This is a genomic window from Burkholderia sp. BCC1996 (assembly GCF_905339955.1).
Taxonomy (GTDB): domain Bacteria; phylum Pseudomonadota; class Gammaproteobacteria; order Burkholderiales; family Burkholderiaceae; genus Burkholderia.
The window spans coordinates 1-57,671 of sequence record NZ_CAJPHM010000024.1 but is presented as its reverse complement, the minus strand read 5'-3'; the positions used below and the strand labels follow the sequence as shown (position 1 = coordinate 57,671).

48 protein-coding genes, 1 pseudogene and 2 riboswitches (1 of these 51 running past the window's edge) are annotated in these 57,671 nt (G+C 68.3%); of the genes and pseudogenes, 20 read left to right on the top strand and 29 right to left on the bottom strand.

Translation table 11 applies throughout. From position 1 onward, the window contains the following. The 6 genes from U4Z64_RS29025 to U4Z64_RS29000 all read right to left on the bottom strand — a co-directional run. A protein-coding gene (locus U4Z64_RS29025; protein ID WP_321821771.1) for a sugar ABC transporter ATP-binding protein crosses the window boundary here: on the bottom strand, nt 1-127 show its beginning. 1,418 nt of this gene lie to the left of the window's left edge; the window shows 127 of its 1,545 coding nt (coding positions 1-127); it begins with the start codon at nt 125-127; the stop codon falls past the left edge of the window. A 111-nt stretch (nt 128-238) separates the two neighbouring features. Next, on the bottom strand, nt 239-1,618 hold the full coding sequence (locus U4Z64_RS29020) for an LLM class flavin-dependent oxidoreductase (protein ID WP_321821770.1): 1,380 nt from the start codon (nt 1,616-1,618) through the stop codon (nt 239-241). 21 nt (nt 1,619-1,639) lie between these two features. Further along, nucleotides 1,640-2,407, bottom strand: a complete 768-nt coding sequence (locus tag U4Z64_RS29015) for an ABC transporter permease subunit (protein ID WP_044848614.1) — start codon at nt 2,405-2,407, stop codon at nt 1,640-1,642. Continuing rightward, nucleotides 2,404-3,138 (bottom strand): ABC transporter permease, encoded by a 735-nt coding sequence (locus tag U4Z64_RS29010; RefSeq protein ID WP_321821769.1) that lies wholly within the window; start codon nt 3,136-3,138, stop codon nt 2,404-2,406. Before U4Z64_RS29010 ends, U4Z64_RS29015 begins: the two co-directional genes overlap by 4 nt. 4 nt (nt 3,139-3,142) lie before the next feature. Beyond that, complete coding sequence (locus U4Z64_RS29005; protein ID WP_059496937.1) at nt 3,143-3,946, bottom strand: transporter substrate-binding domain-containing protein; 804 nt, start codon at nt 3,944-3,946, stop codon at nt 3,143-3,145. 184 nt (nt 3,947-4,130) lie between these two features. Beyond that, nucleotides 4,131-4,871 carry a GntR family transcriptional regulator gene (locus tag U4Z64_RS29000; protein ID WP_124522766.1) on the bottom strand — a complete coding sequence of 247 codons (741 nt, stop codon included), beginning with the start codon at nt 4,869-4,871 and terminating at the stop codon, nt 4,131-4,133. Nucleotides 4,872-5,029: 158 nt separating this feature from the next. Here U4Z64_RS29000 and U4Z64_RS28995 point away from each other — a divergent pair, with 158 nt between their 5' ends. Together U4Z64_RS28995 and U4Z64_RS28990 are read left to right on the top strand one after the other, a co-directional pair. Next, on the top strand, nt 5,030-6,592 hold the full coding sequence (locus U4Z64_RS28995; RefSeq protein WP_321821768.1) for a DASS family sodium-coupled anion symporter: 1,563 nt from the start codon (nt 5,030-5,032) through the stop codon (nt 6,590-6,592). 38 nt (nt 6,593-6,630) lie between these two features. Continuing rightward, a complete protein-coding gene (locus U4Z64_RS28990) occupies nt 6,631-9,039 on the top strand; it encodes a hypothetical protein (protein ID WP_321821767.1) in 2,409 nt (802 codons plus the stop codon). Between the two features lie 159 nt (nt 9,040-9,198). Here the strand turns inward: U4Z64_RS28990 and U4Z64_RS28985 are convergent, their stop codons facing one another. From U4Z64_RS28985 to U4Z64_RS28890, 20 genes are all read right to left on the bottom strand, one after another. Beyond that, nucleotides 9,199-10,197, bottom strand: a complete 999-nt coding sequence (locus U4Z64_RS28985) for a transketolase family protein (RefSeq protein WP_321821766.1) — start codon at nt 10,195-10,197, stop codon at nt 9,199-9,201. Beyond that, entirely contained in the window at nt 10,194-11,039 is an 846-nt protein-coding gene (locus U4Z64_RS28980; protein ID WP_321821765.1) for a transketolase, read from the bottom strand. Before U4Z64_RS28980 ends, U4Z64_RS28985 begins: the two co-directional genes overlap by 4 nt. Nucleotides 11,040-11,089: 50 nt before the next feature. Next, a complete protein-coding gene (locus U4Z64_RS28975; protein ID WP_321821764.1) occupies nt 11,090-12,415 on the bottom strand; it encodes an MFS transporter in 1,326 nt (441 codons plus the stop codon). A 74-nt stretch (nt 12,416-12,489) separates the two neighbouring features. Beyond that, complete coding sequence (locus tag U4Z64_RS28970; protein WP_321821763.1) at nt 12,490-13,239, bottom strand: glucose 1-dehydrogenase; 750 nt, start codon at nt 13,237-13,239, stop codon at nt 12,490-12,492. Nucleotides 13,240-13,401: 162 nt separating this feature from the next. After that, on the bottom strand, nt 13,402-14,301 hold the full coding sequence (locus U4Z64_RS28965) for a LysR substrate-binding domain-containing protein (RefSeq protein WP_321821762.1): 900 nt from the start codon (nt 14,299-14,301) through the stop codon (nt 13,402-13,404). Nucleotides 14,302-14,566: 265 nt separating this feature from the next. Continuing rightward, a complete protein-coding gene (locus U4Z64_RS28960; protein ID WP_321821761.1) occupies nt 14,567-15,229 on the bottom strand; it encodes a hypothetical protein in 663 nt (220 codons plus the stop codon). Nucleotides 15,230-15,250: 21 nt separating this feature from the next. After that, nucleotides 15,251-16,300 (bottom strand): patatin-like phospholipase family protein, encoded by a 1,050-nt coding sequence (locus U4Z64_RS28955; RefSeq protein ID WP_321821760.1) that lies wholly within the window; start codon nt 16,298-16,300, stop codon nt 15,251-15,253. Nucleotides 16,301-16,393: 93 nt separating this feature from the next. Next, nucleotides 16,394-19,873 (bottom strand): adenylate/guanylate cyclase domain-containing protein, encoded by a 3,480-nt coding sequence (locus U4Z64_RS28950; RefSeq protein WP_321821759.1) that lies wholly within the window; start codon nt 19,871-19,873, stop codon nt 16,394-16,396. Between the two features lie 230 nt (nt 19,874-20,103). Then, nucleotides 20,104-20,859, bottom strand: coding sequence for a histidine utilization repressor (gene hutC / locus U4Z64_RS28945; RefSeq protein ID WP_321821758.1), 756 nt, complete (start codon nt 20,857-20,859; stop codon nt 20,104-20,106). A gap of 60 nt (nt 20,860-20,919) precedes the next feature. After that, nucleotides 20,920-22,413: an HAL/PAL/TAL family ammonia-lyase gene (locus tag U4Z64_RS28940; protein WP_044845494.1), complete on the bottom strand. Its 1,494-nt coding sequence runs from the start codon at nt 22,411-22,413 to the stop codon at nt 20,920-20,922. A gap of 7 nt (nt 22,414-22,420) precedes the next feature. After that, entirely contained in the window at nt 22,421-23,212 is a 792-nt protein-coding gene (locus U4Z64_RS28935) for an ABC transporter ATP-binding protein (RefSeq protein ID WP_044845493.1), read from the bottom strand. Nucleotides 23,213-23,239: 27 nt separating this feature from the next. Continuing rightward, on the bottom strand, nt 23,240-23,986 hold the full coding sequence (locus U4Z64_RS28930; protein ID WP_044845492.1) for an ABC transporter permease: 747 nt from the start codon (nt 23,984-23,986) through the stop codon (nt 23,240-23,242). A 12-nt stretch (nt 23,987-23,998) separates the two neighbouring features. Further along, nucleotides 23,999-24,721 (bottom strand): ABC transporter permease, encoded by a 723-nt coding sequence (locus U4Z64_RS28925; protein WP_044845491.1) that lies wholly within the window; start codon nt 24,719-24,721, stop codon nt 23,999-24,001. Nucleotides 24,722-24,815: 94 nt separating this feature from the next. Continuing rightward, entirely contained in the window at nt 24,816-25,676 is an 861-nt protein-coding gene (locus tag U4Z64_RS28920) for a transporter substrate-binding domain-containing protein (protein WP_044845555.1), read from the bottom strand. A 498-nt stretch (nt 25,677-26,174) separates the two neighbouring features. After that, a complete protein-coding gene (locus tag U4Z64_RS28915; RefSeq protein ID WP_044848696.1) occupies nt 26,175-27,086 on the bottom strand; it encodes an ABC transporter ATP-binding protein in 912 nt (303 codons plus the stop codon). 45 nt (nt 27,087-27,131) lie between these two features. Beyond that, entirely contained in the window at nt 27,132-28,106 is a 975-nt protein-coding gene (locus U4Z64_RS28910; protein WP_321821757.1) for an ABC transporter permease, read from the bottom strand. Between the two features lie 65 nt (nt 28,107-28,171). Further along, complete coding sequence (atzF, locus tag U4Z64_RS28905; RefSeq protein ID WP_321821756.1) at nt 28,172-30,202, bottom strand: allophanate hydrolase; 2,031 nt, start codon at nt 30,200-30,202, stop codon at nt 28,172-28,174. Further along, nucleotides 30,199-33,789: an urea carboxylase gene (gene uca, locus U4Z64_RS28900; RefSeq protein ID WP_321821755.1), complete on the bottom strand. Its 3,591-nt coding sequence runs from the start codon at nt 33,787-33,789 to the stop codon at nt 30,199-30,201. Before uca ends, atzF begins: the two co-directional genes overlap by 4 nt. Nucleotides 33,790-33,826: 37 nt before the next feature. Further along, nucleotides 33,827-34,483, bottom strand: coding sequence for an urea amidolyase associated protein UAAP2 (locus U4Z64_RS28895; protein WP_044848699.1), 657 nt, complete (start codon nt 34,481-34,483; stop codon nt 33,827-33,829). Nucleotides 34,484-34,494: 11 nt separating this feature from the next. Further along, the gene (locus U4Z64_RS28890; protein ID WP_321821754.1) at nt 34,495-35,250 is read right to left on the bottom strand and encodes an urea amidolyase associated protein UAAP1; all 756 of its coding nucleotides are present in this window, start codon (nt 35,248-35,250) and stop codon (nt 34,495-34,497) included. Between the two features lie 57 nt (nt 35,251-35,307). Further along, a riboswitch (guanidine-I (ykkC/yxkD leader) is annotated at nt 35,308-35,441 on the bottom strand. A 457-nt stretch (nt 35,442-35,898) separates the two neighbouring features. After that, a riboswitch (guanidine-I (ykkC/yxkD leader) is annotated at nt 35,899-36,020 on the top strand. 138 nt (nt 36,021-36,158) lie between these two features. Here U4Z64_RS28890 and U4Z64_RS28885 point away from each other — a divergent pair. The 12 genes from U4Z64_RS28885 (at nt 36,159) to U4Z64_RS28830 (ending at nt 48,877) form a co-directional block, all read left to right on the top strand. Beyond that, nucleotides 36,159-37,181, top strand: a complete 1,023-nt coding sequence (locus U4Z64_RS28885) for an ABC transporter substrate-binding protein (protein WP_124572071.1) — start codon at nt 36,159-36,161, stop codon at nt 37,179-37,181. 331 nt (nt 37,182-37,512) lie between these two features. Then, a complete protein-coding gene (locus U4Z64_RS28880) occupies nt 37,513-39,207 on the top strand; it encodes a 5-guanidino-2-oxopentanoate decarboxylase (protein ID WP_321821753.1) in 1,695 nt (564 codons plus the stop codon). Further along, nucleotides 39,204-40,676: an aldehyde dehydrogenase family protein gene (locus U4Z64_RS28875; RefSeq protein ID WP_321821752.1), complete on the top strand. Its 1,473-nt coding sequence runs from the start codon at nt 39,204-39,206 to the stop codon at nt 40,674-40,676. Before U4Z64_RS28880 ends, U4Z64_RS28875 begins: the two co-directional genes overlap by 4 nt. A 148-nt stretch (nt 40,677-40,824) precedes the next feature. Further along, nucleotides 40,825-41,922: an ABC transporter substrate-binding protein gene (locus U4Z64_RS28870; RefSeq protein WP_124523434.1), complete on the top strand. Its 1,098-nt coding sequence runs from the start codon at nt 40,825-40,827 to the stop codon at nt 41,920-41,922. A gap of 4 nt (nt 41,923-41,926) precedes the next feature. Continuing rightward, a complete protein-coding gene (locus tag U4Z64_RS28865; RefSeq protein ID WP_321821751.1) occupies nt 41,927-42,853 on the top strand; it encodes an ABC transporter permease in 927 nt (308 codons plus the stop codon). Next, on the top strand, nt 42,850-43,692 hold the full coding sequence (locus U4Z64_RS28860) for an ABC transporter permease (RefSeq protein ID WP_321821750.1): 843 nt from the start codon (nt 42,850-42,852) through the stop codon (nt 43,690-43,692). Before U4Z64_RS28865 ends, U4Z64_RS28860 begins: the two co-directional genes overlap by 4 nt. Before the next feature lie 40 nt (nt 43,693-43,732). Further along, on the top strand, nt 43,733-44,806 hold the full coding sequence (locus U4Z64_RS28855; RefSeq protein ID WP_321821749.1) for an ABC transporter ATP-binding protein: 1,074 nt from the start codon (nt 43,733-43,735) through the stop codon (nt 44,804-44,806). 40 nt (nt 44,807-44,846) lie between these two features. After that, a complete protein-coding gene (locus U4Z64_RS28850; protein ID WP_321821748.1) occupies nt 44,847-45,665 on the top strand; it encodes a transporter substrate-binding domain-containing protein in 819 nt (272 codons plus the stop codon). Between the two features lie 43 nt (nt 45,666-45,708). Beyond that, on the top strand, nt 45,709-46,473 hold the full coding sequence (locus U4Z64_RS28845; protein WP_321821747.1) for an amino acid ABC transporter permease: 765 nt from the start codon (nt 45,709-45,711) through the stop codon (nt 46,471-46,473). Next, on the top strand, nt 46,470-47,126 hold the full coding sequence (locus U4Z64_RS28840; protein ID WP_044848710.1) for an amino acid ABC transporter permease: 657 nt from the start codon (nt 46,470-46,472) through the stop codon (nt 47,124-47,126). Before U4Z64_RS28845 ends, U4Z64_RS28840 begins: the two co-directional genes overlap by 4 nt. 40 nt (nt 47,127-47,166) lie before the next feature. Beyond that, nucleotides 47,167-47,892, top strand: a complete 726-nt coding sequence (locus U4Z64_RS28835; protein WP_321821746.1) for an amino acid ABC transporter ATP-binding protein — start codon at nt 47,167-47,169, stop codon at nt 47,890-47,892. A 40-nt stretch (nt 47,893-47,932) separates the two neighbouring features. Next, nucleotides 47,933-48,877: a LysR substrate-binding domain-containing protein gene (locus tag U4Z64_RS28830; protein WP_321821745.1), complete on the top strand. Its 945-nt coding sequence runs from the start codon at nt 47,933-47,935 to the stop codon at nt 48,875-48,877. A 43-nt stretch (nt 48,878-48,920) separates the two neighbouring features. On the opposite strand, the gene U4Z64_RS37665 is transcribed toward U4Z64_RS28830, so the two are convergent. Next, nucleotides 48,921-49,097: a hypothetical protein gene (locus U4Z64_RS37665; protein ID WP_415750608.1), complete on the bottom strand. Its 177-nt coding sequence runs from the start codon at nt 49,095-49,097 to the stop codon at nt 48,921-48,923. Between the two features lie 332 nt (nt 49,098-49,429). Between U4Z64_RS37665 and U4Z64_RS28820 the strand changes: the two genes are divergently transcribed. Beyond that, complete coding sequence (locus U4Z64_RS28820; RefSeq protein ID WP_321821744.1) at nt 49,430-51,535, top strand: TonB-dependent receptor; 2,106 nt, start codon at nt 49,430-49,432, stop codon at nt 51,533-51,535. 137 nt (nt 51,536-51,672) lie between these two features. On the opposite strand, the gene U4Z64_RS28815 is transcribed toward U4Z64_RS28820, so the two are convergent. Next, nucleotides 51,673-52,710 (bottom strand): LysR family transcriptional regulator, encoded by a 1,038-nt coding sequence (locus U4Z64_RS28815; protein ID WP_321821743.1) that lies wholly within the window; start codon nt 52,708-52,710, stop codon nt 51,673-51,675. Between the two features lie 82 nt (nt 52,711-52,792). Then, entirely contained in the window at nt 52,793-53,536 is a 744-nt protein-coding gene (locus U4Z64_RS28810; protein WP_321821742.1) for an SDR family oxidoreductase, read from the bottom strand. 193 nt (nt 53,537-53,729) lie between these two features. Here U4Z64_RS28810 and U4Z64_RS28805 point away from each other — a divergent pair, with 193 nt between their 5' ends. The 5 genes and pseudogenes from U4Z64_RS28805 (at nt 53,730) to gfa (ending at nt 57,471) form a co-directional block, all read left to right on the top strand. Then, nucleotides 53,730-55,250 carry a PLP-dependent aminotransferase family protein gene (locus tag U4Z64_RS28805; protein ID WP_321821741.1) on the top strand — a complete coding sequence of 507 codons (1,521 nt, stop codon included), beginning with the start codon at nt 53,730-53,732 and terminating at the stop codon, nt 55,248-55,250. Nucleotides 55,251-55,262: 12 nt separating this feature from the next. Further along, nucleotides 55,263-55,407 (top strand): annotated as a pseudogene (locus tag U4Z64_RS28800) (peroxiredoxin); the annotation flags it as partial. Between the two features lie 150 nt (nt 55,408-55,557). After that, nucleotides 55,558-56,037, top strand: coding sequence for a carboxymuconolactone decarboxylase family protein (locus U4Z64_RS28795; protein WP_321821740.1), 480 nt, complete (start codon nt 55,558-55,560; stop codon nt 56,035-56,037). Nucleotides 56,038-56,041: 4 nt separating this feature from the next. After that, the gene (locus U4Z64_RS28790) at nt 56,042-56,446 is read left to right on the top strand and encodes a cupin domain-containing protein (RefSeq protein WP_321821739.1); all 405 of its coding nucleotides are present in this window, start codon (nt 56,042-56,044) and stop codon (nt 56,444-56,446) included. A 449-nt stretch (nt 56,447-56,895) separates the two neighbouring features. Next, nucleotides 56,896-57,471 (top strand): S-(hydroxymethyl)glutathione synthase, encoded by a 576-nt coding sequence (gfa, locus tag U4Z64_RS28785; RefSeq protein WP_321821738.1) that lies wholly within the window; start codon nt 56,896-56,898, stop codon nt 57,469-57,471. Nucleotides 57,472-57,671: the final 200 nt, after the last annotated feature.

Below are 57,671 nucleotides of genomic sequence, written 5' to 3'. Positions count from 1 at the left end.
GGTTCAACGCCGACAGCGCGACGGTCGCGTCGAAACGCTTCGCGATGCCGGCGGCGCTCAGGACGGGCGACGACGCCGATCGACCTGCGTGCATCGCGCCGGCAACCTCGTTCGCCGTCGTAGTCATGCCGGCCCCCCCTGTCGGGCACGGCGCGGTTGCAGCCGGAACAGCACGTCGTGGTTCACGTCACGCCCCTCCCCTGATAGTCGTCCGTATCGACCGGCGCGTCACCGTCCGTCAGATGCGGATGGCGGATTGCCGGAACGACGCGCCGTGCGCGGTGTCCGGCAGGCGGTCGCGGCCGCTCAGCCGCGAGCGGAAGGTGCCGGCCGGCGCCGTCGTGCGGTACAGGCCGCGCTTTTTCAGTTCCGGCACGATCAGCTCGGCGAAATCGTCGAGCGTGCCCGGGCTGATCAGCGGATTGAGCATGTAGCCGCTCGTCGTCGACTGGCGCGCATGCTCGGCGAGCTGATCGGCGACCTCGTCGGGCGAGCCGACGAGGATCAGGTCGGTGCCGCGCGTGACGCTCGCGAACTTGCGCCGCACGTCGCCGGCGGTGAGCGGCTTGCCGCTGCCGTCGGGCCGCACCACGTAGGACGTGAGCCCTTCCGTGTGCGTCGTCAGCGGTTCGTCGTCCGCATAGCGGTCGATGTCGATGCCGGTGTCGCCCGCATAGCTGACGAGCTGCGCGTGCTGGTGATAGTGCTGCTGCAGCGTGTGGTATTTCTCCTTCGCGTCGCTCGACGAGCGCGCGGTCACGATCCGCAGCACGGTCAGCGACTTCACGTCGTCCGCCGCGCGGCCGCGCTCCGTCGCGAGCCGGCGAATCTCGTCGAGGCCCGCACGAATCTCGTGCGGATTCGACTTCGCGACGAACACCACCTCCGCGTGCTTCGCCGCGAACTCGCGCCCGCGCCCGGACCAGCCGGCCTGGATCAGCACGGGCGAGCGCTGCGGCGACGGCGCGCAGACGTGCGGCCCCTGCACGCGGTAGTGCGTGCCTTCGTGCGCGATCGGCCGCACGCGGTCGCCGCGCGCATAGCGCGGCGCTTGCTTGTCCGCGACCACCGCATCGTCCGCCCAGCTCCCTTCCCACAGCTTGTACACGACGTCGAGGAACTCCTCCGCGCGCGCGTAGCGTTCGTCGTGGCCGATCATCCGGTCGAGCCCGAAGTTGCGCGCCGCGCTCGTCAGGTAGGACGTCACGATGTTCCAGCCGATCCGGCCGTTGCTCAGGTGATCGAGCGTGCTGAAGCGGCGCGCGAGCGCGAACGGGTGCTCGTAGGTCGTGCTCGCCGTCACGCCGAACGCGAGCCGCTCGGTCTGCGCGACGAGCGCCGGAATCAGCATCATCGGATCGTTCGCGGGCGCCTCGACCGCCCACTGGACCGCTGAGTCGGCCGATCCGCCATAGACGTCGTACAGGCCGAGCACGTCCGCGAAGAACAGCATGTCGAGATCGGCCTGCTCGGCCGTGCGCGCGAGGTTCGACCAGAACGGGAGCGTATTCGCGCGCAGCCGTTCGTCGGCGGGATGGGTCCACAGGCTCGGCGCGCCGCCGCAGCCGACGCTGGCTTGTTCATACAGGGAAAACAGCAAGGGGCGAGGATCGGACATCGTCAGGTTCGTTACCAGGAATCAGTTGGGGGCCGCCCACGCGTCCGGCGACGCGCGGCGGCGGCGTACGGGGACGCGAGCGTCGGGGGTGCGCGTCAGGTGGCGATTGACATGCCGCTCGAGACGAGCGGCCGGAATGGTGAGCAGCGCGACCAGCACGACATAGACGACCGCCGCGCCGACCAGCGGCTCGTACACGCGCAACGTCTCGAAGCGCAGCGTATTGGCCGTTCCCATCACGTCGAACACCGTCACGGTCGACGCGAGGACGGTCGATTTCAGCAGCAGGATCGCCTCGCCGGTGAGCGCGGGCAGCGCGAGCCGCCACGCGCGCGGGCCGACGATGCGGCGCAGCACCTGCACACGCGTCATGCCGTACGCGTGCCCGGCTTCGATCTCGCCGGCCGGCACGCCGGCGATCGCGCCGCGCAGGATCGTCGCGACATACGCGCTCTCGTTCACGCTCAACGCGACGATCGCGTACCAGAACGCGTCGCGCAGCAGCGGCGACGCCCAGCTGTCGCGCATCCATTCGCGCGGCACGATCTGCCCGAATCCGTAGTAAAGCAAATAGAGCTGGACGAGCAGCGGCGTGCCGCGAATCAGCATGAGCCAGCCGCGTGCGGACCAGCGCAGCGGCGCATGGCGCGCGCCGGCGGCGAGCGCGAGCGGCACGCCCAGCAGCACGCTGGCCGCGCCCGACACGAGCGTCAGCGCGAGCGTCGTCGGCACCGCGGCGAGCAGCTTCGGCATCACCGTGTCGAGCAGGAATGGCAGCGAGAAGATCATGCGGTTGCGCGCCTCGTGCCACGGTTCGCGTGGCGCTCGAGCGCCGCGAAGAGTCCCGTCGACGCGATGCTCAGCAACAGGAACAGCGCGGCCGTGACGAGATAGAAGAATACGTAGTGCCGCGTCGCGCCGGCCGCGAGCTGGCTCGCCTTCAGCAGATCCGTGAACGAGCCGAGCACGCTGATGAAAGACGCATCCTTGGTCGCGTTCAGCCACACGTTACCCGTGCCCGGCAACGCGAGCCGCGCGGCGGCCGGAAGCCGGATGCGCGCGAACGTCTGCCACGGCGTCATCCCGTACGCATGCGCGGCTTCGATCTGCCCGGCCGGCACGTTGACGAGCGCCGCGCGGAAGATGTCGGTCAGATACGCACCCTGGATGAACCCGAGCGACAGCGCCGCGACGAGGAACGGCGGGAACGCGAAGCCGTCGGGCGCGAGGCCGCCGCGGTGCAGCGCGGCCTCGACGGCGGGCGCGAGCGCATAGAACGCGAGCAGCAGGCACAACAGCTCGGGCAGCGCGCGCACCAGCGTCGTGTAGAGCCGCGCGAGCCACGCGAGCGGCGCGTGGCGCGACAGCTTGCCGAGCGCGCCGGCGATGCCGAGCAGCACGCCGGTGCCGAACGACGCTGCCGCGACGCCGAACGTCAGCGCGAACGCGCCCGCGAACACGCGGCCATAGCCGCCGTCGCCGAATGCGAGCAACGCGAGCAGCGAATCGTCCTTGGCCATCGCGTCAGCGGCCCTTCTCGATCGTGCCCTTCAGGTTCGGATAGCGGGCGGTGATCGCATCCCACGTGCCGTCCTGCTGCAGTTGCGCGATCGCGGTCGACAGCTTGCCGCGCAGCGCATCGCCCTGGCGCACGCCCGCGCCGATGCCGAGGCCCAGCACCGGATTGTCCGCGCAGGTCGCCTTGACCTCGAAGTCCTTTCCGTCGCGCGACGCGAGGAATGCCGTAAACAGCCCCTTGCCTTCCTGCACGTAGTCGACCCGGCCGGACACCAGATCCGCGAGCGCGTTGTCGAACTTGTCGAAGGCCTTGATCTGCGCGTCCGGCTTGAAGCGGGAGTCGAGGAACGCCGAGAAGTTCGTGCCGGCCTCGACGCCGATCACGCGGCCCTTGAAGCTCGCGGGCACCGCGCAATCGACGCGGCGCCGGTCGCTTTTCGCGCCGACGAACACCGTCGGCGACTCGTAATAGGCACGGCTGAAATCGATCGCCTTCTGCCGTTCGCCGGTAATCGTCATCGACGACCAGATCACGTCGATCTTGCGGTTCTGCAACGCCGGAATCAGGCCGTCCCACGCAATGTCGGTGAGCTCGCAGCGCACGTTCAGTTTGCCGCACGCGGCATCGAGCAGGTCGATTTCCCAGCCCTTCCACTTGCCGGCCGCGTCCTTCGAGAAGAACGGCGGATACGACTCGGCGTCGATGCCGACGCGCAACGTCGGCTGGGCTGCATGGGAAGCCGGCACGAGGCCGAGTACGAACAGCGCGGCCGCGGCACGGCGGACCCTGGAACGCATCAAACGATTCATGTGGCGCATTTCTGAAATAACGTCGAAACGACCGGCGTTGCAGCCGGCAGGAGGCCAGACTGTAAAGCGCGCGCAAGCGTGTACCAAATGGTTATTTTTTCGATGGATATCTGATTGCGCGATATACCGATCGACGCTGTGCCAGGAATTTCAGATCGTGTGCGCTGCCGTCGCCATTGCGGGCTCAGCCGACGAATTTCGCCTCCACGCCACTGCGCACGACGAGGTCGAACCGTTCCGGACGGATATGAAACACCGTGGATTCGCACGTGCGGCCGTCCGCGAGGCGCGACGTGCGCCGCAGCACGAGCAGCGGCGCGTGCTTGTCGGCGTTGAGCCGGGCCGCGATATCGTCCGGCGCGGCCATGGCCGTGACCGACATGTCGGCATCCGTGATTCGCCAGCCGAGCAGGCTCTCCAGCACCTCGTAGGTCGACATGCGCTCGGCCTGCTCGAACGTGACGGCGCCGGCGTCGGGCAGCAGGCAGGTCTGCGCGAGCGCGACGGGTTCGTCGTCGACCCAGTGCAGGCGTTCGAGATAGATGCAGCGCGTGACGTCGGCGGCAAATGCGTGCCGCAAGCCCGGCGGCACGTCGCACGCTTCCATGCGCAGCAATTCCATCCGCGCCCGCGCGCCCTGCGCGGCGATCGAGTCGTGCAGCCCGCGCAGCACATCGAGTCGATGCCGCAGCCGCTGCTTCGCGGCGAACGTCCCTTTGCCCTGCTTGCGCTCGACGATGCGCGCGTCGCTCAGCCGATCGAGCGCGAGCCTGACGGTCACGCGGCTCACCTGAAAACGCTCGCTCAACTGCGCCTCGGACGGCAGCTTGCCGGTCGGCTCGTACACACCGCGCTCGATCTCGTCGCGCAGCGTCGTCGCAAGCTGCTCGTAAAGCGATGTCGTGTCGTCACGCACCAGCGTCATCGATCCTTCCTCGTCGTGCTGGGTTCGCGCTATGCGCGTTTCCCGATATCGATATGAAAAGCAATTGGAATGCTCAACTTGTATTAATACGTATTATCACATCTCGACAGACGGTCGGGGCCGCGATTCGGGGTCCCGATGCCCCGGGGAGCATACCAGTGACTGAAAACGCAATCGGCACGCCGCCGCTCGATGGCGTGCAGGGCAGCCGGCCGACACGGGCCGAACCAGCCACGGCGCCACGCACCGATCCGCACGCGGCGGGACGATCGCGCGGCGCGCAGCGGCGTGCCGCGATCGGCTTTGCCGCCGCGTGGCTGGCGTTCTTCGCGATCGCCTGGTGGTTGCCCGCGCCCGCGCATCTTTCCGCCGAAGGCCGGGCGACGCTCGCGGTCGTCGCGTGGGTCGCGATCGTCTGGATCACCGAGGCGATTCCCGTCGGCGTGAGCGGCATCCTGCTGCCGATGCTGCTCGTGCTGTCGCATGCGAGCCCGTCGTTTCCGAAGGCGGCCAGCGGCTTCGCCGCGCCCGTCGTGTTCCTGTGCCTCGCCGCGTTCCTGTTCTCCGCGATCATGCAGGCGAGCGGGCTCGACCGGCGCATCGCCCTGCTGCTGCTCGATCGCCTGAAGGTGCGCACGGCCAACGGCGTGATCTGGGCAATGTTCGCCGGGAACTGCGTGATGGCGCTCGTCGTGCCGGCCGCGAACGCGCGTGCCGCCACGCTGCTGCCGGTCACCAACGGCATCGTCCGGCTGTTCGGCGAATCGCCGCGCGAGCGCGCCGCGCGCAAGGCGATCGTGATCCAGACGCTCGTGTACGGCGCGATGATCAGCGGCATGTGCATCCTCACCGCGCATCTGCCGAACATGGTCGTGTCCGGCCTGCTCGAGAAGCAGCTCGGCATCCGGATCTCTTACCTGACGTGGCTGAAGCTGCAGTGGCCGTATCTCGGGATGTTCGCGATCACGCAGGGCTGGGTGCAGTTCCATTTCCGCTCGCGCGCCGTCGCGCTTCCCGGCGGCCCCGGCGCGATCGCGGCGATGCGCCGTACGCAACCGCCCGCCGCCCGCAACGACTGGGCCGTGCTCGCGCTGTTCGCGGCCGTCGCCGTGCTGTGGGCGACCGAGCCGCTCCATCACCTGCCGTCGGAAATCGTCGCGCTGATCGCGCTGGCGCTGTTGTTCGCACCCGGCGTGCTGCGCTTCGGCTGGGCCGAGGTCGAGCAGCGGACGATCTGGGGCACGCTGTTCCTGCTGGCCGGTGCGCTGTCGCTGTCGTCGGCGATCAGTGCGTCCGGGCTCGCGAACTGGGCCGCCGATCACATCTACGTCGCCGCGCGCGGGCACGGCTGGTGGCTCGCGATCGCGATCGTGATGCTCGGCACGCACGTGATCCGCATCGGCATGCTGTCCAACGTCGCGGCCGTCACGATGATCGCGCCGATCGCGCTCGCGCTGGCGCCGCGCCTCGGGCTGCATCCGGTCGCGTTCACGATGCTCGTCAGCGATACCGACAGCTTCGCGTATCTGCTGCCCACGCAGATCACCGCCGGCGTCATCGCGTACAGCAGCGGCGCGTTCTCGACGGCCGACTACGCGAAGGTCGGCGCGGTATCGGTGCTGATCGCGATCGTCTATGGCCTCTGCGTGATCGCGCCGTGGTACGCATACATGGGCATCCCCGTCTGGGACGCGAGCGCGCCCTGGCCGTTCGCGCATTGAAGCGCATCGCTTTCCAACGACATCATTTTGTATTCCTCATGAACGAATCTACGGACGTCCCCGATTCCGTCGCAGCCCGCGCCGCCGCGCTGCGCGACCGCCTGGGCCCGCACGTCGCACCCGCGGGCCTGTACGAACGCCACAAGCGCCTGCCGTTCGCCGGGCGCGTGCATTGCAACGTCACGCGCCTCGAAGCCGGCGAGTGGAGCGAGATCGTGCTCGACTACGAGGTCGGCTCGTCCGGCATCGCCGACGGCGGCTGGCTGAAGGCCACCTTCAAGTTCTATTCCGACTGGGCGCTGTTCCAGACGAGCGACCCGGGCGCGGCGAACTACATCAGCGCCGAATACCATGCGGCGCCGCTCGTGCCGGGACAGAGCCCGGCCACCGTGCAGGCGCTGAACGTGCGCTTCGACCAGAAAGGGCACGAGCGGCCGTTCCAGAAGGCGGTGATCGTCGACGTCGTCGACGGCTACGTGAACGCCGGCGACCGGATCGTGATCCGTCTCGGCGATCGCCGTCGCGGCCCCGGCACGCGCGTGCAGACCTTCGCCGAGGACAACTTCCGGTTCCGGCTCTACGTCGATCCGTTGGGCACGTCGCGTTTCGTCGCGGTGCCCGGCGACGTCTCGATCGACATCCGCGCCGGCGCGCCGTCCGACGTGCTGCTGAACGGCCCGCGCTTCGTACGGCCGGGCACCCGCGCGCCATTCCGGCTGTCGCTGCAGGATCGCTGGGGCAATGCGTGTCGCGACGTCGGCGGCACCGCGCGCGTCGTTGCATATGACGCGCAAGGCGAAGCCGTCTACCGGCGCGAACATGCGCTGCCCGAGGCGGGATTCGCGAGTTGCGCGGTCGACGACCTGCCGGTCGACGCCGGCACGCTGCGCATCGTGGCCGACGTGCCCGCGCGGCCGGACGTGCGTGCGGCCGAAGCGTGGCTGACGCTCGACGCGTCGTTGCCGGTATCGCGCGCGCTATATGCGGATCTCCATGTGCATGCACACGACACGGTCGGCACCAACAGCCCCGAGTACAACGCACGCTACGCGCGCGACATCGGCGGCATCGACGTGCTCGGCTATACCGCGAACGATTTCCAGATCACCGACGAGAACTGGCAGCTCGGCGTCGACGCGGTCGAGCGCTTCAACGAGTCGGGCCGCTTCGTCGTGTATCCGGTGCAGGAATGGTGCGGCAGCTCGACCGCGGGCGGCGACCATAACGTGGTGTTCCTCGGCGACGCGCGGCCGGATTTTCCGTACAACGCGCGCGGCGAACACAACCGTACGCTGGTCTGGAACGAGGACATGAAAGGTCATGCGGTCGAGCTCGGCCGCTGGCCCGTCGAGGAACTGTGGGATGCGTATGCCGACGCTGCCGCGCAGCATCTGGTGATGCCGCACGTGGGCGGCCGCCGCTACATTCCCGACTGGCATCATCCCGAGCTCGAACGGCTGGTCGAGATCGCGTCGTCGTGGGGGCACTTCGGCTGGCTGTACCAGGACGTGATCGCACGCGGCTACCGGCTCGGCGTCGCGGCCAGCGGCGATGAACATCGCGGCCGGCCGGGTGGCGGCGCGCCCGGCGTGCAGGTGTTCGGTGTGCACGGCGGGCTGACGGGTGTGCTCGCCGACGTGCTCGATCGCAAGCACGTCGGCGAGGCGCTGCGCGCGCGCCGCACATGGGCGACCACCGGCGAGCACAGTGCGCTGCTCGTGCGTTGCGGCGATCACTGGCAAGGCGATGCGTTCGCGCATCGCGGGCCGGCGCGGCTCGACTACCGGCTGCTCGGCCAGTCCGGATGGGAATACGTGGCCGCGTACGACCACGAAGGACGGGTGTGGGAACGCAACCTGCATGCGGAACTCGGCTACGCGGATCGCCTGATCCGCGTGCGCTGGGGCGGCGCCCGCATCCGGGACCGCTATCGCTGGGCCGCGTGGCGCGGCCGGATCCGCGTCGTCAACGGCACGATCCACCGCTTCGGCTCGAACGGCTTCGAGCATGTCGAGGAGTCGGCATGGCGTACCGGCGCGACCGATGTCGAGTTCCGCAGCGACACCTATGGTGATGCGGACAGCATCGAGCTCGACATCGGCAATCTCGCCGACGCGACGATCGTGGTCGAAGGCACGATCGACAGCTTCGCGAAGGTCGGCGATCCGCTGCAGCGCAATCCGTTCGTGCACGCGCCGACGTTCCGCTTCGAGATCAGCGGCGCGGACCTGCTCGCGCAAGGAACGGCCACGCATGCGCTGGGCGGCACCGAGTTGTTCGTCGCGGTCGAACGGTTGACGGACCAAGTGCTGCCCGCCGATCTCGCGGGCAGCATCGAAGTCGCGGCGGAAAATGCGTCGTTCGGATTCCACCCCGTCTATTTCTTCGGGCGGCAGCGCAACGACAGCAAGGTGTGGTCGTCTGCCCAGTTCGTCACGTTCGAGTGACGCGCATGCGCGATCCGGGCGCCGTGCCGGCGGCGTTGCCGACGGGTCGGCCGCCGGCCGCGCATGGCCGGGCGCCAGGTACGCTACCCTGAAGCCGGCCCGCCCGGCTTGCGGAGGGAATGCCTCCCCCGCCGAGCGGGCCGCGGTGCTTTGAAACGATCAACCGAGCCACGTCCTGATATTGGTCCGCATCGCGCCGGCCGAGATCCCGTAACGGTCGTGCAGCGTCGGCAACGCGCCCGCGGCGAGGTACGCATCGGGCAGCGCGATCTGCCGGAACGGTACGGCAACGCCGGCCGCAAGCAGGGCAGTCGCCACCGCTTCGCCGAGCCCACCGATCACCGTATGGTTCTCGGCGACGATCACCATGCGCCCCTTGCGCGACGCCTCCCGAACGATGGTCGCCACATCGAGCGGCTTGATCGTCGGGACGTGCAGCACGGCTGCATCGATGCGGTCGGCTTCAAGCGCCTTCGCGACCTCGAGCGAACGCATCGTCATGATCCCGGACGAGATCAGCAGCACGTCGTTGCCGTCGCGCAGCAGTTTCGCCTTGCCGAGTTCGAAACGGTAATCGTATTCGTCGAGCACGGCCGGCACGTTGCCGCGCAGCAGGCGCGCGTACACCGGCCCCTTGTGCGCGGCAATCGCCGGCACCATCTGCTCGATGTCCAGCGCGTCGCACGGATCGATCACGGTCATGTTCGGCATCGCGCGCATCAGCGCCAGATCCTCGGCCGCCTGATGGCTCGGCCCGTAACCGGTCGTGAGGCCCGGCAATGCACACACCAGCTTCACGTCGAGATTGTCCTCGGCGATCGCCTGATGGATGAAGTCGTACGCGCGGCGCGTCGCGAATACCGCATAGGTCGTGACGAACGGCTGCGCGCCTTCGTGCGCGAAGCCGGCGGCGGCGCCCATCAGCAGCTGCTCGGCCATGCCCATCTGGTAGTAACGCTCGGGAAATTCCTTCGCGAAAATGTGCAGGTCGGTGTACTTGCCGAGATCGGCCGTCATGCCGATCACGTTGCCGTTCGTGCGCGCGAGCTTCGCGAGCGCATGGCCGAACGGCGCGGCGCGGGTCGCCTGCCCGTCGGCCGCGATGGACGCGATCATCGCAGAAGTCTTCAGGCGCGGCTTGTTTTCGACGGTGCTCATGCGTGTCTCCCTGCTTCGAGTGCGTCGAGCGCGAGCTTCCACTCGTGCGCATCGACGCGGATGAAATGGCTCTTCTCGCGTGCTTCGAGGAACGGCACGCCGCACCCCATCTTCGTGTCGCAGACGATGATCCGCGGCTGCGGCCTGTCATGTCGGCGCGCGTTGTCGAACGCAAGCTTTACCGCGTCGATATCGTTGCCGTCGACTCGCTGCGTATACCAGCCGAATGCTTCGAGCTTGTCGACCAGAGGCTCGAACGCCATGACTTGCGTCGACGGGCCATCGGCCTGCTGGTTGTTCACGTCGACGATCGCGATCAGGTTGTCGAGCTTCCAGTGCGCGGCCGACATCAGCCCTTCCCAGATCGCGCCTTCGTCAAGCTCGCCATCCGAAAAGAGCGTATAGACGAATGCGTCCGAGCCGTTGCGCTTGAGCCCGAGACAACGGCCGACCGCGATCGTGAGGCCCTGGCCGAGCGAACCGCCGGACATCTCCATGCCGGGCGTGTAGCTCGCCATCCCGGACATCGGCAAACGGCTGTCGTCGCTGCCGTAGGTTTCGAGCTCCTCGGCCGGCAGGATGCCGGCTTCGAACAGCGCCGCGTACAGCGCGATCGCATAGTGGCCGTTCGACAGCAGGAAGCGGTCGCGCCCTTCCCACTCGGGATCGTCGGGGCGATAGCGCATCGCGCCGAAGTACGCGACGGCGAGCACGTCGGCAATGTCGAGCGCCTGGCCGACATAACCCTGCCCCTGGACTTCGCCCATCAGCACGGCGTTTCTGCGGATGCGGTACGCGCGCTCGGCGAGCGTGACCGCTTCATGAATGGTTTCGGTATCCATCGTTGGCTCCAGTATTGGATCGGAAGGCATGCAGGTCGAATCGGCGGTGATCAGCGATTGACGGAGCGCGGCACGAGGAACACCAGCAGCGCGCCGAGCGTAATCGCGACGGAGATGAAGAGGAGTCCGGCGGTGGACTTGCCGGTCAGGTCGTTCAGCCAGCCGACGATCGCAGGCGAGAAGAAGCCCGCGAGATTGGCAAAGCAGTTGACCGCGGCGATGCCCGCCGCCGCCGACATCCCGCCGAGCAGCGCCGTGGGCAGCGACCAGAACTGCGACGACGACGCGAGGATGCCGGCGGACGCAATGCTCAGGCACACGATCGACGCGCCGACGCTGCCGAGCATCGGCAACGTCGCGAAGCCCGCCGCCGCGATCAGCATCGGCACCGCGAGATGGAAGCGGCGCTCGCGGCGGCGATCCGCGCTCATGCCGATCAGCGGCAGCGCGACGATCGCGCACGCATACGGAATCGCGGTGAACAGGCCGACCCACAGCGGATCGGCGACGCCGGCCTTGCGAATGATCGTGGGCAGCCAGAACGTGAGGCCGTACTGGCCGAGCACGACGCAGAAGTAGATCGCGGCCATCAGCCACAGGCGGCGGTCGGCGACGAACGCACGAATCGACAGGTGGGCGGTCGTGTGCTCGGCGTCGGCCGACACGTTGCGCGCCAGCAAGGCTTTTTCGGCATCGGTCAGCCATTTCGCGCCGGCAATGCCGTCATCGAGATACAGCAGGATCGCAAAGCCCAGCACGAACGAAGGCAACGCTTCGAGCAGGAACAGCCACTTCCAGCCCGCCATCGACATCGCGCCGTGCAGCGCATGCATGATCGCGCCCGACAGCGGGCCGCCAATGATCCCTGCCAGCGGAATCGCCATGAAGAACAACGACAGTGCCTTGGCACGACGTGCCGACGGGAACCAGTAGGTGAGGTACAGGATCACGCCCGGCGCGAAGCCCGCTTCGGCGACGCCGAGCAGGAACCGCAGCACGTAGAACGCGGCGGGCGACTTCACGAACACGAAGCTCGCAGAAATAACGGCCCACGTCAGCATGATGCGCGCGAGCCAGCGGCGCGCGCCGACGCGATGCAGGATCAGGTTGCTCGGTACTTCGAACAGAAAGTAGCCGAGAAAGAAAATGCCTGCGCCCATCCCGTACACGGTCTCGCTGAAACGCAGGTCGTTGAGCATCTGCAGTTTCGCGAAGCCGACGTTGACGCGGTCGAGATACGCACCGAGATAGCACAACATCAGGAACGGGATCAGCCGGCGCGCGACCTTCGCATAGGTCGCCGCTTCGAACGTCTGCGCATCGTCCCGTTGCAGCAGCTCGCCCTGAACCGGCGAGGCGGGGTACTTTGCTCTCATCTTTGTCTCCTGCCATGGCCCCGGGTTGTCCCGGGTGCATGATGGTCGGCGCCGCGCGTGTCGCGGCGCCGTTCTCAGTGAATCAGCATTCCGCCGTTGACGTCCAGCGTGATGCCCGTCAGGTAGCTCGACAGGTCGCTCAGCAGGAACAGGCACGCATTGGCGACATCGGCGGCATCGCCGAGGCGGCCGAGCGGAATGCCCTTGACGATCTCCTCGCGCACGTCGGGCGTCAGCTTGTCGCCGGTGATGTCGGTCTGGATCAGGCCCGGCGTGATCGAATTGATGCGGATACGGTCGGCCCCGAATTCGCGCGCCATCGCCTTCGCGAGGCCGAGCACGCCGGCCTTCGCGGCGCTGTAGTGCGGGCCGCCGAAGATGCCGCCGCCGCGCTGCGCGGACACCGACGACATGCACACGATGCTGCCGCCGCGCTGCTCCTTCATCGCCGGCAGCACCGCCTGCGACATGTACAGCGTGCCGCGCAGGTTCACGTCGACGATCGCATCGAAGTCGCGCCCGGAAATGTCCAGCGTGCGCACCGGCTGCGTGATGCCGGCGTTGTTCACGAGGCCGTCGATACGGCCATAACGCGCCAGCGTCGCGCGAGCCGCGGCCACGCACGCGTCGCGATCGGTCACGTCGCAGGCCAGGCCGAGGTGGCCGGGGCCAAGGTCGGCGGCGGCGGCCTCCGCGTCTTCGCGACGCAGATCGAGGATCGCCACGCGCGCGCCCTGGGCGGCCAGTGCGCGGGCCGTGGCCTTGCCGATACCGCGCGGCGATGCGGCACCGGTCACGATGATGGTCTTCTGGTCGAGCAACATCGTTCGTCTCCTGTGTTGATGTGTGTGCAGAGTGTCGGCTCGCCGGACACCCGCATCAACGCGGAAACGCTCAGGCATGGTTGAGAAAATTTCAGATGACGCCGCGCGGGCCGTTCCGGCGTGCTGCAACGCAATATTGCACGCGGCCCGGACGCGCGACGCTCAGTTCGCGCGGCGCTGCGCCGCGACCTCCCGCTCGATCCACGCAAGGAAGCGTTTCACGCGAGGCAGTTCCGCGTTCTGCCGCGGGTAAACGAGATGATGCGCACCGACTTCCACCGCATGTGTCTCGTCGAACACGGGCACCAGCGCGCCTTCGCGAATCTTCACCGACGCGAGCATCAGGCTTTCGAGCGCGATGCCGAGGCCGAGCGCGGCGGTTTCGAGCGACATGTACGACCGGTCGAACGAAAAGTCGAAGGTCTTGCGGGCCGCGAGCGATACGCCGGCCCGGCCGAACCACTGCTTCCACTGCACGAGCGGCGTTTCGGAATAGATCAGCCGATGCGCGAGGAGGTCTTCCGGCGCGTTCACCGGATGCCGTTCGAGGTACTGCGGCGACGCGAGCGGCGCGATGAACTCGCCGCGCATCGTCTTCACCTCGAGGTTGTCCCAGTTGCCGTAGCCGTGGCGGACGTCGATATCGTAGAAGCCGTTCGAGAACGACACGTTTTCGTAAGAGCACGCCAGGTTCAGCTGGATATCGCCGTTCGCTTCCTGAAACGACGACAGCCGCGGCAACAGCCACATCAGCCCGAAGCTCGGGCTCGAATGCACGCGCAGGATATCGACCTCGGCGCGGCTCGACGCGCGCTCGGTGGCGCGGCTCAGGTCGGCCAGCGAGCCGGTGACGTCCGCCAGATAGCGCTCGCCGGTCGGCGTGAGGACGAGCCCGCGCCCCGATCGCTGGAACAGCGGCTGGCCGATCTGCGATTCGAGATTGCTGAGCTGGTGACTCACGGCGGACGCGGTCAGGCCCAGTTCTTCCGCGGCACGATTGACGCTTTGGGTCCGGGCGACACTTTCGAACGCGATGATTGCCTTGAGCGGCGGGATGCGCATGTTGGTATCCGTTGGAATGAGCAGATCGCCTGGCAAAGCGATATCGAAACGACACCTGGAACATTGTCCGGGCCAGGCCACTGCAATACGTTACATGCCAATTCTAGAGTGCCCGAGGGCCGCCGTTCGCCGCAACGCGGTCCCGACCGGCGGGCGCGCACCGGTTCCCTAGGCGCGCGACGCACGCGTGGCGGGCCTGTCGGGTCAGGTTGCCCTGGCGCCCGGGCACCGCTTCGATCGATCATCGCGTCGGCGCGGCGGGTCGTCACTCCGGTTCCGGAACCGGCAACCCCAGCCGCCAGCTCAGGTTCCTGCGCGCTTGCCTCTCGCAGCGCACGTAGAAGAATTCCGTCAGATAGATGCGCGGACGCACGAGCAGCCCGCGCAGAATGGTCCGCTCATGAAAATCGTAGGCCCGGTCGTCGAGATCGGGACGCTCTGCCCGCAAACGCCGGCCGTCTTCGCGAAACCGGCTGCGGGAAGCGCCGAGCGCGGCCAGGTCGATGTCGCACGCGAAGCGGGTATCCGGTTGCGCGGCAATGCCCGCGTGGGTCGTCGCGAGGATCATCGCGCAGACGGGGTCGCACGCGCGGATTCGCCCCCCGGCCTGGTGCCGGAACCAGTCCGCGCTACGCTGCTCGTTGTCCTTCGCGCCGGGCACGAAGATCACGTCATGGAACCAGAGCGCGAGTTCGACGGCGTCCGGCGCGGGAATCGCGTCGCGCGCCAGGTCGAGATGACGCAAACATCGCCGTACATGCACGAGCGTATGGTAATGGCGCACCGGCTCCGCATAGCATTGCGCGAGCCTGCGATAGACCTCCTCGGCATGGGTCCCGCCGCTGCACGACCACAACGCGACGAACCGCGCCTGCATCCGGTTCACGTTCGCTCCTTGGACCGGGGCGTCCGCGCGGAATCGCCCCATGCCGACATGACTGCAATGCGCTCAGAGAAATTCCCTGCGGATGTCGATGCTCGAGCGCTGCCCGATGTTTCCGTAGTGATGCGCGAGCCACGCATCCGCCTCGCGTCGCCCGTGGTCATGCAGTTCGCTCAGAAATGTCCAATCCGCGTTGTACTTGCTCGATACGCTCAGCGCGGACAGCGCATCGTCGGCGCGAATGGAATGAATCAGCATTTCCTTCATCTCGCCGCGTTGTATCGTGCCTTGCTGGATCAAGTCGGTGACGAACGCGATCGCCCGCATCTCGCGCATCAGCGACGAATTGAAACTGATCTCGCTGATTCGGTTGAGGATTTCCGCGGCGGTGATCGGCACGCCGCGACGCACGAGCGGATTGATGTGCACGATCACGACGTCGCGCGTCGCGCAGTTGTAGATGAGCGGATAGATGGCCGGATTGCCCATGTACCCGCCATCCCAGTAGTACTCGCCGTCGATCGAGACCGCCTGGAACAGGGTCGGCACGCATGCCGATGCCAGCACCGCGTCGGCACTGAGGTCCGCTCCGGTGAACAGGCGGATCTTCCCCGTCTCGACGTTGGTCGCGCACACGTACAGCCGGATCGGACAGTGCTTGCGCAGCGCGTCGAAATCGACCTGGCTTTCGAGCACCTCGCGCAGCGGATTCAGGTTGTTCGGATTGAACTGATAGGGTGAAAAGACCCGCAGCATCATGTCGGCGAACGCATACAGCGGCGAATGATCGAGCCCGAAGCTGTGCGTGCCCTTCAGCCAGGGCATCCAGCGCAGCGGGTTGTAGCGCTCCGCCGATTGCGCGACCGCGTGCCAGAAGTCGTGCAGTGCCTGACGCGCGCCGTCTGCGCCGCCCTTGTGCAGCCCGTAGGCGAGTACCGCGGCGTTCATCGCGCCGGCGCTGGTTGCACTGACGCCTTCGATGTCGAGCCGGCCGTCTTCGAGCATGCGGTCGAGCACGCCCCAGGTGAAGGCGCCGTGCATTCCGCCGCCCTGCAGCGCGAGCGCAATCGGTTTGCGCGGGCCATCGTTGCCGCGTCTTGCGTGCGTGGTTGCCATGCCCGTCTCCTCGGCGCTCCGCGCAGGCGGAGCAGCGGCAGGTCATCGAGCGCACGTCGTCACGCGATCCGTCGCCGTGCGCCGTCGTTCCATTCATCCTGCGCGCGCGTCCAATGCATCAAGCAGCGCTTTCGCGTCGCGCAGGTCGCTTGTATCGAAACCTTCCGTGAAGCAGGCGAGCACCTCGGACAGCGCTCGCCTCGCCTCCACGGTTTTCCCCTGCCGCTGCAACAGCCGCGCAAGGTCCGACGCCGCCCGCAATTCCAGCGCACGGGCACCCTGGCGGCGCGCGCGCTCGATCGCCCGGTGAAAGCAGCCTGCGGCCCTGTCGTCGCGCGCCGCGACAGCCCCTTCGTCGCTCGCCGCAACGGCCTCCTGCTCGCTCGCCCCGCCGGCCAGATAGACGCCCGTGAGCCGGTACAGCTCGGCCTCGAAGCAGTGCTCACCGGTTTGCTCGACGAGCGTCGTCGCCTCTTTCAGCAGGTCCAGCGCTGCCCGCCGGTCGCCCGCGCGCCAGTAACTGTCGGCGAGCAGCGCGAGGGAATAGGGCCGCTGGTCTTCGCCGCCGGCGGCCCGCTGCGCATCGAGGCCCAGCCGCATCTGCGCGATGCCGTCCCGGATGTTGCCTTGCGCGCTCATCGCCCAGCCCCGCAGGAGCGTCCCCCATGCGAGCCAGTACGGCAAGCCGTGCTCGGTCGATACGGCAATGACCGCTTCCGCGCGCTCGGCGGCAAGCGTCGGCTCGCGCCGCAGCTGATGCAGGTGTGCCGTGTAGGTCAGGCTGAACGCCAGGGACGGCCCATAGGAAAGGTGCCGGGCGAGCGCCAGCGCTTCGACGCTGCGCCTGAGCGCCTGGTCGGGATACCCCTGGATCCACAGGGTCAACACCAGGAAACTGAGCGCCCGGATGCCCGGATCGACCCCGTGCGCGAACACGTGGGCCTGATGCTGCTCCGGATCGTAGATCGCGATCGCCTGTTCCAGGTGGGTGCGGGCGGCCGTGAAATCGCCCTGCAGGAAGAAGCACGAACCCAGCGCGCTATGGGCCTCGATGAGAAAGCCGGGGTCGTTCGCATCGCGGGCCGTACCGAGCATCTGCCGGCCCAGGTCGGTCGCGAGCGCATACTCGCCGCGCACCACGTGGTGCATCCGCAATCCCAGCTGCGTCGCGAAGCGTTGCGATACCTCGCCCGTGCGCTCGCACAACTCGAGCGCGCGCGTATAGGTGGCGCCCACCTCCGTCGCGCCATACCCGCGCACATCCATCAGGACCGGCCCGAGGGACAGCAGCAGCGTCAGCTCCCAATGCGCGCGCATCGGTGTGTCCGGCAAGCCCTTCAGCAACGCAAGCGCCGCGCCGAGGTGATTCATCGCATCGTGATGAGCCGCATGGCGCAGCGCCTGCTGGGCCGCACGATGCAGGTATTCGACCGCCTTCGGAATGTTGCCGCTCTGACCGTAGTGATGCGCTAGTTCGCTGCAGTAATCGGCGATGCGCGTCGGGAACAGCACCTCGATCGCCTGCGCGGTACGCTCGTGCAGCGCGGTGCGCCGCTCCGTGAGCAACGAGCGCCCGGCCACTTCCTGGGTCAGCGCGTGCTTGAACGAATAATTGACCTCGGGAAAGGCGGGCCGCTCGTAGATGAACTCCGCGGCTTCCAGATGCGCGAGCAGGCGACGCAGTTCGTCGTCCCGCGCCGCCACCTCGCCGCAGATGCGCCGGATCAGGCTGAACGGAAACTCGTGGCCGATCACGGCAAGCGCCTGCAGCAGTTCCTTTTCCTCGACGGGAAGCCGATCGATCCGGGCCGCCAGCACGCCCTGCACGGTGGTCGGAATATGCAGCGTCGCCGGCGTCTCCACGATGCGATAGCGCCCGGCCTCGCCGAGCAGCGACTTCTCTTCGACGAGCGTCTGCACCACTTCCTCCATGAAGAACGGATTGCCCTCCGTCTTCTCCAGAATGAGCTGCTTCAGCGGCACGAGCGTGCGATCCTCGCCGAGCAGCGCCGTGAGCAGCCCCTGCGCATCGGACGGGCCGAGCGGCTCGAGCCGGATCCTGCTGCAATGAACCGCGCCGGCCCACGCCGGCCGATACTCGGGCCGGTAGTTCACCAACAGCAGGATGCGTGCGTCCGGCACATGGTCGATCAGATAACTTAGGAATGCTTCCGTTTCACGGTCCAGCCATTGCAGATCCTCGAACAGCAAATGAACCGGCTGATTCTGGCTCTCGCGCACGAGCAGCTGCCTGATCGCGTCGAAGGTGCGCTCGCGCCGGATCTGCGGGTCCATCTCGACCAGCACCGAGCCGCCCTCGCCGATGCCGAGCAGATAGAGGACGTACGGCACGAGGTCCTCGAAACCGCGCTCCAGCGCGAGCGCCTTGCCGATGACCTTTTCCCGGCAGCGCCGCTCGTCGTCCTGCGGCGTGATCTGGAAATAGTTCTTCAGGAGCTCGATCAGCGGCAAATTGGAAAACGCCTTGCCGTGCGATACCGAAAACGTCTCCAGCACCAGCGCGCCGCGCCGTGAACGCTCCTTGAACTCGTGGAACAGACGAGACTTGCCGACGCCGGCCTCGCCCACCACGCCGACCACGCGCCCGTGCCCGGCCCGCATGGTCTCCAGGGCCCGGTTCAGGTGTTCCAGTTCCGTTTCGCGCCCGACGAACCGCGCGAGACCACGGTGCGCCGCCAGCTGCAGGCGCGTGCGCAACGCACCCAGCCCCAGCACTTCGTAGACGCATAGCGGCGCGGGAATGCCCTTGAGTTGCGTGGCCCCGAGCGCCTTGAACTCGAAATAGCCTTCGGCCAGCTTGTGGGTGGATTCGCTGACGAGAATCGACGTGGGCGCGGCGATGCCCTCGATCCGCGATGCGATGTGGATCGTATGCCCGAGCGGGTCGTATTCGGTGTGCAAGTCGTCGGTGCGGATCGAACGGACGACGACCTCGCCCGTATGCACGCCGACGCGAATCTGCAGAGGAATGCCTTCCTGAAGCCGAATCCGGTCGCCGTGCTGGCGCATCGCCTGCTGCATGCGCAATGCGGCGAAGAGCGCGCGCTGCGCGTGGTCCTCGTGGGCGATCGGCGCGCCGAACAGCGCGAGGATACCGTCGCCGAGCGATTTGGCGACGTACCCTTCGTAGTAGTGGACCGCCTCCATCATCAGCTCGACCACCGGCACGATCAGGCGATGCGCCACTTCGGGATCGAGGTCGTGGATCAGCGCGGTCGACCCGGCCATGTCGGCAAACAGCGCGGTAACGGTCTTGCGCTCGCCGGCGGGCTCGCCGCGCGCTTCCATCGCCGCGTGTTCGGCACGGATGCGCTCGGCCAGATGATCGGGCGTGTAATGAATCGGGGTGGGCGACGGCGCTTGAGCCGGCGGTCGGGACGATGGCGCCGCGGCGGCAGGTGTCGCCAGCGGCGCTCCGCAATGGCTGCAGAAGCGGGCGGCCGGCGCTGCGTCATGCCCGCACTGCGGGCAGGTGCGGGACAGCACGGCGCCACATTCCTGGCAGAACCCCGCACCGGGAGGATTCTCCGATCCGCAAATTGTGCAGCGCATAAAACCCTCTTCCAGCCAAGGGTCGACCTCGAAACATTATGCGCCACTCGCTGCCGGTATTCAGGTCGGTGAATGTGCGTACGCATGCCGACGGGCGAAGGAACGAACGGTTCGATGGGCGCTCTTCGCGATTGTCACGCGCCGGGTCGAGTCAGCGGCCGCATCATTCGCCGACGCGCAGGACATCCATGCCGATTGCCTCGGCTCGATCCGCGCCGCTCGCCGCGTCCCTACATCTTCCCCGCCAGGTGAAACCGCGACGCCGGATGCCACAGCCTGACCGACGTCGCGACGTGCTCGCCGACCCAGGTGCGGCGCTTCAACACCAGGCACGGCTCGCCGATTTCCATCACGAGATGCCGGCGCACCTGCGCATTGGGTTTCTCCGCATAGATCCGGAACTCGGCGCGCTGGATCGGCGCGAGCCGCACCATGTAGTGGTTCGGCGTCTCGATCGTGAAATCCTGCTCCAGGTAGTCGGGAAACAACGCCGGATTGACGTAGCGATCCTCGAACTGGATCGGCTCGTCTTCCTCGAAATGCACGATGCGCGAATGAAACACCGGCCCCGAGCGCAGCCCGAGCGCATCGATCGCGTCCGGGTCGACGCTGCGCTCGATCAGCACGACGCGCGCGCTGTGCCGATGACCGCGTTCCGCAATCTCGTCCGCGATGTTGCGGATCTCCAGGACCGTCGATTCGTAATGCCGGCGCTCGACGAACGTGCCGGCGCCCTGGATGCGGGTCAGCACGCGTTCGTTCGTCAGTTCGCGCAGCGCGCGCGACACCGTCATCCGGGCCACGCCGAATTCCTTGACCAGCTCGGCCTCGGTCGGGATCGCGCCGCCGGGTTTCCAGTCGCCCTTCGCGATCCGCTCGACGACGTAGCGCTTGATCTGTTGATAGGCCGGCAGTGTGCGCGCCGGCACGGCCTCGCCCGATGCCCTCGCCGGCCGTGCGGAAAGTTGTCGCTCCGTCTCGTTCATGCACCCTCGACCGAATGAATAATGGATGATCCGCCCGTCGTCGCCGGTCGTCGCCGGTCGTCACTGCAACGGCGGCGGCGCCCCCGCGACGATGCCGGCCGCGATCGCGATGTCGTCCGCGAGCGGCCGGTCGTCGCGATACGCCGGAACGCGTTCGCGCACGTGCCGCCACAGCGCGTCGGTCGACGCGGCCCGCCCGGTTTCGTTCGCTTGCAAGTCGTATGCCTGCGCGGCGGCGAGCAGCTCGATCGCGAGCACGCGCGTCGCGTTCTCGATGATGTCGAGCGCCTTCAGCGCGGCCGGCGTCGCATGACACAGGTGATCTTCCTGCAGCCCCGACGTAATGCCGCCGTCGAGGCTCGCCGGCGCCGCGAGCCGCTGATTCTGCGCGACCAGCGCGACCGCCGTGTATTGCGCGATCATGAAGCCCGAACACGTGCCGCCCGGCGCCGCGAGAAACGCCGGCAGGCCGCTCACGAGCGGATTGACGAGACGGTCCAGCCGCCGCTCGGCGATGGCCGCCACCTGCGCCATCGCGGCCGCGAGGCTGTCCATCGCCAGCGCGATGCCCGCGCCGACCGCATGCGCCTGCGAATGAACGGCCGGCGCATCGCGCGTACCGGCGACGATCGGATTGTCGGTGACGGACGCGAGTTCGCGATCGACGACGTCCGCCGTGACCGCGAACACGTCGCGCGCCGCGCCGTGCACGTGCGGAATCGTGCGCAGGCTCAGCGGATCCTGCGTATGCCGCCCGCTCGCCGCGGCGAGCATCGGGCTGTCGGCCAGCATCGTCCGCAAGCGCGCGCCGACGTGCCCGATGCCGGGCGAGATCCGCAACGCGAGCGAGGCCGGGTCGAACGCGGCGAGTTGCCCGCCGAGATTCTCGAAGCTCGCCGCCGCGATCCAGTCGGCCCAATCGAGCAGCCGTTCCGCGCGGGCCAGCGCGAGCGCGGCGAGCCCCGTGACGCACGGCGTGCCGTTGACCAGGCTCAACCCTTCCTTCGCACCGAGCACGAGCGGTTCGCGGCCGATGCGGCGCAGCGCCTCGGCGCCGCCGATGCGTTCGCCGCGGTGGCGCGCATGGCCGTGCCCGATGCAGACGAGCGCGACGTGCGCCATGTGGGTCAGATAGCCGACCGAGCCGTGCGCCGGCACCTCCGGCAGGCAATCGTGCTCGAGCAGCGCGACGAGCTGGTCGACGACGTCGGCATGGACGCCCGAATGCCCGTGCGCGAAATTGTTGATCGCGGCCGCGATGATCGCGCGCGTTTCGGCCGCGCCGAGCGGCATGCCGACGCCGACCGCGTGACTCATCAGGATGTTGCGCGACAGCGTGCTCTGCTGTGCCGGCGACACGATCACGTCGCACAGCGCGCCCACGCCGGTATTGACGCCGTAAGCGCGAATCCCGCGCGCGACGATCTCGTCGACGAGTTCGCGCGCGGCAACGACACGCGCGCGTGCCTCGTCGGCCAGCGCCAGCGGCTCGCCGGCCGCCACCGCCGCAACCTGTCGCCAGTCGAGCGGCCGGGCCGCACGGAATACGGTCATGGCAGCCTCAGTTGGTGGTGCGGTCGTGGTGGCTCGACACGAATTGCCGGAAGCGCTCGGAGCACTGGCCGCCGAACAGGTCGTCGGGCGTGCCGTCCGAGTCGACTTCGCCCTGATGCAGGAACAGCACACGATTCGACACGTGCCGCGCGAAGCCCATTTCATGCGTGACGACCAGCATCGTGCGCCCCTCTTCCGCCAGCGAGCGCATCACGCGCAGCACTTCGCCGACCAGCTCCGGATCGAGCGCGGACGTCGGTTCGTCGAACAGCATCACTTTCGGATGCATCGCGAGCGCGCGGGCGATCGCGACGCGCTGCTGCTGGCCGCCCGACAGGTGCGCCGGATAGTAGCCGCGCTTGTCGGCGAGACCGACGCGCGCCAGCAGCGCCTCGGCCTCCTCGACCGCTTCGGCGCGGCTGCGCTTTTGCACGCGCAGCGGCCCCTCGACGAGGTTGTCGAGCACCGTCATGTGGGACCACAGGTTGAAGTTCTGAAAGACCATGCCGAGCTGGGAGCGGATCCGGTCGACCTGGCGCCGGTCGCTCGGATGCAGCTTGCCGTCGCGCGCGCGCTTCATCGCGAGCGTTTCCCCGGCGAGCGCGACGGAGCCGTCGTCGGGTGTCTCGAGCAGGTTCAGGCAGCGCAGGAACGTGCTCTTGCCCGAGCCGCTCGCGCCGAGGATCGAGATGACGTCGCCCTCATGCGCGTCGAGCGAAATGCCCTTCAGCACATGATGGTCGCCGAACGACTTGTGGATGTTCTTGACCGACAGCGCAACGGGAGCAGCGGTGTTCATCGGATTCTCCTGGAAGGAATGGCGCGCTCAGGATGCGACGCGCTGGGCATTGCGGTTCGCCGCGGCGGGCGCACCGGATGGCTTCGGCGCACGCAGGTGCCCCGAGAGCCGCCATTCGAGCGCGCCGAGCAGGCGCACGACGATGAAGTTCAGGCCCAGATAGATCACGGCGGCGCAGACGAACACCTCGGTCGTCCGATAGGTTTGCTGGATGATCTGCTGCGCGACGCCCGTCACTTCCCATACCGTGACGAGGCTGGCCAGCGCGGTCGACTTGACGAGCAGCACCGCTTCGGTCGAATACGCGGGCAGGCACTGGCGTAACGCGATCGGGCCGATCACGCGCCGCAGCAGCGCGAAGCCCGACAGGCCGATCGAATAACCGGCCTCGATCTGCCCGACCGGCACGGCCATCAGCCCGCCGCGCAGGATCTCGGCCGTGTAGCCCGCCGTGCACAGCGCGAGCGACAGCACCGCGCAGACGTATGGCTCGCGCAGCAGCGGCCACATGAAGCTTTCGCGGATCACGCCGAACTGGCCGAGCCCGTAATACACGAGGAACATCTGGATCAGCAGCGGCGAGCCGCGAAACACGAGGATGTAGGCACGCGCGAAGCGGTTCGGCAGCCAGCGCGGCGACACGCGCATCGTGACGATCACGAGCGACAGCAGGCCGCCGAGCACGAGCGATGCGAAGAACAGGCCGAGCGTGGTCGGTACGGCCGCGAGCAGCTGGCGCAGCGTATCGAAGAGAAAAGCGAAATCGAGGGACATGCACGTTCTCCGTCAGTTGCGCGCGAAATTGCGTCGGAACGACCGGCCGACGATCGCTTCCGCCCGGTTGAACACGCGGTTCGACACGCCCGTCATCAGCAGATACAACGCCCCGCCCGCGACGAAGAACACGAAGTACTGGTGGGTCGAATTGGCGGCGATCTGGCTCGTGCGCAACAGCTCGGCGAGCCCGGTGACCGAGATCAGTGCCGAGTCCTTGAGGCTCAGCTGCCACACGTTGCCGATCCCGGGCAGCGCGAAGCGCAGCACCTGCGGAACCAGGATGCGCCGCAGCACCATGCTGCGCGGCATGCCGATCGCGCGCGCCGCTTCGAGCTCGCCCTTCGACACCGCGAGCACCGCCGCGCGATACACCTCCGCCTGGTAGGCGCCCGAGATCATGCCGACCGCGAGCGCACCGATCACGAACGGCGGCACGCCGATGAAGCCTTCCGCGCCGAACCACTGGCCGACGGCCGTGACGAGCGTCGAACCGCCGAAGTAGAACAGATAGATGACGAGCAGTTCGGGCACGCCGCGAAATACCGTCGTGTACAGGTCGCCGAGCAGGCGGGCGCTGCGGTAGCGCGACAGCTTCGCCGCCGCGATCGCCGCGCCGATCACCGCGCCGACCGCGAGCGCGGCGAGCGTCAGCGCGACCGTCATCAGTGCGGCGAGCAGCAGCACACCGCCCCAGCCTTCGGTTCCGAAGCCGAGCATTTCGAGAATCGCCATGCGTGCCTCCCGGCAAGCGTTGAGTGAATCGGCAGGATGCCTGCCGCCGCGCGTCGTTCGAGTCGTTCGAGTCGCTCGCGCGGCGGCGGCGTGCTTACGGCGTGACGTCGGTCTTGAACCACTTGTCGGCCAGCTTCTTCACCGTGCCGTCCGCGAGTGCCGCGCCGATCGCCGTATCGAACTTCGTCTTCAGGTCGGCATCCTGCTTGCGGAACGCGAGCCCTTCGCCCGGCCCCCAGATCGGCCCGCCGAGCTTCGGCCCCGCGAGCACGATCGACGCGGTGTCCTTCTTCGTGTTGTTCGCCGCGTAGTACGTGACGTCGTCGAACGACGCATCGATGCGCCCGGCGACGAGGTCGAGGTCGCGTTCGGGCGAAGTCTTGTACACGCGAATCGACGCGATGTCCTTGAAGCTGTCGTTGATGAATTTCGTATAGACGGTGCCCGACTGGATGCCGATCGTCTTGCCCTTCAGCTGCTTGCGCAGCGCGTCGACGGTGGGCTTGTCCGCGTTCGCGTCACCCGTCAGCTTGACCATCGGCGCGCCGGGCGCGGCCTTCGGCAGGATCTTGGTGTCGGTGACGGCGAACGTCGCGGGCGTCGCCGCATACGGACGCGAGAACAGCAGGATCTTTTCGCGCTCCGGCGTGATGGAAATCGCATCCATCAGGATATCGAACTTGCCGGCCTGCAGGCCGGGAATCATCCCGTCCCAGTCCTGCGCGACCATGTTGCACTGCACCTTGATCCGCTCGCACACGTTGGCGAGCAGCTCCGGTTCGAAACCGCCCAGCTTGCCGCCCGGCAGCGTGAGGTTCCACGGTGCGTAGCCGCCTTCGAGCGCGACCGTCACCGTCTTCCATTCCTTCGCCTGCGCCGGCGCCGCGAGCGTTGCCGCGGCGGCCGCGATGACACCGATCGTCCTGATTGCCCACTTGATCCGCTTGCCGTTCACGAGATTTCTCCTTGCGTTGAGGTTCGTCATCCCTTCGGTGCTGCAGCAAGCCGCCTCAGGAATTTGTCTATACAAGCATGCAAGAAGAAAAACAGCGCGACAAGCAGCGATCAAAAAAAACCGGCTAAACGCGGGAAATCCCCTAATTTCGGGGCTCTGACGTGCGTCGTCGTGGGGAATTCAGGCACGCGTTTGGTGCATCTCGTACGATCCAATCGCAAGGATGACTAGACAAATTCCGGATTGGATCAGCGGGCGGCAAATGCGGGGAATCCGGCCCGCGACGGGCGCGGCGCGCTCGGGTGAGCACGCCGGCCTGCCACCGCACGAATTCGTTCCGGCCGTAGCCGTGCAACCCGCTTTTCGAGCGATTGCCGGACGCACGGTCGAGCATGTTCCGGGAAGAAGGCGGCGCCAGGCCGATCGACACGGGACGTGCCGTCGATCACCCCGCCGCGGTCGAGCACGGCGAAATCGGGCGCGCACCCGGCCCCCGCGCTACTCGACATTGTCCGCGACGTCCGTCATCCGGATCATGTGCGGCTTGACGCCTTCGTCGTCCGCGGCCACCGCTTCCTTCGGATGGATCAGCGCTTCGAGCCGCGCCTTCGTTGCAATGAACTCGGGCGTATTGACCTGCGCATAATCGCGCGGCCGTGGCACCGGCACCTCGATCAGCTCCTGCACGCCGCCCGGGTTCGCCTTCAGCACCAGAATCCGGTCCGCCAGGAAGATCGCCTCGTCGAGGTCGTGCGTGATGAACAGGATCGTCACGTCGATATTGCGCCAGATGTCGAGCAGGTGGGTCTGCATCCGCGCACGCGTCTGCGCGTCGAGCGCGCCGAACGGCTCGTCCATCAGCAGGATCCGCGGGCGGTTCGCGAGCGCGCGGGCAATCGCCACGCGCTGCTTCATCCCGCCCGACAACTGGTGCGGATACACGTCGGCGAAACGCGTCAGCCCGACGAGATCGAGCCACTGCAGCGCCTCGCGCTCGGCCTCGCCGCTGCTGCTGCCGTTCATGCGCAGGCCGAACATCACGTTCTTCTTCACGGTGAGCCACGGAAACAGCGTATAGCCCTGGAACACCATCCCGCGGTCGGCGCCCGGCCCCTGCACGGGCTTGCCGTCCAGCAGCACCTCGCCGCTCGTCTGCGCGTCGAGCCCGGCCAGGATGCGGATCAACGTCGACTTGCCGCAGCCGGACGGGCCGATCACGCACACGAACTCGCGCCGGTGCGTGCGGAAGCTGATGTCGTCGAGCGCGACGCACTCGCCCTGCGGCGTCGCGAAACGCTTGCCGACATGGCGCACGTCGAGAATCACGTCGCGGGTTTTCAGCCGCGCGAAGCGCTCGCGCACCGCGTCGGATTGAATCAGGTAATCGGGAACGGTCTGCGGATTCTGCATGATGCCCTCTGCGAAAATCGGTCGATGGATGCGCGTCGACGGGTGTCACGCCTTCAGCGTGCGATCCCACGGAAACAGCTTGCGGCCGAGCAGCCCGAGCACGATGTCGGTGCCGAGGCCGATGATCCCGATCATCAGGATCGCCGCGTATACGTTGTCGAAATGCTGGTAGCGGGCCTGCTGGCTGATGTACCACGTGATGCCCGAACTCGTGCCGACGAGTTCGGCGACGATCAGGTAGGTCCACGCCCAGCCGAGCAGGATCCGCTGGTCGCGATACAGGTCCGGCAGCACGCCCGGAATCACGACGTGCGTGAGCAGCTTCAGCTTCTTCGTGCCGAGCGTCATCGCCGCCTCGAACAACCCGTATTCGAGCTTGCGCGTCGTGTTCGCGACGATCAGCACCTGCTGGAACAGCGTGCCGATCACGATGATCGCGATCTTCGGCGCGTCGTAGATGCCGAGAATCGCGACCATCAGCGCGCCGAACGCCGGCGCCGGCAGGTAGCGGAAGAACTCGAGGAACGGCTCCTGCAGCCGCGCGAGCGCACTGAAGGTGCCGCAGACGATGCCGAGCGGCACGCCGATCGCGGACGAGATCACGAAGCCCCAGAAGATGATCCGGATGCTGTGCCACAGGCTCTCGTGCAGCCACACGCCGTCGCGCGATGCGGGCGGCGTCGTGAATGCCGTGTAGAACGCGCGCAGCACCTGATGCGGCGCGGGCAGGTAGACCGGGTTCGCGCGCACGCCTTCGGGCATGGCCGCGTGCGTCGCACGCGCATGCGCGAGCTCGTCGTCGAACACATCGCGATCGATCTGCATGCCTGCCTGGAAATAGTCGACGCTCCCGGGATTCGTGATGCGCATCTGCGGATGCCAGACGAACGGCACATAGCTGATCAGGCACCAGACGGCGCACGGCAGCAGGAACGACGCGAGGCCGAGCGTCCATTTGCCGCGCGTCGTCAGTTCGCGGCGCACGGCCAGCCAGCCGGTCGTGTTGCGGGTCATTGACATGGGAATCTCCGTATCGTTGCGGGTGCCGGTCGCGCGCCGCCCAAGGGCCACGCGCGACCGGGCGTTCATTGCAATGCGCCGTCGGCGGCCTGGGCGCGGTAGGCCCGCCAGCCGCCGAAGCGCGTGATGTCCTGCGCATCGTCGAGCGCCGCGCTTTCGCACAGGAAACCCTGCATCCGCGAGCCGTCCGCGAGCGTCAGCGTGCCGATGCCGAGCGGCGCCGCAATCCCGGCGACGAAGCCGCCGTACGCGTCGACCGGCATCTCCCAGATCTCGACCGCGATCGGCGCGCCGCCGTCCGGCACGCGCACGAGGCCCGGCTTGGCGACGCCGCCGCTGGCCGCCGCGGACAGCGCGTAGAGGCGATAGGCGGCGGCCGTCGTCGTCGCGGCGACGAAACGCGCGCCCCGATCCGTGAGCTGCCCGTTCAGCGGCTCGCCACGCAGATGCGCGCCGACGACGGCCACGCGCACGACACCGGACGACGCGTTGAACGACACGTTGAACGACGCGTTGGACGACTCGTTGGACGACTCGTTGGACGACACACCGGACGACACGCCGGACGACACATCGGACGACACACCGGACGACGCGCCAGACGATGCGCCAAACGACACATCGGACGACACACCGGACGCAGGCGCCGCCGGCGCTGGCGCCCCGGCATCGCCGACGCCCGCATCGCCGCCCGCGACGGCGCCGTCGACCCACGCCTGCGCGAGATCCAGCAGCCGCGCATCGTCGTGCGCGCGGCCGACGAACGTGATCCCGAACGGCAAGCCCGCATGCCGTCCGCTTTCGCACGTGCCGGCCGGCACCGCGATCGCCGACAGGTCGAGCAGGTTGACGAAATTCGTGTAGTAGCCGAAGCGCGAGTTGACGCCGATCGGGTCGGCTTCGAGCGCGTCGACGGTCGCGGTCGTCGCCGAGGTCGGCATCACGATCGCATCGAGCCCCCCCCACGCGCGATCGGCCTCGACGCGCAGCGTCGCGAGCCGGTCGAATGCCGCGAACGCATCGGCCGCGCTGAAACGCGACGCACCGCCGACGATCTCGCGGATCACCGGATGCAGCGCATCGGGTTCCCGCGCGGCGAATGCGCCGATCGCGGCGAGCCGCTCGGCCACCCACGGGCCTTCGTACAGCAGCCGCGCGGCGGCCAGGAACGGGCCGAAGTCGATCTCGACGACCCGCGCGCCTGTCGCGCGCAGGCGTTCGAGCGCCACGCCCCACGCCGCGCGATACGATTCGTCGCCGAAGAACTCGAGCTGATCGGCACGCGGCACGCCGAAGCGCAACTGCGCGAGCGGCCGCCCCGGATGCGCGCGCAGTCCGCTAGCGCCCGGCAGCGGCTGCCACGCGCGCCCGTACGGATCGCCTTCGGTCACGCCATGCGCGACGTCGAACACGGCCCGCGCATCGGCCGGCGAGTGCGCGAACACCGACACGCAATCGAGCGAGCGGCAGGCCGGCACGACACCGAGCGTGCTCACCACGCCGCGGGTCGGCTTGAGCCCGACGAGGCCGTGGAACGCGGCCGGCACGCGCCCGGAGCCGGCCGTGTCGGTGCCGAGCGAGAACGTCGCGACGCCGAGTGCGACCGCCACCGCCGACCCGGAACTCGACCCGCCCGACGCATAGCGCGGATCGAGCGCATTGCGGCACGCGCCGTAAGGCGAGCGCTGCCCCGAGAGCCCGGTCGCGAACTGGTCGAGATTGGTCTTGCCGACGGGAATCGCGCCGGCCGCGATCAGCCGCTCGACGACGGGCGCGCTGCGTGCGGGCGTGTACGCATAAGCCGGACAGGCCGCCGTCGTCGGGATGCCCGCGAGGTCGATGTTGTCCTTGATCGCGAACGGCACGCCGTACAGCGGCAGCGTCGCGATGTCGCGCCCGGCGAGCGCGTCGGCATACCGCGTCATCTCCGCGCGCGACAGCGGCCGGATCCACGCGTGATGCGGGTCACCCTCGTCCAAATGCGCGGCGATCGCGTCGACGAGCGCATGCGGCGTCAGGTCGCCCGCTTCATAGCGCGCGCGCAGCGCGGCAATCGAGCGCAGCCCGGTCAGGAGGGAGCGTTCCGTCGTGTTCATGCGACCTCCTCGGCAGCACCCGCCTTCATCACCATCAGCCGCTGGCCGGCCACCACCGCCGCGCCCGGCGCGCAATCGATCGTCTCGATCGTGCCGTCTTCCGTTGCCGTCACCGCCACCTCCATCTTCATCGACTCGACGATCGCGACGACCTGTCCTTCGGTCACGCGCTCGCCGGCTTCGACCAGCACCTTCCACACGCTGCCCGACACGTCCGCGGCAATCGCCCGCTGCGTGTCGTCGAGCGCGCCCGCCGCGCGCGCCGCCTGCCCGTCGCCCGGCTCCGCTTCGCCGACGTATTCCGCCTGCCCGGCCGCGCGCCATCGCTCGCGCTCGGCTTCGAACGCGGTTTGCTGCGCGGCCTTGAACGTCGCGATCGACTCGGCCTCGTCGCGCAGGAAGCGGTTGTATGCGCCCAGATCGAACACGGATTCCTCGATCCTCAGCGCCGCACGGCCCGCGATGAAATCCGCACGCAGTGCGGTCAGCTCGGCTTCGCTGACTTCGTAGAAGCGGATCTCGTCGAAGAAGCGCAGCAGCCACGGCTTGCCGGCCTCGAATTCGCGCGTGGTGCGGTGGCGGTTCCACATCTGCACGGTCCGGCCGACAAACTGGTAGCCGCCGGGCCCTTCCATCCCGTACACGCACAGATACGCGCCGCCGATGCCGACCGCGTTCTCCGGCGTCCAGGTGCGCGCGGGGTTGTACTTCGTGGTCACCAGCCGGTGCCGCGGATCGATCGGCGTCGCGACCGGCGCGCCGAGATAGACGTCGCCGAGCCCCATCACCAGATAGCGCGCGTCGAACACGATGCGCTTGACGTCGTCGATGCTCGCCAGCCCGTTGATGCGCCGGATGAACTCGATATTGCTCGGGCACCACGGCGCATCGGGCCGCACCGACTGCATGTAGCGCTCGATCGCGATGCGCGTCGACGGGTCGTCCCAAGACAGCGGCAAATGCACGATGCGGTTCGGCACGCGCATGTCGGCCACGTCGGGCAGTTCGCGCTCGGCTGCCTGCAGATGCGCGAGCAGCGTGGCAAGCGGCAGCGTCCGCGCGTCGAACTGCACCTGCAGCGAACGAATCCCCGGCGTCAGGTCGAGCATGCCGGGCAGCCGGTGCGCGTCGAGCCAGCACATCAGCGCATGCACGCGAAAGCGCAGGTTCAGGTCGAGCACGAGCGGCCCGTATTCGACCAGCACGTTGCGATCGCCGGAGCGCCGGTACACCACGCCGATGCCGCCGCCGGCCGCCGGATCGCGATGCAGCACGCAATCGTCCGGCGCGTCGGCGCAAGCCGCAGGCACGACCGCGGCGGCGGCAGGCGCGGGCGACACGCGGGCGCGCACGAACTGCACGGTGTCGCCCGGGCGCAACTGCCCGAGCTTCCACAACTCGTCGCGCACGACCGTCACCGGGCACACGAAGCCGCCCAGGCTCGGGCCGTCGGGGCCCAGGATCACCGGCATGTCGCCGGTGAAATCGACCGCACCGATCGCATACGCGTTGTCGTGGATGTTCGACGGATGCAGGCCCGCCTCGCCGCCGTCCACCCGCGCCCATTGCGGCTTCGGGCCGATCAGCCGCACGCCGGTGCGGCTGGAGTTGTAATGGACCGTCCACTGCGTGCCGTAGAGCATCGCGATGTCGTCGGGCGTGAAGAAGTCCGGCGCGCCGTGCGGACCGTCGAGCACGCCGAGCGTCCATGCGTGCGTCAGCGCGGGAACCTCGGCCGCGGCCAGCGTCGCGCCCGCGTCGCCGCGCCCCGCGTCCGCGTGCAGATGCAGCACGTCGCCCTTGCGCAGCGCGCGCCCCGCGTGGCCGCCGAACTGGCCGAGCGTGAAGGTCGCCTTGCTGCCGAGATAGTCGGGCACCTGCAGCCCGCCCTTCACGGCCAGGCATGCGCGCACGCCCGCGCCCGTCACGCCGCCGAGCTTGAGCACCGCACCGGGCCGCGCGCGCAGCACTTGCCAGAACGGCGCGTGCTCGCCGTCGAGGGTGGCCGCGAGCGGCGCGCCGCCGAGCACGAACAGCGTCGCCGTGTTGAAGCGCAGCGTCGCGCCGACCATCGTGAATTCCAGCCCGGCCGCGTCGCGCGCGTTGCCGAGCAGCGCGTTCGCGAGGTCGAACGCGCGATCGTCCATCGGCCCGGACGGCGGCACGCCGACGCTCCAGTAGCCGACCCGCCCGGGGGCCTGCTGCACGGTGGTCTGCACGCCGCCGTCGAGCACGTCGATCGTGTGCGGCGCGAACGCGAAGCGCGACAGGAATGCCGTCGTCGGCGCGCCGCGCGCGAACGTGTCCGAGCCGGCGATCGCGCGCAGGTAGTCGAGGTTGGTCTCGATCCCGTACAGCTCGGTACGCGCGAGCGCGGCCTGCAATGCGGCCAGCGCGTCGCGCCGCGTATCGCCGCGCACGATCAGCTTCGCGAGCAGCGGATCGTAATGCGCGCTGATCTCGGTGCCCGCCTCGATCCAGCCGTCGACGCGCACGTCGTCCGGAAACGCGACGTGCGTGAGCAGGCCGGCGCTCGGCAGGAACTGCTTGTGCGGATCCTCCGCATACAGCCGCACCTGGATGCTCGCGCCGCGCGGCGCGACCGCGAGCGTGTCGAGCGGCGGCAGGTCGCCTTCGGCCTGCAGGATCATCCATTCCACGAGATCGACGCCCGTCACCGCTTCGGTCACGCAATGCTCGACCTGCAGGCGCGTATTCACCTCGAGGAAATAGAACTGGCGCGCGTTCGCGTCGAACACGAATTCGACGGTGCCGGCCGATGCGTAGCCGACCGCGCGGGCGAGCCGCACCGCGCTCGCGTGCAGCGCGTCGCGCTCGGCATCGGTCAGGTCCGGCGCGGGCGTTTCCTCGATCACCTTCTGGTTGCGGCGCTGCACCGAGCAATCGCGTTCGCCGAGCGCGATCGCGCCGCCCCGGCCGTCGCCGAAGATCTGCACTTCGATGTGCCGCGCGTGTTCGACGAACTTCTCGAGATAGACGCCCGCATGCGCGAAGTTCGCGTTGCCGAGCCGCACGACGGATTCGAACGCTGCCTCGAGCTGCGCGGCATCGCGGCAGAGCGACATGCCGATCCCGCCGCCGCCGGCGGTGCTTTTCAGCATCACCGGATAGCCGATCGCGCCGGCTTCGGCGAGCGCCGTCGCCACGTCGTCGAGCAGGCCCGTGCCCGGCAACAGCGCGACGCCCTGTGCGGCGGCGAGCGCGCGCGCGGTGTGCTTGAGGCCGAACGCGCGCATGTGATCGCCGCGCGGGCCGATGAAGCGCAGGCCCGCCGCTTCGCACGCATCGGCGAAGCCCGCATGCTCGGACAGGAAGCCGTAGCCGGGATGCACGGCCTGCGCGCCGGTCTCGCGCGCGGCGGCGAGGATCGCCGCGACGTTCAGGTAGCTGTCGGCGGCCGGCGCCGGCCCGACCCGCACGGCTTCGTCGGCGAGCGCCACGTGACGCGCGTCGCGATCGGCGTCCGAATAGATCGCGACCGACGCGATGCCGAGCCGCTTCAGCGTGCGGATCACGCGGCATGCGATTTCGCCGCGGTTCGCGACGAGGACTTTGGCGAATCTCATGCGGCCTCCCGAGAACGATGGCGAGCGTGGGCGTGGTTCATTCGGCCTCCCAGATCGTGAGGCGCACGGGCGTCGGGTTGTAGCCGTTGCACGGGTTGTTGAGCTGTGGGCAGTTCGAGATCAGCACCGTGACGTCCATCTCCGCGCGCATCTCGACGTACTTGCCGGGCGCGGAAATGCCGTCCTCGAACGTGAGCCCGCCGAGCGGCGTGACGGGCACGTTCATGAAGAAGTTGACGTTGCCGACGAGGTCGCGCTTGCCGAGCCGCGCACCCGCGCCGCACGTGCAGTGCGCGATCGCGTTGAGGAAGCTGTCGCGGCAGTTGTGCATGTAGCGCTTGTCGAGCGCGTAGCGCACGGTGTTGCTCTCGGCCGCGCACGCGCCGCCGAGCGTGTCGTGGCGCCCGCACGTGTCGGCGACGATCGTCACCATCGGGTTGCCCCGGCTGGACAGCAGCACGCTGCCCGCGCTCAGGTACAGGTTGCGCTGCGCGCGAATCGTGTCCTGGGCGCTGTAGCGCTCCTCGGTGTCGTCGGTGCGGTAGAACAGCGTGTCGACCGCCTGGTTGCCTTCCAGGTCGAGGATGCGGAAGACCTGGCCGCGTTTCAGGTCGTGCAGCCACGGTTCGCCCGCGTTCAGCGTGGTGTCGTGGATCGCGTCGCGCGGGTCGAGACGGCTTTCGATGATCGGCATGGTCCGGCTCCTTACGCGAACAGGCGGTCGGTGTTGGTGAAGCCGCGCATGTTCTCGGCGCACGCGCGCCGGCACGGGTCGTCCTCGGGCGCGGCGCCGTCCGCCGGATACGCGCGGTACGCGATCAGCTTCACGGGCTTCGGCGCATAGTCCGGCCGCGGATCGAGCGGATGCGGCGCGGTCGAGAACGCCGCGAGCGTGTTCATCTCGAAGCGCAGGTCGAGCGCGCTGCCGGCCGGCGAATGTCCGGCGACGAAATCGAGCGTGCCGTCGTCGCGCGTGTCGAGCCGGCTGAAGAAGTTGACGTTCGCGGCGAGATCGCGCGCCGACAGTCCGTATTTCGCGAGCTCGAGCACGAGGCTGTCGCGGCCGTTGCGGATCATCGCGTTGCGATCGGCCTGGTACGAGGTCGTGCCGTACTTGTGCGCGAACAAGCGCGCATCGCCGACGCCGCCGAGCGGGTCGTGCCAGCCGAGCGTGTCGGCCGTGATCGACGCGATCACGCGCCCCATGTCCGTGTACAGCGCATGGCCGCGCGTGAGATGCGCGGTGTGCTGCGCCTTCAGCGTATCGGCCATGTTGTAGCGTTCGAGCGGGTCTTCCTGGCGATGAAACACGGCGGACAGGTTCGCGCCGCCGTCGACGTCGACGACGCGCAGCGCGAGGCCGCGGCGCAGGATGCCGGACCAGTGGGTTCCCGCGGGAATCAGCGTTTCCCACACGACGTGCGGCGGCGGGGCAAGGAGGGCTTGGGGGCTCGGCGACATGGCGGCTCCGTGGAGGGTTGGACAAAAGGCGTGAGAGGGCGACCGAACGACATCGCGACCTCCCGGGCTTTTATCCCTCCGTGGAGCCTCGCCGTTTCCTCGAAGCGAGGCGAAGGCAAGACCGGATTGCTCTCGGACCAGTCATCGCGCGGCGCGAACGCCGCACGACCGGAACCCTAGCGATCCTGAAGATGATGCAAATTGCTTCGCACCTCTCGAGCGTCAATCTAGCGAGTTGCGTGCCAGCCGCCGTGCAACGACCACACGACGACCGCGCAACGACCGCACGACGCGGCACGACGGCGCGACGACCCGCGGCATGCACGAATCGGCGGCGGCGGCGGCTTGCCCTCGCAGCGGGCGTGCGGCGCACCATGCGCATGCGATCGCGCACCGGCGCAGTGCGGATCGTGCGCACCTGCGCCGCGCGTTCGGCAATGGCATGGGCATTGCTGAACGGATGCATCGTCACTCGATATCTCACGCGTCATGAACAAGCTCGACCTGCTCCGGCGCGCATTGAGCGCGCTGTTCTCCGCCCGCTTCATCGAACTTCAGCGCGCCGCGCGGCGCCGTTGAATCGCGTGACCGCGTGCCATTGGCACGCTTCTCGCTCGGCATGACGCCGAGAGGTGCGGCAGCGTCGCATCTTAGGGGTGCTAGGGTTCCGGTTCATCGAACGTCTGGTCCGAGAGCAGCCCGGCGCGGGTGCGTCCGATCGCGAGACCGGACGCACCCGCGCTACACGGCGGGACAAAAGCCCGGGAGATTGGCGATGGCAACGGCCGTCGCGCCTCTCCGTGGCCGCTTCGTTCGTTCCGCATCCGCAGGAACCGGCCACGCGGCCGGACCGCGCACAGGCGCGGTCCGAATCGACGATCCCGATCCCGGTCTCCTGGAGAACAACGATGACCCGTCCCGCCCCGGCGTTCCGCCGCCTGCCGTCCCTCCGTTTCGTCCGTCACGCATTGGGGGCCGCCGTCACGGCCGCCGCGCTGTTGACGGCGCCCGCCGTGCACGCGGCCGCGCCGCTGAAGATCGGCTACAGCGACTGGCCCGGCTGGGTCGCGTTCCAGGTCGCGCTCGACAAGGGCTGGTTCAAGGAAGCCGGCGTCGACGTCGACTTCGAATGGTTCGATTATTCGGCGTCGCTCGACGCGTTTTCCGCGGGCAAGCTCGACGCGGTCGCGGCGACCAACGGCGATGCGCTCGTCACCGGCGCGGCCGGCGCGAAGAACGTGATGATCCTGCTGACCGACTACTCGGCCGGCAACGACATGATCGTCGCGAAGCCGCCGCTGCGCACCGTCGAAGGCCTGAAGGGCAAGAAGGTCGGCGTCGAGCTCGGCCTGGTCGATCACCTGCTGCTCGAAACCGCGCTGCAGAAGCACGGGCTCAAGGACGGCGACGTCACGCTCGTGAATGCGAAAACCAACGAACTGCCGCAGGTGCTCGGCTCGTCGTCCGACATCGCCGCGGTGGCCGCCTGGCAGCCGAACGCGGGCGAGGCGCTGAAGCGCGCACCGGGCGCACGGGCGATCTTCACGTCGGCGGATGCGCCGGGGCTGATCTACGATGCGATCACGGTCGCGCCGGCGAGCCTCGCCGCGCGCCGGGCCGACTGGGCGAAGGTGGTCAAGGTCTGGTACCGCTGCGTCGCGTACATCAACGACCCGAAGACGCAGGCCGACGCGGTCAGGATCATGTCCGCGCGTGTCGGGCTCGCGCCGGAACAATACCTTCCGCTGCTGAAGGGCACGCACCTGCTCGACGAGGCTGCCGCGAAGCGTGCGTTCCGCAAGGGCGACGGGCTCGATTCGATCTATGGCTCGACGCGCAACGCGAATGCGTTCAACGTGCGTAACGCCGTGTACAAACAGTCGCAGGACGTCGACGCGTATATCGATCCGCGCTTCACCGCGCCGCACTGACCGTCGCGGGTTCGCTTGCAGGCCGGGCCGGGCATGCCGGTGGCGGGTCCGGCCCGCTCACCACGAACACCCGGGCACGCGCGTGCCCGATGGAGATCGAAGCAGCAGGACGCGGGAATCGTGCGCGGGCCGAACGGTTCCCGCGCATGCCGACCGCTAGCCGCGGCAAGCGTCGGGCCGCCGGCGAGCCTCGACGCCGCCATGCACGGCGCTCATGCGCTGCATGAAAACTAATCGATTGTTGGCAGCGCCGATCGACCCCGACAATCCGCTTCATGCCCGTTGCTTGCGGTACGGGCCACTCCCCCTCCCAATCGGCACGTCACGATCCATGAACCATCCCGCCCCTGTCTCCTGCATTGCCGAGGCCTGCGCGGCCACGGCCGCTCCGTTCCATGCGCGCCCCCGCACCTGCGGCGAAGCGCTCGTCGATCTTCTCGAGCGCCAGGGTGTCGAATGCGTGTTCGGCATTCCCGGCGTGCATACCGTCGAGCTCTATCGCGGCCTCGCCGCATCGTCGATCCGTCATGTGACGCCGCGCCACGAACAGGGGGCCGGATTCATGGCCGACGGCTATGCCCGCGTCACCGGCCGGCCGGGCGTCTGCTTCATCATCACCGGGCCGGGGATGACCAATATCGCGACCGCGATGGCACAGGCCTACGCGGATTCGATTCCGATGCTGGTGATCTCGAGCGTCAACGCGCGGCGTGAGCTCGGCAGCGGCGACGGCCGCCTGCACGAGCTGCCGTCGCAGCGCGACGTGTTCGCGGGGCTCACCGCGTTCTCGCACACGCTGCTCGACGCGGCCGACCTGCCGCAGGTCCTCGCGCGCGCCTTCGCGGTGTTCGAAAGCGCGCGTCCGCGGCCCGTGCATATCGAGATCCCGCTCGACGTGATCGTGATGCCGGCGCCCGCGCTGCCCGCCGCGCCGCTCGCGCTGCCCGCGCGCCCCGCGCCGGATGCGAACGCGCTCGCGGCAGCCGCCGACCTGCTCGCGCAGGCCCGGCGGCCGCTGATCCTGGCCGGCGGCGGCGCGATCCACGCCGCGACGGAACTGCGCGAACTCGCCGAACGCCTGCACGCGCCCGTCGCGCTGACGATCAACGCGAAGGGCCTGCTGCCGGCCGGCCACCCGTTGCTGATCGGCTCCACCCAGTCGCTGCCGGCCACGCGCGCGGCGATCCGCGAGGCCGACGTGGTGCTCGCGGTCGGCACCGAACTCGGCGAAACCGATTACGACGTCACGTTCGACGGCGGCTTCGCGATCGACGGCCGGCTGATCCGCATCGACATCGACGCGCAACAGCTGATGCGCAATGCGCGCGCCGAAATCGCCATCGCCGGCGATGCGCGGCTGGCGCTCGGCGCGCTGTCGACCCGCGTGCACGAACGGCCGGCACCGGCACCCGAGCCCGGCTGGGGTGCGCCGCGGGTGGCCGCCGTGCGCGCCACGATCGCGGCCGGCCACGACGACGACGCGCGTGCCCAGGCACGGCTGATCGAGACCATCGTCACCGCACTGCCCGGCGCGATCATCGCCGGCGATTCGACGAGCCCCGTCTACGTCGGCAATTTCACGCACGATGCGCCGGCACCGCGCAGCTGGTTCAACTCGTCGACCGGCTACGGCACGCTCGGCTACGGGCTGCCCGCCGCGATCGGCGCAAAGCTCGCCGCGCCTGCGCGGCCCGTGGTGTGCCTGATCGGCGACGGCGGCCTGCAGTTCACGCTGCCGGAGCTCGCGAGCGCGGTCGAGGCTTGCGTGCCGGTGATCGTGATCGTCTGGAACAACCGCGGCTACGGCGAGATCCGCAAATACATGGTCGAGCGCGACATCACGCCGGTCGGCGTCGATCCGTATACGCCCGATTTCCAGACGCTCGCACGCGGCTTCGGCTGCGCGGCGCAGGCGGCCGCGACGCCCGACGCGCTGGCCGACGCGCTGCGCGATGCGACGGCACGTCCGATGCCGACCGTGATCGAAATCGACGAGGCAACCTGGTTCGGTCAGGTGCGGCCATGAGCACGACGCCCGATCTCGCGTTCGATCCGCCGCTGCACACGCGCCATTTCATCGACGGTACGTGGCGCACGAGCTTCGGCGGCGCGACGCTACCCGTCGTCGACCCGTCGACGGAAATGATCATCGCCGACGTCAGCGCAGGCGGCGAGGCAGACGTCGAGCGTGCCGTGCAAGCAGCATCGCGCGCGTTTCCCGGCTGGAAACGCACGACCGGCGCCACGCGCGCGGCGCTGCTGCGTGCCATCGCGCGCGGCGTCGACGCACGGCGCACGCGGCTCGCGACACTGCAGTCGCTCAACAACGGCAAGCCGTTCGCCGAAGCCGAGATCGACGTCGCCGACGTGATCGCCACCTTCGACTACTACGCGGGCCTCGCGGAGGCCCTCGACACCGACGGCGAAACCGAGATCGCGCTGCCCGGCGGCGACCATCGCGCGTGGATCCGGCGCGAACCGGCCGGCGTCGCCGCGCTGATCGTGCCGTGGAATTTCCCGATGGTCACGACCGCATGGAAGCTCGCGCCCGCGCTCGCCGCCGGCTGCACCGTCGTGCTGAAGCCGTCCGAGATCACGCCGCTGCCCGAGCTCGAACTCGCCGCGATCGTCGCCGAAGCGGGCCTGCCGCCCGGCGTGCTGAACGTCGTGACGGGCACCGGCCACGAGGTCGGTGCCCGGCTGTGCGCGCATCCGCTCGTCGCGAAGGTGTCGTTTACCGGCAGCACGGCGGTCGGCGCGCAGGTCATGAAGACGGCCGCGGACACGATCAAGGGCGTCGGTCTCGAACTCGGCGGCAAATCGTCGATCGTCGTGTTCGACGACGCCGACCTCGATCACGCGGTCGACCTGGTCGCGGGCGGCGGCCTGTTCAACGCCGGGCAGATGTGTTCGGCGACCTCGCGCGTGCTCGTGGCCGCCCCGCTCGCCGACGACCTGATCGCGCGCCTCGCGCGACGGATCGAGACGACCGTCGTCGGCCCGCCATTCGCACCCGGCGTGCAGATGGGCCCGCTGACGAACCGCGCGCAATACGAACGCGTGAAGCGCCACATCGCACAGGGCCGCGCCGATGGCGCGCGGCTCGTGACGGGCGGCGACGCGCTCGCCGGCCCCGGCTACTTCATCCGCCCCGCGCTGTTCGCCGACGTGCCGGCCGGCTGCGCGCTATGGCGCGACGAAATTTTCGGGCCGGTGCTGTGCGTGCGCGCGTTCGACGCCGAGGACGACGCGATCGCGGCCGCCAACGATACCGAATACGGGCTCGTCGCAACCGTCGTCACACGCGACGCCGCGCGCGGCAGGCGGGTCGCCAATGCGCTCGAAGCGGGCGTCGTGTGGATCAACACACCGCAACTGATCTATCCGCAAACCTCATGGGGCGGCTACAAGCGCAGCAGTGTCGGGCGCGAGCTCGGCCCGTTCGGGCTGGCCGCCTTCCAGGAGATCAAGCAGGTCATGACGGCGGCCCGCTGAGGCCGGCGACCCATGCGTTTATGTCATGGCCCGCATGCGGATATTTCGTTTGTTGCGGAAATTTGACCTCCCTACAGTTCATCCACACCCGCGCCGCCTTTCGGCGACCGGCATCGAACCACACGGCATCGTTCATCAGGAGACGGCCATGCAACACTTCAAGGCGGGCAGAAGGCAGGTGATCAAAACCCTCGGCACGGCACTCGCCGCATCCGCTATTCCGATGCCGTTCATCAGGACTGCGAAGGCTCAGTCGGGCAGCTTCGCGGGCAAGACGCTGCGCCTGCTCACCTGGTCCGACGATACCGGCGCGGCCGCGCTGCGCAACATCGCGGAAACCTTCAGCAAGCAGACGGGCGCGCGCGTGATCGCCGATCGCGCGGACGGCACGTCGGGGATGGTCGCGAAGGTCAAGGCCGCGGGCGAGCGGCCGACCTACGACGTCATCACGCTCGCGGGCGTCGGTGCGGCCGGCCTCGCCGACGCCGGCCTGCTCGCGAAGCCCGACCTGAACCGGCTGCCGAACCTGAAGGACGTCGCGCCGCAATACCGCACGGGCGCGAACGGCTTCGGCATCGGCTACCTGCTGTGGTCGGACGGGCTGATCTACAACACGGCGACCGTGAAGAGCGCGCCGTCGAGCTACGAGGCACTGTGGGATCCGAAATATGCCGGGCGGCTGTTCCTGCCGCCGCCGGAGTGGGCCGAAGCGGTCGACCTCGCGATCATCGCCGCGAAGCTGGCCGGCGGCTCGCAGCAGAACATCGATCCGGGGTTCCGGAAGCTCGCGCAGCTCAAGGATCGCGTGATGACCCTCGGCGAGAACCCGAACCAGGTCGCTGACCTGTTCCGCACCGGCTCGCTCGACATCGGCGGCATCTATTCGCCGGCGTTCTTCCCGGACCAGATCCGCAAGCCCGACTACAAGATGGGCGTGACGTACGGAATGAAGGAAGGCTTCGCGACGCAACTGATGTTCACGGTGATCCCGAAGGCGCATCCGGGCGACCTCGACCTGATCCACGCGTTCATCAACCATTCGCTCGACGCGGGCGTGCAGGGCCGGATGGCGGCCGACGTGCTGAACGGGCCCGTGAACGGCAAGGCCGTGATTCCCGCGGAAAGCCGCGCGTTCGTGCCGTCGCCGCAGCAGATCGCGGAGAAGGCCGTGCTGCACGACGACAAGGCGCTCGCCGTCGTCCAGCCGGCGTGGATCAAGCGCTACACGGGCCTCTTCGCGGCGTAACGACATGGCCTCCCTGTCCTCCCCCCGCGACGCGGCGCCGGCCGCCGGCACACCGGCCGGCACCGGCTCGGACGCCGGGCCCGCGCTGGCCGGCGTGCCGCCGTGGCTGCTGCTCGCGCCGATCCTCGCGTTCCTCGCGGTGCTCGTCGCCGCGACGCTCACCGTGTTGCGCATGAGCGTCGGCGTATCCGGCGACGAATGGCGGACCTTCACGCTGCAGAACTACGCCGATCTCGCGGACCCGTACTTCACGAAATCGCTGTGGCTCACACTGCGCCTCGCGTTCCAGAGCATGGTGTGCGCGGTGCTGCTCGCAATCCCGGTCGCGCTCGCGATGGCGCGCACCGAATCGCGGCTCGCGCGCCGGCTGATGCTCGCCGGCGTGTTGCTGCCGCTGCTCGTGAACCTGCTGCTGCAAGGTTATGGCTGGCTCGTGATGCTCGGCCCGGCGGGATTGCTCAATCGCGCGCTGCTGGCCTCGGGCGTCGTCGATCGGCCGCTGCAACTGCTGTACCGCGAGCACGGCGTGCTGCTCGGGCTGATCCAGACCGCGTTCCCGCTCGCCGTGCTGCCGCTGTCGAGCGCGCTGCGCGCGGTGTCCCGCGCCTACGACGAAGCCGCCGCGACACTCGGCGCGAGCCGCTGGCAGACGCTGCGGCACGTGACGCTGCCGCTCGCGATGCCCGGCCTCGTCGCCGGCGCGCTGCTCGTGTTCGCGTACAACGCCAGCGCATTCGCGGTGCCGCTGCTGCTCGGCGGCCGACGCGTGCCGATGCTCGCGGTGCTCGTGCACGACCAGGTCGCGCCGCTGCTCAATTGGCCGGCCGCGTCGGCATCGGGCGTCGTGCTGATGGCCGCGACGCTCGTCGTGATGGCGGTGTCCCAGCGCCTCGTGCGCACCCTGCAACGTGCCGGCGAGGTGAGCCGATGAATACCCTGCTCTTGCGTACGCCCCTGCCCGGCCGCCTCGGTCTCGCGACGGGCACGCTCGCGACGCTCGTGCTGTTGCTCGCCGCACTGCCGATCCTGACGATGATCACGATGTCGTTCGGCGCATCGGGCACGCTCGAATTCCCGCCGCGCGAGTTCAGCCTGCACTGGTATCGCGCCGCCTGGCAGACGTTCGTGTCGTCCGATGCGGGCAGCGCGCAGTCGATGGGCGCCGCGCTGACGACCAGCCTCGTCGTCGCGGTCGCGACGATGCTGATCGCGACCGCCGTGTCGGTGCCCGCGGCCTACGCGCTGTCGCGCTGCCGCTTCCGCGGCAAGGCGCTCGTCGAGCAGCTCGTCGCGTTGCCGATCGTCTATCCGCTCGTGATGCTCGGCCTCGCGCTGCTGATCGTGTTCAACGCGCTGCCGGTCGAGCTCGGCATCGTGCGGCTCGTGGTCGCGCACGTGATCCTGACGCTGCCGTTCACCGTGAAGAACTGCGCGGCCTCGGTAGCGTCGATCGGCCCGGACTTCGAGGAAGCCGCGTGCGTGATGGGCGCGAGCCCGCGGCGCGCGCTCGTCGACGTCGTGCTGCCGCTGATGCGGCCCGGGATTCTCGCCGGGATGCTGTTCGCGTTCATCGTGTCGTTCAACGAATTCACGGTGACGTTCTTCCTGTACAGCATCGACACGATGACCCTGCCGGTCTGGCTCTACAGCCGCACCGTGTCGTCGCTCGACCCGACCGTGTTCTGCTTCGCCGTGTTCACGGTCGCGATCGACTTCGCGCTGATCTGGATGCTCGAAAAACTCGTCGGCGACAAGGGCGTCGCGCTCTGATGCGCGCACGGCCCCGCCCTCGACCATGCAAGGAACCGTCATGACCCAGCTCATCCTCCAGAACGTGACCAAGCGCTTTCATCAGGCGTGTGCGGTCGACCACGTCGACCTGTCGGTGCCGGACGGCAAGCTCGTCTGCTTTCTCGGCCCGTCCGGCTGCGGCAAGACCACGCTGATGCGGATCATCGCCGGCCTCGACACGCCGACCTCCGGCACGGTGACGTTCGCCGGCCGCGACCTCACGCACGTACCCGCCAACCGGCGCGACTTCGGCATGGTGTTCCAGTCGCTCGCGCTGTTTCCGCACATGACGGTCGCGCAGAACATCGCGTACCCGCTGCGGCTGCGCAAGACGGACCGGGCCGCGCAGGCGCGGCGCGTCGCCGAGCTGCTGGAGTTGATCCAGTTGCCGCACATGGCCGACCGGCTCGTCACGCAGCTGTCGGGCGGGCAGCGCCAGCGCGTCGCGATCGCGCGCGCGATCGCGTCGTCGCCGCGCCTGCTGCTGCTCGACGAGCCGCTGTCGGCGCTCGACGCGAAGCTGCGCGAGGCGATGCAGGTCGAGATCCGGCTGCTCCAGCAACGGCTCGGCATCACGACGATCATGGTCACGCACGACCAGCGCGAAGCGATGACGATGGCCGACGAGATCGTCGTGATGGAGAAAGGCCGCATCCAGCAGGTCGGCCGGCCGCTCGACATCTATCGCGACCCGGTCAACGAATTCGTCGCCGACTTCATCGGCCTCGGCAACATCCTGCCGGTCGCGTGCGACGGCGACGACGCGATCGTCCTGCCGGGCGGACAGCGCCTCTCGATCGGGCGCGCATCCGACACGCCCCGCGAGTCCGACGCCGTGCGCCTGCTGATTCGCCCCGAGGACGTATGCGTGCGCCCGGGCGCGACGGCGTCGGGCACGCCGAACACGCTCGCCGGCACGATCACGTTCGTGCGCGACGTCGGCGCGTCGATCGAGGCGACCATCGATTGCCACGGCTTCACGCTGACGGCCGCGACCACGCCGCGCGAGACACCCGACCTGCACGTCGGCATGCCGGTTGCCGCCGAACTGCCGGCACACGCATGCAAGCTGATCGCCGCACGCGGCGCCTGATTTTCCTTTCGTTCCCCAACGCAGCAACAAGGATCCCGCCATGAACGTATCGACCCAAGCCAACCGCCTCGTGCGACGCCTGCTCGCCCGTACCGCCCTCCTCTGCGCCTGCGCCGCCGGCGTGGCCGCCGTCACCCCGCTCGCGCACGCCGACGCGCTCGACACGATCGCGAAATCGGGCGTCGTGCGCATCGGCGTGTTCGAGGACTACCCGCCGTTCGGTTCGATCGGCCCCGACATGAAGCCGCAGGGCTACGACATCGACATGGCGAACCTGATCGGCAAGGCGCTCAACGCGAAGGTCGAACTCGTGCAGGTCACCGGCGACAACCGGATGGCGTATCTCGCCGACCGCAAGACCGACATGCTGCTGTCGGTCGGGCAGACGCCGGAGCGCGCGAAGGTGATCGACTTCTCGAACGCGTATGCGCCGTACTACCTCGCGGTGTTCGGCCCGAAGTCGCTCGCGGTGAAGGGCAACGCCGATCTCGCCGGCAAATCGGTCGCGGTCGCGCGCGGCACGCTCGAGGACCTGAGCATCAGCAAGGTCGCGCCGCCGAGCGCGACGATCAAGCGCTTCGACGACCCGAACGGCGCGATCGCGGCGTTCCTGTCGGGACAGGCGCAACTGCTGGTGGTCGGCAACGACGTCGGCGCAACGATCATCGCGCGTCATCCGTCGATCGATCCGGAACAGAAGTTCTCGCTGTTCAGCTCGCCCGACCACGTCGGCCTGAACAAGAACGAGCCGCGCCTGATGCAGAAGGTCAACGACGCGATCGCCGGCGCGAAGAAGAACGGCGCGCTGAACACGCTGTCGCAGAAGTGGCTGCACGCGGCGCTGCCGGCCGATCTGTGATGCGCAGCGCCTTCGCCCCGCACGCTCGACCCAAGGCATCGCGATGAGCTACGTGTTCGACTTCAGCGATTTCGGTCTCTACGCCGGCATGCTCGCGCGCGGCGTCGGCGTGACGCTCGGCCTGACCGCGGCCGCGACCGTGCTCGGCGGCCTGCTCGGCACCGGCGGCGCGTGGATCGCGCTCGCCGGCCCGCGCTGGGCGCGCGCGCTCGTCGCGTCCTACGTCGAGCTGATCCGCAATACGCCGTTCCTGGTCCAGTTGTTCTTCATCTTCTTCGGGCTGCCCACGCTCGGCGTACACCTCGACGAAGCGCAGGCGGCCGTGCTCGCGATGACGGTCAACCTGGGCGCCTATGCGGTGGAGATCCTGCGCGCCGGGATCGAATCGGTGCCTCACGGGCAAGTGCAGGCCGCGCGGGCGCTCGGGCTGCACGGCCGGCAGGTGTTCGGCCACGTCGTGCTGCCGCAGGCGCTCGCGAACGTGTACCCCGCGCTGCTCGGGCAGGTCTTGATCGTGATGCTCGGCTCGGCGGTCGTGTCGCAGATCTCGGTGCCCGACCTGACCTACGCGGCCAACTTCATCCAGTCGCGCAACTTCCGCGCGTTCGAGATCTACGTCGTCGTGACCGCGATCTACCTGCTGCTGTCGATCGCGCTGCGCATGCTGCTCAATCGCGTCGGCCGGCGGCTGTTCGCCGGTCGCACGCGCCACGGCGCGGCTGCCGCACCGCGGCGCACGCGAGTTGCCCGCTTCACGTGGCGAGCCCGCTCCCCTGAAACCCACCTGCCGACGGAACGTGCGCGATGATCGAATTCACCTTCCAGGATATTGCATGGAACCTGCTGCTCGCCGCGCGCTGGACCGTGCTGCTGTCGCTGATCACGTTCGCCGGCGGCGGCCTCGCCGGGTTCGCGCTGCTGGCGATGCGCATCTCGCCCGTGCCGGCGCTGCGCCGCTTCGTGATCCTGTACATCGAACTGTTCCAGGGCACGCCGTTGCTGATGCAACTGTTCCTCGGCTTCTTCGGATTGCCGCTCGTCGGCATCGACGTGACGCCGTGGGTCGCGGCGTCGGTCGTGCTGACGCTGAACGCCAGCGCCTGTCTGGCCGACATCTGGCGCGGCTGCGTCGACGCGGTCCCGCACGGCCAGTGGCACGCGGCGGCCAGCCTCGGCATGACGTGGACCCAGCGGCTGCGCTACGTGGTATGGCCGCAGGCGTGGAAGATCGCGCTCGCCCCGACCGTCGGTTTCCTCGTGCAGGCAGTGAAGAGCACCGCGCTCACGTCGATCATCGGGCTGACCGAACTGACCAAGACCGGCAACATCATCACCAACGCGGTATTCAAGCCGTTTCCGATCTACGCGATGGTCGCGCTGCTGTACTTCGCGATGTGCTTCCCGCTGACGTGGTATGCGCGCACGCTCGAGCGCCGCTATCGCGTCGCGAAGGCGCGCTGAACCGGCGCCGCGCGCGCCTCATTACGATGCAGGGACTTTCATGATTTCCATCAGCAACGTTTCCAAGTGGTACGGCCAGTTTCAGGTCCTCGCCGAGTGCACGACCGAGGTGAAGAAAGGCGAGGTGGTGGTCGTGTGCGGCCCGTCCGGCTCGGGCAAGTCGACGCTGATCAAGACCGTGAACGGCCTCGAGCCGTTCCAGCAGGGCGAGATCCGCGTGAACGGCCAGTCGGTCGGCGACAGGAAGACGAACCTGTCGACGCTGCGCTCGAAGGTCGGGATGGTGTTCCAGCATTTCGAGCTGTTCCCGCACCTGTCTATCGCCGGGAACCTCACGCTCGCGCAGGTCAAGGTGCTCGGCCGCGGCAAGGACGAAGCGGCCGAGAAGGGCATCAAGCTGCTCGATCGCGTCGGCCTGAAGGCGCATGCGCACAAGTTTCCGGGCCAGCTGTCGGGCGGCCAGCAGCAGCGGGTCGCGATCGCGCGCGCGCTGTCGATGGACCCGATCGCGATGCTGTTCGACGAGCCGACGTCCGCGCTCGATCCCGAGATGATCAACGAAGTGCTCGACGTGATGGTCGAACTCGCGCAGGAAGGGATGACGATGATGGTCGTCACGCACGAGATGGGCTTCGCGAAGAAGGTCGCGCATCGCCTGATCTTCATGGACCAAGGCGCGATCGTCGAGGACGACCGCAAGGACGCTTTCTTCTCGAATCCGAAGTCGGACCGCGCGAAGGACTTCCTCGCGAAAATCCTGCACTGAGCGATCCCGCGCCGCCGCCCGTTCCACGCCGATGCTCCCGATGAAACGACTGCCTTCCCTCAATGCGCTGCAGGTCTTCGACGTCGTTGCGCGACACGGCAGCTTCACGCGCGCCGCCGGGCACCTGTGCCTGACGCAGGGCGCCGTGAGCCGGCAAATCCTCGCGCTCGAAAGCTTCTATCAGTTTCCGCTGTTCAAGCGCACGCCCAAGGGGCTGACGCTGACGGCCGAGGGCGAGCTCCTGTTGCCGACGGTGCGCGAAAGCTTCGCGCGCATCGAGGAGGTATCGATGCGCCTGTCACGCAGGCGCACCGAACTCGCGCTGAAGGTGCCGACCTGCATGATGCAGTGGATGCTGCCGCGCATCATGCGGTTCCAGGCCGAGCATCCCGAACTCCAGGTGCAGATCACGACCACCTGGGAGCATCACGTCGATTTCCGGATGGAGCCGTTCGACGCCGCGGTGATCTACGCGCCCGGCGCCGGCCCCGACATGCATGCGATCCCGTTGTTCGAGGAACGGCTTACGCCTGTCTGTGCGCCGAGCCTGCTGGACCGGCAACCGCTCGCGAGTCTCGACGACCTGCTCCGTCACACGCTGCTGCATCCGACGCGCGATCACCGCGACTGGAAGCGGTGGCTCGACCATGCGGGCGCGCCGCACGTCGACTCGACGCGCGGGTTGAGCTTCGAGACGCTGGATCTCGCCACACACGCGGCGATCGACGGTTACGGCATCGCGATCGGCGACCGGACGCTGGTTGACGAGAGCGTGGCCGCGCACCGGCTCGTGATGCCGTTCGACGTCGCGTTGCCGACGGGGATGGGCTATTACTTCGTGTATCCGGCCGGAACCGAACAGCAGCAGAAGATCCAGCTGTTCGGCGACTGGATCGCGGACGAACGTGCGTGGCGCTGCGGCGACACGCCGGCCGAGCCGCCGTCTCCGCGATCGCCATCGCCATCGCCGAAACTTCCGGACTGAACCACGTCATGCGAGCGCCGCTCGCGTACGCGGACCTGCCCGGTCATGCGGTCGACGAATCCCGCAGTGAGGGAAACGGTTGTCGTTCCTTTCTCCGCCATCGTCGGCGACGTAGCGCTCCCACCTGAAACCTGTCGACCAGACCGCCGGCCTCGTCGCGCGAAGCCGCGCGCGCGATCAGCCGATGCTCCGCGCCGTGGATTTCCGGCGTCTCGGACAGGAGCGCCGTGCCGCCGATGCGTTTCAGCAGATCGACGGCCGCGCCGAGCGCGGAATTCCGCGGTCGTCCCCGACTAGCCGTCGGACCCGCCCCATCGCAGGCCGGCCGTCAGCCGCGAGGCCGGCACGGTGCTGCGCCGCGCGCCGATCCGCCAGTCATGCCGATGGGCGTCCCCGCGCGATTCAACCCGGACACAACAACCGCAAACTTACGATTGAAAATAAATCTCATTTGCATTAAATTCCGGCGCGCAAATGTACCGTTTGGAACACGGATGCCGGCGCAACGCGGCTCGTGGTGCCCGAACGCGAACCAATTTCTCAGGGACGGGTATGAGCAGAAAGAACTGGGCGGCCGCACCGATGGCCATCGCCGTCGGCACGGTCGGGCTGAACGTCGCCAATGCGCAGGAGTTGGTGCTGCCGGCCGTCGAAATCTCGGCGCAGCGCACGAAGGCACCGTTTCGCGCGCCCGACTCGACGAGCGCGACGCGCACCGAGGCGGACGTGATGGAGATTCCGTTCGCGGTCAGCAGCGTCGATACGAAACTGATCCAGACCGTGGCCGCCACCCGCGGCGAAGACCTGTACGACTGGGTCGCCGGCGTCGCGCGGCAGAACAACTTCGGCGGGCTGTGGGACAACTATGCGGTGCGCGGCTTTGCCGGCGACGGCAACACGTCCGGCACCGACTACCTCGTCAACGGCTTCTCGTGGAATCGCGGCATCAGCGTGCCGCGCGACACCGCGACGCTCGAGCGCATGGAAGTCCTCAAGGGCCCCGCGTCCGCGCTGTACGGCCGCGGCGACCCCGGCGGGCTCATCAGCTACACGACGAAGCAGCCGCAGTTCAAGCGCTCGAACACGATCGGCGTGTCGGCCGGCAGCTACGGCGCGCTGCGCGAGACGCTCGATTCGACCGGCCCCGTCACGCAGTCGCTCGCGTACCGCTTCATCGCGATGAACGAGGACAACGGCAGCTTCCGCGACACGGTGTCGAGCAAGCGCTACCTGTTCGCGCCGTCGTTCACCTGGGATATCGGCGCCGACACGACGCTCCACTACGAATTCGAGACCGCGCGCCAGCGCGCGCCGCTCGATCGCGGCGTGGTCGCGGTCGGCGGGCAGCTCGGTGCGGTGCCGGCGTCGCGGTTCCTGGGCGAGCCGCGCGACGGCGACTACGACGTGCGCAACTCGGGGCACCAGTTCACGCTCGAACATCGCTTCAATGCCGACTGGTCGGTCAACGCCGGCTTCGCGCAGCGCGACACCGACCTGTCGGGCCGCTCGTCCGAAGCGTTCGCGCTGCAGCCGGACGGCCGCACGCTGTGGCGCCGCTACCGGCAGGTCGCGTTTCACTCGAACGACGTGCAGGGGCGCGTCGAAGTGGCCGGCAAGGCCCGCACGGGCGCCATCGACCATGCGTTCGTGATGGGCGTCGATGCGTATCGCTTCAACTACGACCAGTTCGTCGCGCGCTCGACGCCGACGGCCGCGGCGCCGTATGCGATCGACATCTTCGATCCGGTGTACGGCCAGCCGGCGCCCGTGCCGCGCACCGCGACGAACCTGCTCGAGCGCGACGACGGCCAGGGCCTGTACGCGCAGGACACGCTCGCGTTCGGGCCGCACTGGAAAGTGCTCGCCGGGCTGCGCTGGGACCGCTTTCACCAGTCGGTCGAGAATCGCCTGAAGGGCGTGACGACGAGCCAGCTGCAAACGGCGCTGAGCCCGCGGCTCGGCATCGTGTACGAGGCCAGCCCCGCGCTGTCGCTGTATGCGAACACCGCGTATTCGTTCCGGCCGAACAACGGCGCCGACGCGAACGGCCGCGCGTTCGATCCCGAGAAGGGGCACGGCTACGAAGCCGGCGTGAAGTGGGCCGGCTCGCGCTGGCTCGCGACCGTCGCCGCGTTCTACGTGAACAAGCGCAACGTGCTGACCGCCGATCCGGCGAATGCCGGGTTCTCGCGTGCGGCCGGCGAAGTACGCAGCCGCGGCGTCGAATTCGAATGGAACAGCGAGCTGGGCCACGGCTTGCGCGGCATCGTCAACCTCGCATACGTCGACGCGCAGGTCACGCGCGACACCGTCCTGACGCCGGGCGCGCGCCTCGTCGACATTCCGCGCCTGAGCGGCAGCGCGCTGCTGATGTACGAAACCGCGCTGCCGCTCGTCGACAAGGCCGGCGCGGGCGCGGGCGTGATCTACGTCGGGCGCCGCGCGGGCAACACCGCGAACACGCAGGACGGCTTCGACCTGCCCGCCTACGCGACCGTGCAGCTCAACGGCTACGTGCAGGTCAACAAGCATCTGCGCGCGTCGGTCGTGCTGAACAACCTGTTCAACCGCACGTACTACGTCAGCTCGTACAACAGCCTGTGGGTCACGCCCGGCGCGCCGCGCAGCCTGTTCGCGTCATTGGCGTATTCGTTCTAGGCCGGCGCGGCGGGTCGACGGGCGGGTGCGGGGCGGCGATTCGGCGATTCGGCGATTCGGTGATTCGGTGATTCGGTGATGCGGCGATTCGGCGATGCGTCGACTCGCCGGGGCGCGCATCCGGCCACCTCGAATCGTCAGGCAGCCAGCCCCTGCGCCGCATCCTCCGCAATCTCCGGATTGAACCGCGTCATGCAGTTCAGGTCGAGCGCGCGGATCTGCTCGGTCATGAAGTCGACGAAGATCCGGATGCGCGTCGGCAGGTGTTGCCGGCTCAGATAGCAGATGTAGTGGCCGCGATCCTGCGGCACATGCTGCGCCAGCGCGACGACGAGTTCGTTCGACGCGAGATGGTCGCGGATCTGGTAGCCGGCCATCTGCGCGATGCCCGATCCGTTCAGCACCGCGCGCAACACGAGATCGGCGTCGTTGAACGTGCGGCGCGCCGTCGGCAGGTACTTCTGCACGCGGCCGTCCACATTGAATTCCCATTCGAACAGGCGCCCGCTCGCGAACCGGAAATTGATGCACTCATGGCGGTCGAGGTCCTCGATGCGTTGCGGGAGCCCGTGCGCCGCCACATACGACGGCGCCGCGCAGAGCGCCATCTGCATCGGAATCAGTTGCCGGGCGATGATGCTGGAGTCCTCGATGCGCCCGTTGCGGAACGACACGTCGATCCGCTCGGACACCAGGTCGACGGGCCGGTCGTCGAGCAGCAGATCGACGATGATGTCCGGATAGACGTCCGCAAACTTTTCCAGCAGCGGCGCCACGATCTTCCTGCCGAATCCCGCGGCCGAGCTGATGCGGATGAGGCCGCGCGGCGGCCCCTGCCGCAACTCCAGCATGTCGTTCATCGCTTCGACGATCTGCGCCACGCCCTGATGGCAGTTCTCGAAGAAGCGCCGGCCCTCGCACGTCAGCTCGGTCGTGCGCGTGGTCCGCTGGAACAGCCGCGTACTCAGTTGCGCCTCCAGCTTCTGCACGTTGCGGCTCACGGCCGGCCGCCCAACGCCGAGCAGTTCGGCGGCCTTCGTGAAGCTCCCCTCGCTCGCCACCGCAACGAACGCGAGGATGCCCGCATAGCTCGCACCGAAGCTCGCCGACAGCGCATCGGCGCGACCGGCCAGGTCGCGACGAACGTCGGGCTCCGATGTTTCCGAATGATTCATTTCCGCTGCCCCAAGCATGCTGCTCATACGGATCGGCGCGTCGCCGGCATGCGCCGGCCGACCGCCTGCGTGCGAACGCGATTCAGCGTCCCGCCAGCCACGCGTCGAGGCCGATGCGCCCGAGCCGTGCCGCGCCGAGCGGCACCAGCGACGTTGCCTCGACGCGGCCGCCGTAGTAGCGGGCGTCGCGATCGGTCACCACCGCGCGTGTGTCGCCGACCGACTTCAGATAGCGCGCGACGATTTCCGCGAACGGCGCGCGATCCGGGCCCGCGATCTCTATCGTGCCGTTCTGCGGCCCGGCGAGCGCGGCCTGCGCGACGAGGGCCGACACGTCCTCCGCGGCGATCGGCTGGAACAGTCCATCACCGATGCGCACGGTGCCGTCTTCCGTGCCGGCATCCACGATGCCGCCGATGAATTCCATGAACTGCGTCGCGCGCACGATCGTGTACGGCACGCCCGCCGCCTCGATCGCCTGCTCCTGCGCGACCTTGGCCAGGAAATAGCCGTTCTCCGGCATGCGGTCGCAGCCGACGATCGACAGCGCGACGTGATGGCGCACGCCCGCGGCCACTTCGGCCTTGCCGAGATTGCGCGCCGACGTGCGGAAGAAATCGAGCACCGCCTGCGGCTCCCATGACGGCGCATTCGCGACGTCCACGACGACGTCCGCGTCCGTCAATGCGTCGGTCAGGCCTTCGCCCGTGATGGTATTGACGCCGGTGCGCGGCGATGCAGCGAGCGCCTGGTGGCCGGCTTCCTCGACCAGCGTGACGACTCGCGAGCCGATCAGGCCCGAACCGCCGATGACGACGATCTTCATCGCAAAATCTCCTGACGAATGAACTGCAGTGGAATGTGACGGGGACGTGACGGCTGCCGGATCGGGTGAACGCGGCGATGACCGTCCATCGCTTGGCGCAATTGTGGAAGAATCATGTCCTATCCAGCAGTGCCAAGAATCGTCGATCGGACTGGTCCATGCCGTGCCGGTCCCCGTCCTCCGCGAGACCGTCATGTCTGAGCACCCCTCCACCCTGACCATCGAAATCGACCGGCAGCATCAGTTGCCGATCTATCTGCAGATCTGCGAGCGGTTCAGAACCGCGATCGCCGCGGGCCACCTGCGTCCCGGCGATCGCGTGCCCGCGCTGCGCGGCCTCGCGACGCAGCTGAACACCGCGCGCGGCACCGTCGAACAGGCATACACGATCCTAGTCGACGAGGGCTATCTGCAGATGCGCGGCGCGGCCGGCACGTTCGTCTCGCCGTCGCTGCCGAAATCGGTGACGCGGGCGGCGCCCTCGCGTGCCGACGATCCGGTCCGGCACGCCGAGGATGCCGGCCTGCGCCAGCCGCCGGGCATGTCACGCGACAGCCCGCCGCCGCCGCGCGCGCAACCGATCGCCGTCGCGCTGAGCGGCGAGCCGCGCCCGCTGCAGCCCGGGCTGCCCGCGCTCGACGCGTTTCCGCGCAAGGTATGGCACCGGCTCGTGTCGCTGCGCGCGCGCAGCGCCGACCGCGCGCTGCTGGGCTACCCGAATCCGGCCGGCTACCGGCCGCTGCGCGAACACATCGCCACCTATCTGGGGCTGTCGCGCGGCGTCACCTGCGTGCCCGAACAGGTGTTCGTCACCAGCGGCTACCGCGCGACGCTGGAACTCGTGCTGCGCAGCCTCGCGCGCCCGAACGACCGTGTGTGGTTCGAGGACCCCGGCTATCTGCTCGCACGCAGCTTCCTGTCCGAGACCGGCGTGGAACTCGTCCCGGTGCCGGTAGACGCCGACGGAATCGACGTCGAGCGCGGCCTGCAGCTGGACGCGCACGCGCGCTTCGCGCTCGTGACGCCGTCGCGGCAGAGCCCGCTCGGCCATACGCTGTCGCTATCGCGGCGCATCGCGCTGCTGGACTGGGCCGAAAAGACGTCGGGCTGGATCGTCGAGGACGACTACGACAGCGAGTTTCGCTATCTCGGCCGCCCGCTGCCGGCGCTGAAAAGTCTCGACCGGCGCGATCACGTGATTTATTGCAGCACCTTCAGCAAGGCGATGTATCCCGGCTTGCGGCTCGCGTATGCGGTCGTGCCGGAACGTGCGGTGGAACGCGTCGAACGCGTGGCCTGCAGCATGAACGCCGGCTCGCCGACGCTCCTGCAGGCGGCCCTTGCGGATTTCATCGAACAGGGGCACTTCGCCCGGCACCTGAAGCGCATGCGCACGCTGTACGGCGAGCGCCGCACGCTGATCGTGAACGCGTTGCGACAGGTGTTCGGCAAGCGGATGATCGTCGAACTGCCGGTGGGCGGCATCCAGTTCGCGGTGCGGTTCACCGACGGCCCCGACGGGCCGGTCGACGACGTCGCCGTCGCCGCACGCGCGCGCGACGCGGGGCTCGCGGTCGTGCCGCTGTCGATCTGGTACACGAACAGCCATACGCAGCAAACGCCGCGCGGCCTCGTCATCGGGTTCGCGAACGTCGCCGACGCGGACGAAGCGCACCGTCACGCACGGACGCTCCTTGCGTGCCTCGACGGCTGACGCGCGGCGTGCGGCCGGGCCTCCGGCGTGGCCCGCTCGGACGACGGCAATCTCGCCGTCGATCTGCGCCTGCCCGCCGAGTTCCGGCGGGCCCGGCACCGGGACCCATCCGGAACAGCTGTTCGCGGCGGCCTTCGCTGCGTGCTTCCACGGCGCGCGATTGGTTCCGAAGCGGCAATAGAGTGCGCACCTTCCCGGCACTACTGGCCCGTGGGACCTGCAATTACGATGGTTGCCAGGCAGGTCGCGCAATGAATGGTCATGCGCAGCGCCGATAGCCCTGCTTCAGCAATCAGGAGAACGTATCATGACGCAACGTATCAACTACTTTCAGCAATCGCCGGAGCTGACGAAGAAACTCGTCGAACTCGACGGGCTGCTTCAGAAGACGACGATCGAAGTGCCGGTTCGCGAACTCGTCGAGATTCGCGCGTCGCAGCTCAACGGCTGCGCGTTCTGCGTCGACATGCATATCAAGATGGCCAGGATCCACGGCGAGCGCGAACTGCGCGTGCATCACGTCGCGATCTGGCGCGAGTCGCCGCTGTTCTCGCCGCGCGAGCGCGCCGCGCTCGAATGGACCGAAGCGCTGACGCAGCTTTCGCCGCACGGCGTGTCGGACGATCTCTACGATCGCGTGCGCGCCCACTACGTCGAGCAGGAGCTGTCGGATCTCAGCGTCCTCGTCGGTGCGATCAACTGCTGGAACCGGCTGAACGTCGCGTTCCGGATGGTGCCCGGCTCGTTCGACAAGATGTTCGGTCTCGACAAGGCCAACCTGGAGTAACGACATGAAACGCATCGTGCTCGCGCTTGCACCGCTTGCGCTGTCGCTGCTGATGCCCGTTCCGCCGGCTGCCGCCGCGCCGCAGGCCAAGGTGACGCAACTGACCACGGAGCCGCTGCCCGAGTATCCGGGCAAGGAAGAGGAGATGATCGTCGTCGACTATCCGCCCGGCAGCGTCGACCCCGTCCATCGCCACGACGCGCACGCGTTCGTCTATGTGCTCGACGGCAGCATCGTGATGGGCCTGAACGGCGGCAAGACGGTCACGCTCCACGCGGGCGACACGTTCCACGAAGGCCCCGACGACGTGCATACGGTCGGACGAAACGCCAGCGGCACGAAGCCGGCGAAATTCGTCGTGTTCCTGATCAAGAACAAGGACGCGCCGGTTCTCACGCCGGTGAAGTAGCGGGATCGTCGTCGAGGCGCCAGGTCGGCCGGAAACGGCAGCTCGACGCCGCGAATGCACGCGTTCCGCAACGCGACGGCTTGCCTGGGCTGGCCGGCTGTCGCCGTCTCGGCCGGCGCACGGCCGGCAAGCGAGCCTGCAAACCGCGTGCCCTGCCTTTGGAGGCCCTTCGCTGAAAAGCCGGGACCGGCTGTATTCGACGCCGGCATGCGGCGTCCGGCCGGCATTTATCTGACGTAGCGCGGCCCGATCAACGCATCATCGGGAAATCGCCGGATATACTCCCCACCAGTATCGCCATATACTCCCCCCCAGTTTCCTTCGACGAATGAAATGCCACATGATCGGGGGCTCTGCACGCCAGTTCCATCTGGTCGCCGGGCCGATGCGCGAAGGGAAGTCGATCCGAACCGTCGTTCACTGCCGAAGCACCGAAAAGGAGCATGACCATGTCCGTCGCCATTCATCCCACTGTCGATCGCGGTATCCAGAAGGGCGCCGATCCGTTCGCGGGCGGTACGCTGCGCTGCCTGTGCACGCAGGATCCGGTCGAGGTCCGGGTCAATACGCAGGTCGCATTCAATCACGCGTGCGGCTGCACGAAATGCTGGAAGCCGGCCGGTGCGCTGTTTGCCGTCGTGGGCGTCGTGCCGCGCGACAAGGTCACCGTCATCGCGCATGGCGAGAAATTGCGCGTCGTCGACGACAAGGCGCTGATCCAGCGCCATGCCTGCTCCACGTGCGGCACGCATTTGTTCGGGCGCATCGAGAATCGCGACCATGCGTTTTACGGCCTGGATTTCATCCATACCGAACTGTCGCAGGATGCCGGCTGGGATGGCCCGGGTTTCGCCGCGTTCGTGTCGTCGATCATCGAAAGCGGCACGCCGCCGTCGTTGATGGCGGATGTGCGCGACACGCTGCGCAGCAAGGGGCTGGAGCCCTACGATTGCCTGAGCCCGGCGCTGATGGACGTGCTGGCGACGCATACGGCCAAGGCTAAAGGGACGTACCGGGAGGCGTGAGGCCGGCGCCCGCGCCGGTGCGCGGCGGCAGGCTGCCGCGCACCGGCGCATCGTCGTCGCACCGTCGGAAGTCAGTGGCGTTACTTCCTCGACCTACTTCACGTTCTGCTCGTGAGAACGGCCGGGCAGCCGGTCAATGCGGACCCGAGTCCAGACAAAAGGGTGTGCTTCGCGGATTTCTATGGATGGCGCTTTCCGAC

Bases quoted from the DNA above. Each gene is read 5' to 3' on its own strand.
- U4Z64_RS29020 (WP_321821770.1), bottom strand. From the start codon at position 1,618: ATGTCCGATCCTCGCCCCTTGCTGTTTTCCCTGTATGAACAAGCCAGC.
- U4Z64_RS29015 (WP_044848614.1), bottom strand. From the start codon at position 2,407: ATGATCTTCTCGCTGCCATTCCTGCTCGACACGGTGATGCCGAAGCTG.
- U4Z64_RS29010 (WP_321821769.1), bottom strand. From the start codon at position 3,138: ATGGCCAAGGACGATTCGCTGCTCGCGTTGCTCGCATTCGGCGACGGC.
- U4Z64_RS29005 (WP_059496937.1), bottom strand. From the start codon at position 3,946: ATGAATCGTTTGATGCGTTCCAGGGTCCGCCGTGCCGCGGCCGCGCTG.
- U4Z64_RS29000 (WP_124522766.1), bottom strand. From the start codon at position 4,871: ATGACGCTGGTGCGTGACGACACGACATCGCTTTACGAGCAGCTTGCG.
- U4Z64_RS28990 (WP_321821767.1), top strand. From the start codon at position 6,631: ATGAACGAATCTACGGACGTCCCCGATTCCGTCGCAGCCCGCGCCGCC.
- U4Z64_RS28985 (WP_321821766.1), bottom strand. From the start codon at position 10,197: ATGAGCACCGTCGAAAACAAGCCGCGCCTGAAGACTTCTGCGATGATC.
- U4Z64_RS28980 (WP_321821765.1), bottom strand. From the start codon at position 11,039: ATGGATACCGAAACCATTCATGAAGCGGTCACGCTCGCCGAGCGCGCG.
- U4Z64_RS28975 (WP_321821764.1), bottom strand. From the start codon at position 12,415: ATGAGAGCAAAGTACCCCGCCTCGCCGGTTCAGGGCGAGCTGCTGCAA.
- U4Z64_RS28970 (WP_321821763.1), bottom strand. From the start codon at position 13,239: ATGTTGCTCGACCAGAAGACCATCATCGTGACCGGTGCCGCATCGCCG.
- U4Z64_RS28965 (WP_321821762.1), bottom strand. From the start codon at position 14,301: ATGCGCATCCCGCCGCTCAAGGCAATCATCGCGTTCGAAAGTGTCGCC.
- U4Z64_RS28960 (WP_321821761.1), bottom strand. From the start codon at position 15,229: ATGGGGCGATTCCGCGCGGACGCCCCGGTCCAAGGAGCGAACGTGAAC.
- U4Z64_RS28955 (WP_321821760.1), bottom strand. From the start codon at position 16,300: ATGGCAACCACGCACGCAAGACGCGGCAACGATGGCCCGCGCAAACCG.
- U4Z64_RS28950 (WP_321821759.1), bottom strand. From the start codon at position 19,873: ATGCGCTGCACAATTTGCGGATCGGAGAATCCTCCCGGTGCGGGGTTC.
- hutC (WP_321821758.1), bottom strand. From the start codon at position 20,859: ATGAACGAGACGGAGCGACAACTTTCCGCACGGCCGGCGAGGGCATCG.
- U4Z64_RS28940 (WP_044845494.1), bottom strand. From the start codon at position 22,413: ATGACCGTATTCCGTGCGGCCCGGCCGCTCGACTGGCGACAGGTTGCG.
- U4Z64_RS28935 (WP_044845493.1), bottom strand. From the start codon at position 23,212: ATGAACACCGCTGCTCCCGTTGCGCTGTCGGTCAAGAACATCCACAAG.
- U4Z64_RS28930 (WP_044845492.1), bottom strand. From the start codon at position 23,986: ATGTCCCTCGATTTCGCTTTTCTCTTCGATACGCTGCGCCAGCTGCTC.
- U4Z64_RS28925 (WP_044845491.1), bottom strand. From the start codon at position 24,721: ATGGCGATTCTCGAAATGCTCGGCTTCGGAACCGAAGGCTGGGGCGGT.
- U4Z64_RS28915 (WP_044848696.1), bottom strand. From the start codon at position 27,086: ATGCAGAATCCGCAGACCGTTCCCGATTACCTGATTCAATCCGACGCG.
- U4Z64_RS28910 (WP_321821757.1), bottom strand. From the start codon at position 28,106: ATGTCAATGACCCGCAACACGACCGGCTGGCTGGCCGTGCGCCGCGAA.
- atzF (WP_321821756.1), bottom strand. From the start codon at position 30,202: ATGAACACGACGGAACGCTCCCTCCTGACCGGGCTGCGCTCGATTGCC.
- uca (WP_321821755.1), bottom strand. From the start codon at position 33,789: ATGAGATTCGCCAAAGTCCTCGTCGCGAACCGCGGCGAAATCGCATGC.
- U4Z64_RS28895 (WP_044848699.1), bottom strand. From the start codon at position 34,483: ATGCCGATCATCGAAAGCCGTCTCGACCCGCGCGACGCGATCCACGAC.
- U4Z64_RS28890 (WP_321821754.1), bottom strand. From the start codon at position 35,250: ATGTCGCCGAGCCCCCAAGCCCTCCTTGCCCCGCCGCCGCACGTCGTG.
- U4Z64_RS28885 (WP_124572071.1), top strand. From the start codon at position 36,159: ATGACCCGTCCCGCCCCGGCGTTCCGCCGCCTGCCGTCCCTCCGTTTC.
- U4Z64_RS28880 (WP_321821753.1), top strand. From the start codon at position 37,513: ATGAACCATCCCGCCCCTGTCTCCTGCATTGCCGAGGCCTGCGCGGCC.
- U4Z64_RS28875 (WP_321821752.1), top strand. From the start codon at position 39,204: ATGAGCACGACGCCCGATCTCGCGTTCGATCCGCCGCTGCACACGCGC.
- U4Z64_RS28870 (WP_124523434.1), top strand. From the start codon at position 40,825: ATGCAACACTTCAAGGCGGGCAGAAGGCAGGTGATCAAAACCCTCGGC.
- U4Z64_RS28865 (WP_321821751.1), top strand. From the start codon at position 41,927: ATGGCCTCCCTGTCCTCCCCCCGCGACGCGGCGCCGGCCGCCGGCACA.
- U4Z64_RS28860 (WP_321821750.1), top strand. From the start codon at position 42,850: ATGAATACCCTGCTCTTGCGTACGCCCCTGCCCGGCCGCCTCGGTCTC.
- U4Z64_RS28855 (WP_321821749.1), top strand. From the start codon at position 43,733: ATGACCCAGCTCATCCTCCAGAACGTGACCAAGCGCTTTCATCAGGCG.
- U4Z64_RS28850 (WP_321821748.1), top strand. From the start codon at position 44,847: ATGAACGTATCGACCCAAGCCAACCGCCTCGTGCGACGCCTGCTCGCC.
- U4Z64_RS28845 (WP_321821747.1), top strand. From the start codon at position 45,709: ATGAGCTACGTGTTCGACTTCAGCGATTTCGGTCTCTACGCCGGCATG.
- U4Z64_RS28840 (WP_044848710.1), top strand. From the start codon at position 46,470: ATGATCGAATTCACCTTCCAGGATATTGCATGGAACCTGCTGCTCGCC.
- U4Z64_RS28835 (WP_321821746.1), top strand. From the start codon at position 47,167: ATGATTTCCATCAGCAACGTTTCCAAGTGGTACGGCCAGTTTCAGGTC.
- U4Z64_RS28830 (WP_321821745.1), top strand. From the start codon at position 47,933: ATGAAACGACTGCCTTCCCTCAATGCGCTGCAGGTCTTCGACGTCGTT.
- U4Z64_RS28820 (WP_321821744.1), top strand. From the start codon at position 49,430: ATGAGCAGAAAGAACTGGGCGGCCGCACCGATGGCCATCGCCGTCGGC.
- U4Z64_RS28815 (WP_321821743.1), bottom strand. From the start codon at position 52,710: ATGAATCATTCGGAAACATCGGAGCCCGACGTTCGTCGCGACCTGGCC.
- U4Z64_RS28810 (WP_321821742.1), bottom strand. From the start codon at position 53,536: ATGAAGATCGTCGTCATCGGCGGTTCGGGCCTGATCGGCTCGCGAGTC.
- U4Z64_RS28805 (WP_321821741.1), top strand. From the start codon at position 53,730: ATGTCTGAGCACCCCTCCACCCTGACCATCGAAATCGACCGGCAGCAT.
- U4Z64_RS28795 (WP_321821740.1), top strand. From the start codon at position 55,558: ATGACGCAACGTATCAACTACTTTCAGCAATCGCCGGAGCTGACGAAG.
- U4Z64_RS28790 (WP_321821739.1), top strand. From the start codon at position 56,042: ATGAAACGCATCGTGCTCGCGCTTGCACCGCTTGCGCTGTCGCTGCTG.
- gfa (WP_321821738.1), top strand. From the start codon at position 56,896: ATGTCCGTCGCCATTCATCCCACTGTCGATCGCGGTATCCAGAAGGGC.